At 72.3% G+C, this 55,440-nt stretch carries 56 protein-coding genes and 1 tRNA gene (2 of these 57 running past the window's edge); 34 read left to right on the top strand and 23 right to left on the bottom strand.

What is annotated here, in order from left to right; genetic code table 11:
- On the top strand, positions 1 to 750 hold the 3' portion of the coding sequence (locus DP939_RS30755) for a mechanosensitive ion channel family protein (protein ID WP_225878606.1). 342 nt of this gene lie to the left of the window's left edge; 750 of the gene's 1,092 nt are visible here — the last part of the coding sequence; its start codon lies beyond the left edge, outside the window; the stop codon is at positions 748 to 750.
- On the opposite strand, the gene DP939_RS30760 is transcribed toward DP939_RS30755, so the two are convergent.
- Both DP939_RS30760 and DP939_RS30765 read right to left on the bottom strand, forming a co-directional pair.
- On the bottom strand, positions 727 to 2,298 hold the full coding sequence (locus tag DP939_RS30760) for an oxidoreductase (protein WP_147268201.1): 1,572 nt from the start codon (positions 2,296 to 2,298) through the stop codon (positions 727 to 729). The genes DP939_RS30755 and DP939_RS30760 overlap by 24 nt on opposite strands.
- A gap of 42 nt (positions 2,299 to 2,340) precedes the next feature.
- A complete protein-coding gene (locus DP939_RS30765; protein WP_113984333.1) occupies positions 2,341 to 3,045 on the bottom strand; it encodes a hypothetical protein in 705 nt (234 codons plus the stop codon).
- A 143-nt stretch (positions 3,046 to 3,188) separates the two neighbouring features.
- On the opposite strand from DP939_RS30765, the gene DP939_RS30770 reads away from it, so the two are divergent.
- A complete protein-coding gene (locus DP939_RS30770; protein WP_450097547.1) occupies positions 3,189 to 3,794 on the top strand; it encodes an Rv1733c family protein in 606 nt (201 codons plus the stop codon).
- On the opposite strand, the gene DP939_RS30775 is transcribed toward DP939_RS30770, so the two are convergent.
- Complete coding sequence (locus DP939_RS30775; protein WP_113984335.1) at positions 3,787 to 4,032, bottom strand: hypothetical protein; 246 nt, start codon at positions 4,030 to 4,032, stop codon at positions 3,787 to 3,789. The genes DP939_RS30770 and DP939_RS30775 overlap by 8 nt on opposite strands.
- Positions 4,033 to 4,257: 225 nt before the next feature.
- Between DP939_RS30775 and DP939_RS30780 the strand changes: the two genes are divergently transcribed.
- The gene (locus tag DP939_RS30780) at positions 4,258 to 4,830 is read left to right on the top strand and encodes an FAD-dependent monooxygenase (RefSeq protein WP_113984336.1); all 573 of its coding nucleotides are present in this window, start codon (positions 4,258 to 4,260) and stop codon (positions 4,828 to 4,830) included.
- 221 nt (positions 4,831 to 5,051) lie between these two features.
- Here the strand turns inward: DP939_RS30780 and glgC are convergent, their stop codons facing one another.
- On the bottom strand, positions 5,052 to 6,287 hold the full coding sequence (gene glgC, locus DP939_RS30785) for a glucose-1-phosphate adenylyltransferase (protein WP_113984337.1): 1,236 nt from the start codon (positions 6,285 to 6,287) through the stop codon (positions 5,052 to 5,054).
- 82 nt (positions 6,288 to 6,369) lie between these two features.
- Between glgC and glgA the strand changes: the two genes are divergently transcribed.
- The 3 genes from glgA to DP939_RS30800 all read left to right on the top strand — a co-directional run bounded on the left by glgA (position 6,370) and on the right by DP939_RS30800 (position 9,508).
- Positions 6,370 to 7,551 carry a glycogen synthase gene (gene glgA, locus DP939_RS30790; protein WP_113984338.1) on the top strand — a complete coding sequence of 394 codons (1,182 nt, stop codon included), beginning with the start codon at positions 6,370 to 6,372 and terminating at the stop codon, positions 7,549 to 7,551.
- A 4-nt stretch (positions 7,552 to 7,555) separates the two neighbouring features.
- Positions 7,556 to 8,290: a peptidoglycan editing factor PgeF gene (gene pgeF / locus DP939_RS30795; protein ID WP_318656330.1), complete on the top strand. Its 735-nt coding sequence runs from the start codon at positions 7,556 to 7,558 to the stop codon at positions 8,288 to 8,290.
- An 87-nt stretch (positions 8,291 to 8,377) separates the two neighbouring features.
- Positions 8,378 to 9,508 (top strand): MBL fold metallo-hydrolase, encoded by a 1,131-nt coding sequence (locus DP939_RS30800; RefSeq protein WP_113984339.1) that lies wholly within the window; start codon positions 8,378 to 8,380, stop codon positions 9,506 to 9,508.
- Positions 9,509 to 9,521: 13 nt separating this feature from the next.
- On the opposite strand, the gene DP939_RS30805 is transcribed toward DP939_RS30800, so the two are convergent.
- The 3 genes from DP939_RS30805 to DP939_RS30815 all read right to left on the bottom strand — a co-directional run bounded on the left by DP939_RS30805 (position 9,522) and on the right by DP939_RS30815 (position 11,611).
- A complete protein-coding gene (locus DP939_RS30805; RefSeq protein WP_199565521.1) occupies positions 9,522 to 10,505 on the bottom strand; it encodes a serine hydrolase family protein in 984 nt (327 codons plus the stop codon).
- Between the two features lie 92 nt (positions 10,506 to 10,597).
- Positions 10,598 to 11,002 (bottom strand): nitroreductase family deazaflavin-dependent oxidoreductase, encoded by a 405-nt coding sequence (locus DP939_RS30810; RefSeq protein ID WP_113984340.1) that lies wholly within the window; start codon positions 11,000 to 11,002, stop codon positions 10,598 to 10,600.
- Between the two features lie 45 nt (positions 11,003 to 11,047).
- Positions 11,048 to 11,611: a GNAT family N-acetyltransferase gene (locus DP939_RS30815; RefSeq protein ID WP_113984341.1), complete on the bottom strand. Its 564-nt coding sequence runs from the start codon at positions 11,609 to 11,611 to the stop codon at positions 11,048 to 11,050.
- Between the two features lie 117 nt (positions 11,612 to 11,728).
- Between DP939_RS30815 and DP939_RS30820 the strand changes: the two genes are divergently transcribed.
- The 12 genes from DP939_RS30820 (at position 11,729) to DP939_RS30875 (ending at position 23,148) form a co-directional block, all read left to right on the top strand.
- Complete coding sequence (locus tag DP939_RS30820) at positions 11,729 to 12,805, top strand: alpha/beta hydrolase family protein (protein ID WP_199565522.1); 1,077 nt, start codon at positions 11,729 to 11,731, stop codon at positions 12,803 to 12,805.
- A gap of 68 nt (positions 12,806 to 12,873) precedes the next feature.
- Positions 12,874 to 14,202, top strand: a complete 1,329-nt coding sequence (locus DP939_RS30825; protein WP_199565523.1) for an FAD-dependent oxidoreductase — start codon at positions 12,874 to 12,876, stop codon at positions 14,200 to 14,202.
- A gap of 48 nt (positions 14,203 to 14,250) precedes the next feature.
- Positions 14,251 to 14,475, top strand: coding sequence for a DUF5957 family protein (locus DP939_RS30830; protein WP_113984344.1), 225 nt, complete (start codon positions 14,251 to 14,253; stop codon positions 14,473 to 14,475).
- Positions 14,476 to 14,558: 83 nt separating this feature from the next.
- Entirely contained in the window at positions 14,559 to 14,900 is a 342-nt protein-coding gene (locus tag DP939_RS30835; RefSeq protein ID WP_113984345.1) for an NADH-quinone oxidoreductase subunit A, read from the top strand.
- Positions 14,891 to 15,922 (top strand): hypothetical protein, encoded by a 1,032-nt coding sequence (locus tag DP939_RS30840; RefSeq protein WP_113984346.1) that lies wholly within the window; start codon positions 14,891 to 14,893, stop codon positions 15,920 to 15,922. The genes DP939_RS30835 and DP939_RS30840 overlap by 10 nt, the downstream gene beginning before the upstream one ends.
- Before the next feature lie 81 nt (positions 15,923 to 16,003).
- Positions 16,004 to 16,888: an NADH-quinone oxidoreductase subunit H gene (locus DP939_RS30845; RefSeq protein WP_225878612.1), complete on the top strand. Its 885-nt coding sequence runs from the start codon at positions 16,004 to 16,006 to the stop codon at positions 16,886 to 16,888.
- Positions 16,885 to 17,406: an NADH-quinone oxidoreductase subunit J gene (locus DP939_RS30850; protein WP_225878607.1), complete on the top strand. Its 522-nt coding sequence runs from the start codon at positions 16,885 to 16,887 to the stop codon at positions 17,404 to 17,406. Before DP939_RS30845 ends, DP939_RS30850 begins: the two co-directional genes overlap by 4 nt.
- Positions 17,403 to 17,708 (top strand): NADH-quinone oxidoreductase subunit NuoK, encoded by a 306-nt coding sequence (locus tag DP939_RS30855; protein WP_113984348.1) that lies wholly within the window; start codon positions 17,403 to 17,405, stop codon positions 17,706 to 17,708. Before DP939_RS30850 ends, DP939_RS30855 begins: the two co-directional genes overlap by 4 nt.
- Entirely contained in the window at positions 17,705 to 19,513 is a 1,809-nt protein-coding gene (locus tag DP939_RS30860; protein WP_199565524.1) for a proton-conducting transporter transmembrane domain-containing protein, read from the top strand. The genes DP939_RS30855 and DP939_RS30860 overlap by 4 nt, the downstream gene beginning before the upstream one ends.
- A 4-nt stretch (positions 19,514 to 19,517) precedes the next feature.
- Complete coding sequence (locus DP939_RS30865; protein WP_113984349.1) at positions 19,518 to 20,990, top strand: complex I subunit 4 family protein; 1,473 nt, start codon at positions 19,518 to 19,520, stop codon at positions 20,988 to 20,990.
- The gene (locus DP939_RS30870; protein WP_225878608.1) at positions 20,987 to 22,357 is read left to right on the top strand and encodes an NADH-quinone oxidoreductase subunit N; all 1,371 of its coding nucleotides are present in this window, start codon (positions 20,987 to 20,989) and stop codon (positions 22,355 to 22,357) included. Before DP939_RS30865 ends, DP939_RS30870 begins: the two co-directional genes overlap by 4 nt.
- Before the next feature lie 101 nt (positions 22,358 to 22,458).
- The gene (locus DP939_RS30875; RefSeq protein ID WP_225878609.1) at positions 22,459 to 23,148 is read left to right on the top strand and encodes a CHAP domain-containing protein; all 690 of its coding nucleotides are present in this window, start codon (positions 22,459 to 22,461) and stop codon (positions 23,146 to 23,148) included.
- An 11-nt stretch (positions 23,149 to 23,159) separates the two neighbouring features.
- Here the strand turns inward: DP939_RS30875 and DP939_RS30880 are convergent, their stop codons facing one another.
- Together DP939_RS30880 and DP939_RS30885 are read right to left on the bottom strand one after the other, a co-directional pair.
- Entirely contained in the window at positions 23,160 to 24,473 is a 1,314-nt protein-coding gene (locus DP939_RS30880; RefSeq protein WP_113984350.1) for a S28 family serine protease, read from the bottom strand.
- 4 nt (positions 24,474 to 24,477) lie between these two features.
- The gene (locus tag DP939_RS30885) at positions 24,478 to 25,035 is read right to left on the bottom strand and encodes an NADPH-dependent FMN reductase (RefSeq protein ID WP_113984351.1); all 558 of its coding nucleotides are present in this window, start codon (positions 25,033 to 25,035) and stop codon (positions 24,478 to 24,480) included.
- A 124-nt stretch (positions 25,036 to 25,159) separates the two neighbouring features.
- Between DP939_RS30885 and DP939_RS30890 the strand changes: the two genes are divergently transcribed.
- Positions 25,160 to 26,140: an AraC family transcriptional regulator gene (locus DP939_RS30890; protein WP_113984352.1), complete on the top strand. Its 981-nt coding sequence runs from the start codon at positions 25,160 to 25,162 to the stop codon at positions 26,138 to 26,140.
- 19 nt (positions 26,141 to 26,159) lie between these two features.
- Here DP939_RS30890 and DP939_RS30895 read toward each other — a convergent pair whose 3' ends face one another.
- Positions 26,160 to 26,828: a TetR/AcrR family transcriptional regulator gene (locus DP939_RS30895; RefSeq protein WP_158578766.1), complete on the bottom strand. Its 669-nt coding sequence runs from the start codon at positions 26,826 to 26,828 to the stop codon at positions 26,160 to 26,162.
- 64 nt (positions 26,829 to 26,892) lie between these two features.
- Between DP939_RS30895 and DP939_RS30900 the strand changes: the two genes are divergently transcribed.
- Positions 26,893 to 27,483 (top strand): YybH family protein, encoded by a 591-nt coding sequence (locus DP939_RS30900; protein WP_158578768.1) that lies wholly within the window; start codon positions 26,893 to 26,895, stop codon positions 27,481 to 27,483.
- A gap of 409 nt (positions 27,484 to 27,892) precedes the next feature.
- Here DP939_RS30900 and DP939_RS30910 read toward each other — a convergent pair whose 3' ends face one another.
- Genes DP939_RS30910 through DP939_RS30920 form a run of 3 tightly spaced genes read right to left on the bottom strand, consistent with a single transcriptional unit; the run spans position 27,893 to position 29,120 of the window.
- On the bottom strand, positions 27,893 to 28,093 hold the full coding sequence (locus DP939_RS30910) for a DUF397 domain-containing protein (RefSeq protein WP_113984355.1): 201 nt from the start codon (positions 28,091 to 28,093) through the stop codon (positions 27,893 to 27,895).
- Positions 28,094 to 28,104: 11 nt separating this feature from the next.
- Positions 28,105 to 28,305, bottom strand: a complete 201-nt coding sequence (locus DP939_RS30915; RefSeq protein ID WP_113984356.1) for a DUF397 domain-containing protein — start codon at positions 28,303 to 28,305, stop codon at positions 28,105 to 28,107.
- Entirely contained in the window at positions 28,293 to 29,120 is an 828-nt protein-coding gene (locus DP939_RS30920; RefSeq protein ID WP_113984357.1) for a helix-turn-helix domain-containing protein, read from the bottom strand. The genes DP939_RS30915 and DP939_RS30920 overlap by 13 nt, the downstream gene beginning before the upstream one ends.
- Positions 29,121 to 29,344: 224 nt before the next feature.
- On the opposite strand from DP939_RS30920, the gene DP939_RS30925 reads away from it, so the two are divergent.
- The 3 genes from DP939_RS30925 to DP939_RS30935 are packed head-to-tail and all read left to right on the top strand — an operon-like array spanning position 29,345 to position 31,132.
- Positions 29,345 to 29,857 carry an ATP-binding protein gene (locus DP939_RS30925; RefSeq protein WP_147268204.1) on the top strand — a complete coding sequence of 171 codons (513 nt, stop codon included), beginning with the start codon at positions 29,345 to 29,347 and terminating at the stop codon, positions 29,855 to 29,857.
- Between the two features lie 7 nt (positions 29,858 to 29,864).
- On the top strand, positions 29,865 to 30,776 hold the full coding sequence (locus tag DP939_RS30930; RefSeq protein WP_158578769.1) for a ketopantoate reductase family protein: 912 nt from the start codon (positions 29,865 to 29,867) through the stop codon (positions 30,774 to 30,776).
- Positions 30,776 to 31,132, top strand: a complete 357-nt coding sequence (locus DP939_RS30935; protein ID WP_113984360.1) for an ArsR/SmtB family transcription factor — start codon at positions 30,776 to 30,778, stop codon at positions 31,130 to 31,132. Before DP939_RS30930 ends, DP939_RS30935 begins: the two co-directional genes overlap by 1 nt.
- Here the strand turns inward: DP939_RS30935 and DP939_RS30940 are convergent.
- Positions 31,086 to 32,000: a DMT family transporter gene (locus DP939_RS30940; RefSeq protein ID WP_113984361.1), complete on the bottom strand. Its 915-nt coding sequence runs from the start codon at positions 31,998 to 32,000 to the stop codon at positions 31,086 to 31,088. The genes DP939_RS30935 and DP939_RS30940 overlap by 47 nt on opposite strands.
- Before the next feature lie 40 nt (positions 32,001 to 32,040).
- Positions 32,041 to 32,424, bottom strand: a complete 384-nt coding sequence (locus tag DP939_RS30945) for a cupin domain-containing protein (protein ID WP_113984362.1) — start codon at positions 32,422 to 32,424, stop codon at positions 32,041 to 32,043.
- Positions 32,425 to 32,475: 51 nt separating this feature from the next.
- On the opposite strand from DP939_RS30945, the gene DP939_RS30950 reads away from it, so the two are divergent.
- The gene (locus DP939_RS30950; RefSeq protein ID WP_113984363.1) at positions 32,476 to 33,498 is read left to right on the top strand and encodes a helix-turn-helix domain-containing protein; all 1,023 of its coding nucleotides are present in this window, start codon (positions 32,476 to 32,478) and stop codon (positions 33,496 to 33,498) included.
- Positions 33,499 to 33,579: 81 nt separating this feature from the next.
- Here DP939_RS30950 and egtD read toward each other — a convergent pair whose 3' ends face one another.
- From egtD to DP939_RS30980, 6 genes are all read right to left on the bottom strand, one after another.
- Positions 33,580 to 34,545 (bottom strand): L-histidine N(alpha)-methyltransferase, encoded by a 966-nt coding sequence (gene egtD, locus DP939_RS30955; RefSeq protein ID WP_113984412.1) that lies wholly within the window; start codon positions 34,543 to 34,545, stop codon positions 33,580 to 33,582.
- A 33-nt stretch (positions 34,546 to 34,578) separates the two neighbouring features.
- Entirely contained in the window at positions 34,579 to 35,289 is a 711-nt protein-coding gene (gene egtC / locus DP939_RS30960) for an ergothioneine biosynthesis protein EgtC (protein WP_113984364.1), read from the bottom strand.
- Complete coding sequence (egtB, locus tag DP939_RS30965; protein WP_113984365.1) at positions 35,290 to 36,633, bottom strand: ergothioneine biosynthesis protein EgtB; 1,344 nt, start codon at positions 36,631 to 36,633, stop codon at positions 35,290 to 35,292. It lies immediately after the preceding gene.
- A complete protein-coding gene (gene egtA / locus DP939_RS30970) occupies positions 36,627 to 37,850 on the bottom strand; it encodes an ergothioneine biosynthesis glutamate--cysteine ligase EgtA (RefSeq protein WP_113984366.1) in 1,224 nt (407 codons plus the stop codon). The genes egtB and egtA overlap by 7 nt, the downstream gene beginning before the upstream one ends.
- A 94-nt stretch (positions 37,851 to 37,944) precedes the next feature.
- The gene (locus DP939_RS30975; RefSeq protein WP_158578771.1) at positions 37,945 to 38,184 is read right to left on the bottom strand and encodes an anti-sigma factor family protein; all 240 of its coding nucleotides are present in this window, start codon (positions 38,182 to 38,184) and stop codon (positions 37,945 to 37,947) included.
- Positions 38,185 to 38,282: 98 nt separating this feature from the next.
- The gene (locus tag DP939_RS30980) at positions 38,283 to 38,912 is read right to left on the bottom strand and encodes an RNA polymerase sigma factor (RefSeq protein WP_225878610.1); all 630 of its coding nucleotides are present in this window, start codon (positions 38,910 to 38,912) and stop codon (positions 38,283 to 38,285) included.
- Positions 38,913 to 39,062: 150 nt separating this feature from the next.
- On the opposite strand from DP939_RS30980, the gene DP939_RS30985 reads away from it, so the two are divergent.
- From DP939_RS30985 to DP939_RS30995, 3 genes are all read left to right on the top strand, one after another.
- Positions 39,063 to 40,022 (top strand): sigma-70 family RNA polymerase sigma factor, encoded by a 960-nt coding sequence (locus tag DP939_RS30985; RefSeq protein WP_113984368.1) that lies wholly within the window; start codon positions 39,063 to 39,065, stop codon positions 40,020 to 40,022.
- A gap of 72 nt (positions 40,023 to 40,094) precedes the next feature.
- Positions 40,095 to 41,861 carry a thiamine pyrophosphate-binding protein gene (locus tag DP939_RS30990; RefSeq protein WP_113984369.1) on the top strand — a complete coding sequence of 589 codons (1,767 nt, stop codon included), beginning with the start codon at positions 40,095 to 40,097 and terminating at the stop codon, positions 41,859 to 41,861.
- Between the two features lie 87 nt (positions 41,862 to 41,948).
- Positions 41,949 to 43,373, top strand: a complete 1,425-nt coding sequence (locus DP939_RS30995) for an NAD(P)/FAD-dependent oxidoreductase (RefSeq protein WP_113984370.1) — start codon at positions 41,949 to 41,951, stop codon at positions 43,371 to 43,373.
- 204 nt (positions 43,374 to 43,577) lie between these two features.
- Here DP939_RS30995 and clpX read toward each other — a convergent pair whose 3' ends face one another.
- Positions 43,578 to 44,876: an ATP-dependent Clp protease ATP-binding subunit ClpX gene (clpX, locus tag DP939_RS31000; protein ID WP_113984371.1), complete on the bottom strand. Its 1,299-nt coding sequence runs from the start codon at positions 44,874 to 44,876 to the stop codon at positions 43,578 to 43,580.
- A gap of 378 nt (positions 44,877 to 45,254) precedes the next feature.
- On the opposite strand from clpX, the gene DP939_RS31005 reads away from it, so the two are divergent.
- From DP939_RS31005 to DP939_RS31035, 7 genes are all read left to right on the top strand, one after another.
- Complete coding sequence (locus DP939_RS31005; protein WP_199565526.1) at positions 45,255 to 46,829, top strand: alpha/beta hydrolase; 1,575 nt, start codon at positions 45,255 to 45,257, stop codon at positions 46,827 to 46,829.
- A 520-nt stretch (positions 46,830 to 47,349) separates the two neighbouring features.
- Positions 47,350 to 47,421 (top strand) — tRNA-Cys (locus DP939_RS31010).
- Between the two features lie 118 nt (positions 47,422 to 47,539).
- Positions 47,540 to 49,681 (top strand): NAD-dependent DNA ligase LigA, encoded by a 2,142-nt coding sequence (gene ligA / locus DP939_RS31015; protein WP_113984373.1) that lies wholly within the window; start codon positions 47,540 to 47,542, stop codon positions 49,679 to 49,681.
- 1,066 nt (positions 49,682 to 50,747) lie between these two features.
- Positions 50,748 to 51,488, top strand: a complete 741-nt coding sequence (locus DP939_RS48885) for a lytic polysaccharide monooxygenase (protein ID WP_113984374.1) — start codon at positions 50,748 to 50,750, stop codon at positions 51,486 to 51,488.
- Between the two features lie 94 nt (positions 51,489 to 51,582).
- The gene (locus tag DP939_RS31025) at positions 51,583 to 52,737 is read left to right on the top strand and encodes a sensor histidine kinase (protein WP_147268206.1); all 1,155 of its coding nucleotides are present in this window, start codon (positions 51,583 to 51,585) and stop codon (positions 52,735 to 52,737) included.
- Complete coding sequence (locus DP939_RS31030; protein WP_113984376.1) at positions 52,730 to 53,371, top strand: response regulator; 642 nt, start codon at positions 52,730 to 52,732, stop codon at positions 53,369 to 53,371. Before DP939_RS31025 ends, DP939_RS31030 begins: the two co-directional genes overlap by 8 nt.
- Before the next feature lie 87 nt (positions 53,372 to 53,458).
- On the top strand, positions 53,459 to 54,541 hold the full coding sequence (locus DP939_RS31035; RefSeq protein ID WP_113984377.1) for a hypothetical protein: 1,083 nt from the start codon (positions 53,459 to 53,461) through the stop codon (positions 54,539 to 54,541).
- On the opposite strand, the gene DP939_RS31040 is transcribed toward DP939_RS31035, so the two are convergent.
- Positions 54,531 to 55,440 carry the 3' portion of an ROK family protein gene (locus DP939_RS31040; protein WP_113984378.1) on the bottom strand. It continues 17 nt past the right edge of the window, so the window shows 910 of its 927 coding nt (coding positions 18–927); its start codon lies off the right edge, out of view — the gene reads right to left on this strand; its stop codon occupies positions 54,531 to 54,533. The genes DP939_RS31035 and DP939_RS31040 overlap by 11 nt on opposite strands.

Genomic DNA, 55,440 nt, shown 5'->3' on the forward strand with positions numbered 1-55,440 from the left:
GCGGTGGAGGGCGACGGCAACCGGCGCGCCCGCCGCATCCGCACCCAGATCACGCTGGTGCGCCGGGTCGCCGCCGCGGTGGTCATCGTGGTGGCGCTCGGCGCGATGCTGTTCACCTTCCCCTCGGTGCGCGCGCTGGGCGCCGGGCTGCTCGCCTCGGCCGGCATCGTCGGCGTGGTGGCGGGCATCGCCGCCCAGTCCACGCTGGGCAACCTGTTCGCCGGGCTGCAACTCGCGTTCAGCGACGCGATCAGGCTGGACGACGTGGTGGTCGTCCGCGGGGAGTGGGGCCGGATCGAGGAGCTGACGCTCACGTACGTGGTGCTGCGGCTGTGGGACGAACGCCGGCTGGTACTCCCGGTGTCCTACTTCACCCAGAACCCCTTCGAGAACTGGACCCGGCACGGCAGCCGGGTGATCGGCCACGTCTACATCCGCGTGGAATGGACGGTCCCGGTGGAGGAACTGCGCACCGAGCTGTACCACTTCCTGCGCGAGCACCCGCTGTGGGACCAGAAGGACTGGACCCTCCAGGTCACCGACCTGCTGCCGAACGGCCTGGTCGAACTGCGCGCGCTGATGAGCGCCGCCGACTCGGCCAGCGCCTGGGACCTCAAGTGCGACGCCCGCGAGCACCTGCTCGGCTACATCCGCCGCGCGCACCCCGAGGCGGTGCCCCGCTTCCGCATCGTGGCCGGCGATGGCCCATGGGAAGGGGAGGACCGGTCAGGAGGAGGCGACCGGGCGTAGCACCCGCGTCGCGCCCGCGATCAGCGCCGTGGCCAGCACCCATCCCGCCACGATCAGCAGGTTGGCCAGCCAGAGCGTCCAGCCGACCGGCTCCCAGGCCCCCCGCTGCTCGAACACGCTCACCGGGACCAGCAGGTCCAGGGTGTAGACGAACGGGTCGAAGTGCCGCACCTCCTCCGTGTCGATCTTGGCGGGTGGGATCAGGTGGAACACGGCCATGCCGGTGACCAGCAGCAACGCCGCCCACACCGCGGCCAGCCAGGGCCGGTAGCCGTACCCGACCATGGCGTCGAGCAGGCGTCCCCAGGTCCGGCCGGGCAGCCGCAGCGTGCCGCGGCGCTCGCGCTGCTTGGCCAGCAGCACCCGCCGCGCGTCCGGTTCGTGGCCGATCCTGCGGTACCAGCCCGCCAGTTGCTCATACGGCTGCGGCCGGTACCCGTTGGCGGACCTGCGCAGCCAGCGCAGCCGGTCGGCCACGGCCCAGTCGCCGCGCAGCGACTCATAGACCAGCCCGTTGAGGCGGACGTCGCCGTCGTAGGCGTCCGGCTGGTCGAGCAGCACGCCGAACCGGGAGTAGCCCAGGTTGATCGTGCCCTGCAGGGAGGCGGGCGTCAGGACCACCTCGTCCACCTGCGCGTGGCTGAGGTGCAGGACGATCTGGCCGGGGGCGCGCACCGTGGACGCGTGGAAGGACAGCACGCCGTCGATCCGCGCGCCGCGCAGCCGTACCGTGCCCTCGGCCTTGAAGCCGTTGTTGAACTCGACCGTGGTCGCCTGCAGGTGATCGCCGTTGACCGCGATCGAGCGCACGCTGGTGACCTCGGCCCCGCGCAGGTACAGGCCGCCGTTGAACCGCGCGCCGATCAGCCGCAGGCCGCCCGCGGCGTGGAGCCCGCGCATGAACGCGCCGCCGTCCACGGTGAGGCCGCCCGCCCACACCGCCCAGGTGTCGGTGGTGTAGCCGCGCTCTTCCAGCTCGCCCGGCGACATCGGCCGCCGGACGTCGAACTTGTGGTTCTTGCCCTGCCCGCGCCGCAGCGGGGCGGTGATCCGCGTGTGCGACATCCGTAACTGCCCGGTGACGTGGGCGTTGTCGAGCCGTACGCCGCGGTGGATGTGCGATCCGTCCAGCTCGAACAGCCCCTCGACGGTGGCCCGCGCGGCGCGCACCCGGTGGACGTCGCAGCCGCGCAGCCGGATGCCGTGGGCGGTGATGTCGGTGAGATCGACCGGGTCCGCCAGGTGGCAGTTGAGCAGGTGCACCTTGGCGGTGACGGTGGCGTCGGACAGGTCGAGCGAGCCCGTGATCCGCGCCCCGGCGAGCCGCAGGCCCGCGGTACGCCCCGGCTCGGGGTCGCGGACGCCGAGCAGCAGCGCCACCAGCAGGTCCGCGCGGACCGTCCGCTCCGGACCCCAGCCGTCGCCGGACGCCGGGTCATCACGTTCCCGGTCGCCGACCCGGAAATCCACCCATTCCCCCGTGGGATAGGCGTTCCAGACCTGACGCTCGGCCGGGGTCAATCGCCAGAACCGTCGCGATCTACGCACAGCGCGAACGATAACGCAGAACGGCCCGCGCCGACGGAGTGATCAGACCGGCCGGACGGTCCTGCCGATCCGGTCGAACAGCGGCTGGCGGTCCTGCTGGTCGGTGCTGAGCGTGACGATGCAGGTCTTGCCCGCGCCGGGCACGTAGTACTGGGTGCCGTGCACCCGCACCCCGCCGGACGCGAACATGTAGACGATCCGCACCCCTCTGCCCTGGTCGAGCGGCACCTCCCCGGCCTCGGTCACCGTGGCGTCGAGCCGGTGCAGCCGGTCCTTGGCCACGTTGATCAGGTCGTCGGCGGCCACCGCGCCGCCGGGACGGCAGAAGCCGTTGAGGTTGGTGGCGAACCGGGTGGCCGAACGCCGGATCGACGCGGGGTCGGAGGCCCACACCGCGTTGCCCGCCGCCAGGTCGCGCAGGCTGCTCTTCGCCTCCCGTATCGCGCGCCCGGACAGGCCCGCGGCGGCGAGGCCCTTGTCCAGGTCGTCGGTGCCGAGGTCGAGCGTGGCCCACTCGCGTGGCACCGAGACGGTCACGCCGTTGGTGGCGTCACCGACCCGCTTGAAGCCCTCGGGCACGCCCGCGGGGCGCTCCGCGTGCAGGGCGGCGCCGGCCGGCGCCTTCGCGCCCGTTCCGGGAGTCGCCGCCGGGCCCGCCGCGGGACCGCAGCCCGCCGAGGTCCACACCACCCCCGCCACCGCCAGGACGCCGCCCAGCCGCCTCGCCGTCGATCGGTGTTCGCACACCAGAGTCCCCCTCCTCGTCGACATGACATGTGACATGACCGGGGCAGCCTACCGATTGTGCGTGATCCATTACCCAAGGTATTGAAAGCGTGGTAGGAGTAAAAGCGCGCTGGCGTGGTAGGGGGATCGTTGGGGTGGTGGAGATGTCGCAGAACGCGATCGTGCGCCTGGGCCGCTGGCTCGGCCTCGGCCCCAACCCGCTGCGCCGCCGATGGGACCGCATAGAGGCGGCGGGCCGGGTGGCGGCGCTCATCGGCCTCGTCATGTCGGTCGTGGCCGGGATCATCGTGGCGACCGGCACCTACCAGGCCCATCAGCGGGCGGCCCAGCACGAGGCGAAGTCCTCCTATCCGGCGACGGCCCGGCTGCTCACGGACCCCGCGATGATGAACCCACCGCCGGCCGCCTCGCCCGGACGGCCGGCCGGGGCCGGTTTCGCGCAGGCCCGCTGGACGGCCCCGGACGGCTCGGTCCGCCAGGGCACGATCCCGGCCGCCGCCGTCTGGCGCGCCGGGCAGGACGTCGCGATCAGGGTCGACGCGTCCGGCACGCCCGTCGGCGACAACCGGCCGAACCGCTTCACGCCGCTGTCGGCGGTGATGATGGCGATCTCCTTCCCCATCGGCGCGGCGGCGCTGCTGTGGCTGGCCCTGCTGGGGGTGCGGGCGCTGGTGGAGCGCCGCACGCTGCGCGAGTGGGAGGACGAATGGAGCATCGTCGAGCCCAGGTGGCGTAAACGGATCATCTAGCCCCGGGCGGTCCCGCCAGGCCGTGCAGCAGCAGGTCGGTGAGGCCGTCCACGACCTCGTCGTGCGAATACCCGGGCCCGGAGTCGCCGGGGACCAGCGCGTACGCCAGCATCGTCAGCATCGCTCCCAGCGCCGCGGCGATCAGTTCGGGGTCACCGGGCAGCGGGCGTCCGGTCGCGCGCAGGTGTTCCAGGTGGTCGCGCAGGATCTCGGTCTCGTCCGTCAGCCGCCGCCACATCTCCCCCGCTGGCCGGGCCCGCGGCCATCGCCGACTCCATCAGCGCGACCGCGACCGGGCGGTCCTCGCGCATCAGGCGCCAGGCGATGTCCAGGTGCTCGCGGACGGCATCTGGTCGGCGACCCGCAAGACTCTAACCCCGCGTCGCCCGGCCCCGCCTACGCGGGCATCTACTCCTGCTCCGGCGTCGCCAGGGGCGTCACCGCCCTCGCGCCCGGCTTCAACATGCTCTTCGCCCGCCGGGGGGCGTTCATCCACCTGCCCGCGCCGGACGGCACGGTGTGGTGGGCGGCCCAGGTCGCCGCCGCCGAGCCGCCGGCCGACCTGCGCGCGATCGGGCTCGGCGAACTGGCCGCGCTGTTCCCGGAAGCGTCGGCGACCGCCGTCCTACGAGGCGCCGCGAAGGTGGACGCGGCGACCCTGCTGCACGTCCTGCCCCCGGTCGAGCGCCGCCAGGACGGCCGGACGGTCCTCGTCGGAGACGCGGCCCACCCGGTGGGCGCGGGTCAGGGCGCCTCCATGGCGATCGAGGACGCGGTCGCGCTCGCCCACGCCCTCGCCACGGCCTCCGACGTACCGGCGGCCCTCGCCGAGTTCGACGCGGTACGCCACGACCGCACCCACCGCCTGGTCAAGGTCGCCACCACCAACCGCGACGCCAAAACCGCCGGCCCCCTGGCCGCCCGCCTCCGCGAACTGTTCATGCCGTTCTTCTTCGGCCGCATCTACGAACGCACCACCGCCTGGCTCTACGACCACACCCCCGCCCCCCTCCCCACCCCCAGGACTCAGGAGTAAGGAGCCCGCGAGGGCGCGCCGGTCCCCTGGACCGAGGAGCCGAAGGAGCCCGCGAGGGCGCGCCGGTGCCCTGGACTGAGGAGCCGAAGGGGCCCGTGAGGGCGCGCCGGTGCCCTGGACTGAGGAGTCGAAGGAGCGAGGGACGAGCGGATGAGCGACGAGGGAAGCGCGCCGGTTACCAGCGCCCGAGCCGCGACGCGCCAGCGTCGCAATGAACAGGTTCAGTGTTCGACGACCTCGTTCTTGGCTATGACGACGACGCCCTGGCGGGTGACTGCGAAGCGGGAGCGGTCGTGGTCGAGGTCGTAGCCGATGCGAGCGCCGTCGGGGATGATGACGTTCTTGTCGATGATGGCGCGGCGGATCATCGCGCCCCTGCCCACGGTGACGCTGTCCATCAGCACCGACTCCTCGACCAGGGAGTGGGAGTGGAGCACGACGCGCGGGGAGAGGATCGAGCGGACCGCCGTGCCGCCGGAGACGATGACGCCGGGGGAGACGAGGGAGTCCAGGGCCCGGCCGACGCGGTCGCCCTCGTTGTGGACGAACTTGGCGGGCGGCAGCGGGTCGTGGCCGGTGTAGATGGGCCAGCGGTCGTTGTAGAGGTTGAAGACGGGGTGGGCGGAGATGAGGTCGAGGTGGGCGTCGTAGTAGGCGTCCAGGGTGCCGACGTCGCGCCAGTAGCCGCGGTCGCGTTCGGTGGAGCCGGGCACCACGTTGTCGGCGAAGTCGTAGACCTCCGCCCCGCCCGACTTGACCATCATTGGGATGATATTTCCCCCGATGTCGTGCCGACTCGTGGGATCGAGGGCGTCCTCCCGTAGCGCGTCGATCAACGGCTGCGTACGGAAGACGTAGTTGCCCATCGACGCGTAGATCTGGTCCGGCGCGTCGGGCAGCCCCGCCGCGTCGATCGGCTTCTCCCGGAACGCCCCGATCCTGCGCCCGGCCGGATCGGTCTCGATCACACCGAACTGGTCGGCCATCGTCAGCGGCTGCCGGATCGCCGCCACCGTCACGTCGGCGCCGCTCTCCACATGCTGCTCGACCATCTGCCGGGGATCCATCCGGTAGATGTGGTCGGCGCCGAACACGATCACGTGCTCGGGCAGCTCGTCGTAGATCAGGTTGAGGTTCTGGAACAGCGCGTCCGCCGACCCGGCGAACCACTGCGGCCCCAGCCGCTGCTGGGCCGGGACCGGCGTGACGTAGTTGCCCAGCATGGCCGACATCCGCCAGGTGCGCGAGATGTGCCGGTCCAGGCTGTGGTTCTTGTACTGCGTCAGCACGACGATCTTCAGGAAGTGCCCGTTGGCCAGGTTGGACAACACGAAGTCGACCAGCCGGTAGATCCCCCCGAACGGCACCGCGGGCTTCGCCCGGTCGGCGGTGAGCGGCATCAGCCGCTTGCCCTCGCCACCGGCGAGCACGATCGCAAGAACGCGGGGCGTTGTCATAGCCAGGACGATTACCCTCCGACCCTCACTCAAACCCGTCCGACATGATCTCATGAGCCGCGGTCACATAGGGTTTGGTGCCATGCGTGTCGATCTGCTGAGCAGGGAGTATCCCCCCGAGGTGTACGGCGGGGCCGGTGTCCACGTGGAGTACCTGGCCAGGGAGCTGCGCGGGCGGGTCGACCTGCGGGTGCGCTGCTTCGGCGACCCGCGCGCCGGGGCCGGGGTGGACGCCTACCGGGTGCCGTCCGGCCTGGCCGGGGCCAACGCGGCCCTCCAGGTGCTCGGCGTGGACCTGGAGATGGCCGCCGGATGCCAGGGCGCCGACGTGGTGCACAGCCACACCTGGTACGCCAACCTGGCCGGGCACCTGGCCAAGCTGCTGTACGGCGCGGCGCACGTGGTCACCACGCACAGCCTGGAGCCGCTGCGCCCGTGGAAGGCCGAGCAGCTCGGCGGGGGCTACGCGCTGTCGTCGTGGGCCGAGCGCACGGCGCTGCTCGCGGCGGACGCCGTGGTGGCGGTGTCCGCGGGCATGCGCAGGGACGTCCTCGCCACCTATCCGGAGATACCACCGGAAAAGGTGACGGTGATCCACAACGGCATCGACACCGCCGAGTACGCCAGGGACGAGGGCACCGACGCCCTCGCCCGGCACGGCATCGACCCCCGCCGCCCCTACGCGGTGTTCGTCGGCCGGATCACCCGGCAGAAGGGCCTGGTCCACCTGCTGCGCGCGGCGCGCGAACTGGCCGGCGACGCCCAGCTCGTACTGTGCGCGGGCGCGCCGGACACCCCGGAGCTGGCCGCCGAGGTCGCCGCGCTGGTGGCCGGGCTGGACCGGCAGGGCGTCGTGTGGATCTCGGAGATGCTGCCGCGCCGCGAGGTGATCCAGATCATCTCCCACGCCACCGTCTTCGTCTGCCCCTCGGTCTATGAGCCGATGGGGATCGTCAACCTGGAGGCGATGGCCTGCGAGACCGCCGTCGTGGCCACCGCGACCGGCGGCATCCCCGAGGTGGTGGACGACGGGGTCACCGGCCTGCTGGTGCCCGTCGACCAGGCGGCCGACGGCACCCCGCACGACCCAGAACGGTTCGCCGCCGGCCTGGCAGAGCGGATCAACGCGCTGCTCGGCGACCCGGCGCGGGCCGCCGAACTGGGCCGGGCCGGGCGCGCCCGCGCGGTGGAGCACTTCTCCTGGACCACCATCGCCGCCCGGACGGCCGAGCTGTACAGCCGCGTCACGGCTGGGAGAGGATGACCCCGTGATCACGATCGGTGGCGGACGCGTCCGCATGGCGTACACCGACAGGCACGGCGGCGTCAGCACCGCGCCGTACGGCAGCAGGAACCTCGGCGTCCATGTGGGCGACTCCGCCGAGGCGGTCGCGCAGAACCGCGCCCGGACCGAGGCCGAGCTGGGCATCGGCCCCGGCCTGCTGGTCTTCCCCAACCAGGTGCACGGCACCGACATCGCCTACGTGAGCGGGCCGTTCACCGGCGACCCGCCGGACGCCGACGGCGTGGTGACCGACCGGCCCGGGATCGCGCTCGGGGTCCTCGGCGCGGACTGCGCGGGCGTACTGGTGGCCGACCCGGTGAACGGCGTGATCGGCGCGGCCCACTCGGGACGCCCCGGCACGCTCGGCGGGGTGGTCACCGCACTGGCCGGGGAGATGGCCCGCCTCGGCGCCGACCTGTCGCGGGCCACGGCGATCATCGGACCGGCGGCGTGCGGGCGCTGCTACGAGGTCCCCGCCGAGATGCGCGAGCAGGGCGCGTCGGTGCTCCCCGAGACGTGGTCCACGACGAGCTGGGGCACGCCCGCGCTCGACCTGCGCGCGGGCATCGCCGCCCGGCTCGCCGCGGCCGGGATCACCGACATCCGGCACGACGACCGCTGCACGATCGAGTCACCCGAGCTGTACTCCCATCGGCGCGAGCACAAGACCGGGCGGTTCGCCGGGATCGTCTGGATGCCGGGGACACCGGCCTCGTGAACCGCTCATGATCACGACGCATGGCGGCCGGAACGGTTGGCTAGTGTCGATATATCGCGTCTTTTGCTGATCGCTGGAGGGCTGTCGATGGAGGGGAACCGGGTGCGGTTCGTCCGGGGGATGCTGGCGACGGCGGCGATGCTGGCCGCGGCCGCCGGGGCTCGGGCGGCATGGGACATCCGCGCGGCGCTCGGCGCCTCGCCCGCGGGCGCACGGGCGGCGCGGGTCCGCAGGTCGCCACGGTACGCCGGAGCCGCCTTCCGCAATCCCATGCCCGCCGCGATCGTGCCGCGGGGCGCGGGCGGCCGGGCCGTGCGCGAGATGCTGTTCGGCCGGCGGCGGCGCAGGCCGACCGTGCCCGTCCCCGTGGTGACGCCGCAGAGCGGCCCGGTGGCGCCATCCGGCGGGCTGCAGGCCACCTGGCTCGGCCACTCGACGACGCTCGTGGAGATCGAGGGCCGCCGGGTGCTGTTCGACCCGGTGTGGAGCGACCGCTGCACCCCGGTGCCGCTGTTCGGCCCGCGCCGGATCCATCCGATGCCGGTCCCGATCGAACGCCTGCCGCACCTCGACGCCGTGGTCATCTCGCACGACCACTACGACCACCTCGACATGCCGACGATCCGCACCCTCACCCGCACCCGCGCGGTGCCGTTCGTCGTGCCGCTCGGCGTCGGCGCGCACCTGGAGCGGTGGGGCGTGCCCGCCTCCCGGATCGTCGAACTCGACTGGGACGAGCACGCCACGCTCGGCGGGCTGCGCTTCACCGCGACCGCCGCCCGGCACTTCTCCGGCCGGTCGCTGCGCCGCAATCCGACGCTGTGGAGTTCGTGGGTGGTGGCGGGCCGCAAGCGGCGGGTGTTCTACTCCGGCGACACCGGCTACTTCGACGGCTACGCGGTGATCGGCGCGGCCCACGGCCCCTTCGACCTGACGTTGATCCAGATCGGCGCCTACAGCCCGGCCTGGCCGGACATCCACATGACGCCGGAGGAGGCCGTGGCCGCGCACCTCGACCTGCGCGGCGGGGTGCTCATCCCGGTCCACTGGGGCACGTTCAGCCTGTCGGGCCACTCCTGGTCCGAGCCGGTGGACCGGCTGTGGCGGGAGGCCAAGGCCAAGGACGTACGGCTGGCCGTGCCCCGGCCGGGCGAGCGCGTCGACGTGGACGACCCCTCCCCGGCCGACGGCTGGTGGCAGGCCGTGGCGGCGCCCTGACGCCGCCGCAGGGTCACGAGGCGGCGCGGTGGATCTGCCTGGTCAGGTCGGTCGTGCGCCGGACCGACTCCTGCCAGGAGGTGCCCGCGGGGTGGGCGGTGAGCAGGACCATCACCAGCCGCTCGCCCTTGCCGGCCAGCCCGGTGGTGTGCAGCACGGGCCGTCCGAGGTCGGGCACCACGATCTGGTCCAGCCGGGAGGCCGAACGTCCGGCCGGGACCGCGCTGAGCGCTCCGGCGAAGGCTCCGCGCACGCCGCCGGACCCTTCACGGCAGCGCACCGGCGGGGTCGTCCCGAAGCCGGACCAGCCCTGCTTGACCGCGAACGGGCGGGGCACCGCGCTCGGGATGCCGAAGGACTGGTCGAAGCCGTCCTTGCCGCACTTGGCGGCCTTGCGCAGATGGCCCAGGATGAGCTCGCTCACCTTGGGGTCGGCCCGGTCGAGCAGGTAGCGGTAGGTGGTGACGATGTCCGACGCGCTGAGCGAGGTGTATCCCCAAAAGCCCGGCTTGTAGATCGGCGGCGGGAGGGTGTCCTTCAGCCCGAGCCGCTTGGCCGTCCGCTGGATGATCCGGCGCTCGCCGCCGCGCCGCCAGAACGTCGTGGCCGCGTCGTCGTCGCTGGCCCGCAGCATGCTCTTCAGCAGGGCCCGGTCCGCGGCCGAGAGGGGCTTGCCGCTCTCCAGGAGGTCGATCGCGATCAGGATCTTGACCACCGAGGCGGACCTGAACTTGCGGTGCTCGGCGTGCCGGAGCGCGGTGCGGCCGGTCTGCCGGTCGAAGACGACGTATCCGGCGGTCGTCCCGCGTGGGATCTTCGGCCGCGGCCCGCGCGCCGCCATGGGGGTCGTGCCCGCGCCGTGGGGGGCCCGCCCGGCCACGGCGGGCGCGCTCCCGCTCGCCGGCCCTGCCGCCCTCGTCACCGGCCCGCCGTCCGTCACGGCGGGCGCGCAGGCCACCACGAACGGCAGGGCGGCGGCGACCACCAGAGGTCTCACTCGAATCATTCGCACATGCCTATCAGATCCACCGATGCTTCGCTTTGCTGCGAAGCATTCGGGTGCGGACCGCCGCCCGGCCGGTCGGGTCGTCAGGACGCGCGTTCGAGCACGACGATCGGGATCTCCCGGTCGGTCTTCTTCTGGTATTCGTCATAGTCCGGCCAGGTGGCGGCCATCGTGCGCCACATCTCCGGCTTCTCCTCCCGGTCGGCCGTACGGGCCCGCGCCGAGAACCTGTCCGCCAGCACCTGGACCTCCACCTCGGAGGCGGACTGGAGGTTCAGGTACCAGTCCGGCGGGATGTCCGAGCCGCCATTGGAGGCGACGATCAGGTAATCGTCGCCGTGCCGCTGGTAGATGAGTGGAGTGATGTACCTTTTGCCGGATTTGCGGCCGGTGGTGGCGAGCAGAAGGACCGTCGTACCGTTCCAATCGTGTCCCTCGGCTCCGTCCGTCGCCTGATAGCGCTCGACGTGCTCCTTACCGAAAAGCATGAATATGTACCTTTCCAAGTGTCCTGAAGCGTTCCAGAGATGTAACTACCCTCGGGATCGAAAACCTTCCCATTCATCCTCCAACGCGGAGTGAACGATGGAGTCACGCCATTCGCCCTTGGCCCGGACATGGTGCCGGATCCGCCCCTCCTCGACCATTCCGGCGACCAGCATGGCGAGCTGGGCGGCGGTGTTCGCCGGAGCGCGGGCGCCCCAGATCCGGTGCAGTCCGAGCTGCTTGAACCCGAGCTGCAACACCAGGCGGACCAGATCGGTGCCCATGCCCCGGCCCCAGTGATCCGGACGCAGGCCGAGGCCGATCTCCGCGCTGTGCGGATGCTCGGCCTCGACCATGATCCGCGCCACGCCGACCGTTTTCCCGCTGTCGGTCTCCACCGCGGCCAGCAGGTACAACAGGCGCGGCTCCGGACCTGACGCCGCGGCCAGCGCCTCATCGATCATCCCGAGCACCTGATCTCGGGTCTTGGGGTCGAAGGGAAGGTGTTCGGTGGCGGCGGGGTCTCCATAGACGGCGAGCAACGCATCGATGTCGCCGTGGTCTACCTCGCGCAGCCGCAGTCGTTCTCCGGTGATCTCAACGCCGCGCATGCGCCGACGCTAACGCCTTCCCGGCCGCAGTGCCATAGATCAGTATCGCTGAATCGCCCTATGCGCAGGGCCTGTCGGCCCTTGCGGGGCCGCGGGACGCCTGGGAGACTCCGCAAAGTGCGGGTGACTGTGCTGATCGGCCCGGAGGCGCCGGGCGACCGGAGGTTGATCGAGGAGATCGCCGCCGCCGAGCCGGCCCGCCTTTCGGCGAGCGGGCAGGTGCTGGCCGCGAGCGACGCGCCCGCGCTGCGGGCGCTGCTGACCACCCCGGCCGAGGCGTACGTGGTGCTGCCGGGCCCGCTGGCAGAGGCCAGGGAGCTGATGACCGAACCGGGGCCGCACGCCGCGCGCACGGTCTGGCTCGACCTGCACCACACCGGCCCCGCGCGGGTCGCGGACGGGGCCGCGCACATCCATGGCCGGGGGCTGGACGGCCTGGCCTGGGCGCTGCGGCACGCCGTGCACCGGACCCGGCACCCGGCCCGCCGCGTTCCGTACGGCGGGCACCCGGACCAGTGGGCCGACGTGCGCCTCCCCGCGGAGCCGCGGCGGGCGGGCGCGGAGACGCCCGTGGCCGTGCTCGTGCACGGCGGGTTCTGGCGCTCGATCTGGGCGGCCGACCTCATGGACGCCGCCGCCGTGGACCTCGCCGGACGCGGGTTCCCGGTCTGGAACCTGGAGTACCGCCGCCCTGACGCGCACGGCTGGGCGGCCACCACCGCCGACGTGGCCGCCGGGCTGGCGGCCGTTTCCGCCGGGTCCGGCCCGCTGGTCGTGCTCGGGCACTCGGCCGGCGGGACGCTCGCCCTGCGCGCCGCGGCCGACGCCCCCGGGCGGGTCGCGCTGGCCGTGTCCCTGGCCGGTGTCCTGGATCTCGCCGAGGGCGACCGCCGCCGGATGGGCAACGGCGCGGTGGCGATGGCGCTCGGCGGGCACGTCACCGACCTGCCGGAGGTGTACGCGCAGGCCAGCCCGATCGACCGGCTGCCGCTCGGCGTACCGCAGCTCATCGTGCAGGGGAGGGGCGACGAGGCAGACTTCGTCGATGTGGGCCGCCGGCACGCCCGTGCCGCCCGCGCCGCCGGGGACGAGGCGGTGCTGCTGGAACGGCCGGGCGGCCACTTCGACGTGATCGACCCCGGATCGGCCATCTGGCAGGCGATGATCGAGGAGATCTTCCGGCTGCTGTCCTGACTTCGCTCTGGACTTCTCCGCCGCCGCGTCGTAACACGGGGATATCGATCACGATAGGAGCGTTCGCCGTGGAGGTCTCGATCGTCGGCGCCGGGCTGGTCGGCTGCCTGCTCGCGTGTTTCCTGGCCCGCCGGGGGCACGCCGTGACACTGTACGAACGGCGTCCCGACCCCCGCCGCGCGGGCGCGGAGCGGGGCAGGTCGATCAACCTGGCCATCTCCGAGCGCGGCATCGACGCGCTGCGCAGGGTCGGCCTGGACAAGGTCGTGCTGGACACGGCGCTGCCGATGCCCGGCAGGATGATGCACGCCGTGGACGGCGAGCTGACCTTCCAGCCCTACAGCGCGGACCGGGACCGGGCGATCAACTCGATCGGCCGCGCCGACCTCAACCGCACCCTGCTGGACGCGGCGGCGGCGCTGCCCGGCGTACGGCTGTGCTTCGACCACAGGCTCACGTCCATGGACGTGGACTCCGGCCGCATGGTGTTCCAGACGCCCGGCGAGCCCGGCACGGTGACCGCCACCGCTCCGGTGATCATCGGCGCGGACGGGGCCTTCAGCGCGGTGCGCGCCGCGTTGCAGGGCAGGCCCGGCTTCGACTACAGCCAGGAGTTCCTGGACTACGGCTACAAGGAGCTCGTCATCCCGGCCGCGCCCGACGGCGGGTTCGCGATGGACCCCGGCGCCCTGCACATCTGGCCGCGCGGGCACTCCATGATGATCGCGCTGCCCAACCCCGACCGCTCGTTCACCTGCACGCTGTTCTGGCCGAAGGCCGACTTCGCGAGCCTGACCACGCCCGAGCGGATCACCGCGCTGTTCGCCGAACGCTATCCGGACGCGCTCGCCCTCATGCCCGGTCTCTCCGATGACTACCTGCGCAACCCGACCGGGCACCTGGTCACCATCCGGTGCGCGCCCTGGGTGGTGCCGGGCGGCGCGGCCGTCACCGCGCTGGCCGGTGACGCGGCGCACGCCATCGTGCCGTTCTACGGGCAGGGGGCCAACTGCGGGTTCGAGGACTGCGTGGAGCTGGACCGCTGCCTGGCCGAGACCGGCGACGACTTCGCCGCCGCGCTGCCGCTGTACCAGGAGCGGCGCAAGCGCAACGCGGACACCATCGCCGAACTTGCCCTGGCCAACTTCGTGGAGATGCGCGACAAGGTCGCCTCGCGGGTGTTCCTGGCGCAGAAGAAGGTGGAGCACGCGCTGGAGCGGCTGCTGCCTGGACGGTACGTCTCGCAGTACGAGCTGGTCTCCTTCAGCACCGTCCCGTACGTGGAGGTGGAGCGGCGGATCGCCCGGCAGCGGCGCTGGGTCGCCGCGGCGGGGGCGGGGATCGCCGCGCTGGCCGCCGTGGCCGCGATCGGTGGCGCACGCGGGCGCCATAAGTAGGCTCTCTACATGTAGGCTGTCTATGTAACGACGGTCGAAGGAGGGGCTGTGAGGACGTTCGGTGTGACGCTGGCCGGGCTGGTCGGCGGATTCATCCTGGGGATCGTGCTCTCCGAGGTCATCGCGCTCACGACGGCCCTGATCACCGGCCGTCCGGTGGGGGTGAGCAATCTGCCGGTGTACACGGGGCTGGGCGGGGGCGTGGTGGCGCTCGCCGTGCGGCTGCGCCGCCGCGGCCGGTCGCGCAGCGACAGCGGTGCTCGTACGGGCTGACCTGGGGTTTTCTTAGCCCGGCCGGGCGGTTGCGGCGACGGCCGCAGGGAACGACGGCAGGCAGCAGACCTGCCGGGGGGACCATGGAAGCACCCGTGCCCGGCGTGCTCGCCGCGCTCGGCCTGCTCGCGGCGGGCATGGCCGGGGTGTACGCCGTCGCGCGCGGGCCGGGGCCGCTCGCGGCGTGGCCGTTCCTGTCCGGCGCGCGGCCCGCCGAGCACGCGATGTCCCGCCACCACGTCCGGTGGTACGCCGTGTCGCTGGTCTTCCTGGCCTTCGACATGGAAATGGTCTTCATGTACCCGTGGGCGCTGGTGGTCGCCGAGGTCGGGACCATGGCGGTCGTCGAGATGTTCGTGTTCCTCGGGCTGCTGATGGCGGGGGTCGTCTACGTCTGGCGCGAGGGGGCGCTGCGGTGGGCCTGAGCGGCCGGCTCGCCCGGTGGGCGGGGCCGAGGCCGCTGGTGGTGGCCACGCCGTACGGCACGCGCCCGCGCCTGCACGCCGAGGGCGAGATCGCCCGCCGCCACTGGCACCCGGCCACCGCGCCCGCGTCGGCCTCCCTCCTGATCGTCTGCGGGCCCGCCACCGGAGACCTGGCCACCGCCGTGGCGGAGGTCTGGAACGCCATGCCAGACCCCCGCACCCGAGCGGACCTCCCCGCGGACGCGGGGGCCGCGGATGTCACCGGCGCACTGGACGCGGCGGCGGCCCACCTGGCCCGTGGAGCCGGAACGGCCCGGAATGGCGACGGTGTGGAGCTGCCCGGTGGGGGCGGGATGGCCGGGCGTGGGGAGGATCGGGACGGGCTGCGGCTGGACGAGCTGCACGTGCCGTTCGGGCCGGTGCTCGCCGACTGGCCGGGCGGGCTGGTCGTGGAGACCGCGGTGCAGGGCGATGTCGTCCAGGAGGCGACGGTCAAGGTCGTCGGGGCGGGCCCAGAGGCGGGCGAGCCGTTCTGGGACGAACCGTGGCACCGGGCCCGGCGCGGCGAGCGCGTCCCGCGCGGCGCGGCCGAACGACGCGGAGCAGCCGAACGCCTGGACGGCCTGGCCCGGCTGCTGGCGGTGGCCGGGTGGCCCGCGGCGGCCCGCGCGGCCAGGACGCTGCGCGACCGGCTGCTCGCTGACCGGCCCGCGGCGGGACTCGCCGCCGAGTTCGCCCGGTTCGAGCGCCGGGTGCGCGGCTCCCGCGCGCTGCGCTGGATGCTGCGCGGCATCGACGCGGGGGAGTACGACGTCCTCGAACGCGCCGGGCGACGACTCGACGCCATCGGCACGGCCCTGGCCCGGATGGACGACGACACGCCACTGTCGGCCAACGGCCCCGAACGGGAGAGCACCCTCGACCGGCTGCCCGCCCTCCTGGCGGGCACCGAACTGGCCGCGGCCCGCCTGATCGTGGCGGCCCTCGACCCCCGCACCGACGCGGTCACCGGCCATGGCTGACCCTCGCGCCTTTCCTGGACGGGCGGTTCTGACAGGTGGCGCATCCGTGTGCCGCACCGAAGGGGGACGGCGGCCTTGGGGGTGATCCTGGCGTTTACCGTCACGCTCGCCGGACTGGCGCTGGCCGCCGCGATCCTTGACTCGGGGACCAGGGGCACCGGCTGGGCCGGGCCGCTGCGGGAGGCGGCCCGCCTGCTCACACAGCGGCGGCGGCACACCGTCGCGGCCGACGGCCTGCTCGCGCGCGCCGGGGTGTGCGCCCTCCTGGCCGCCGCGACCCTCGCCGGTGCGGCGGTGCTACCGCTCGGCGAACGGCCGCTCGCCGACATGGCCGTGGGCATCGTGTGGTTCAACGCGATGGAGGCGGCGGTGTGGGCCGCGCTCTGGCTCACCGGCTGGGGCGCGAACTCCTTCTACCCGCTGGTGGGCGGCTACCGCTTCCTGGCGCAGGGCCTCGCCTACGAACTGCCGCACATGTTCGCGCTGATCACGGTCGCGGCCGGCGCGGGCTCGCTGCGGGTGCCCGAGGTGGTGGCGGCGCAGCGCGGGCTGTGGTTCGCGGTGGCCATGCCGGTCGCGTTCGCGGTCTACCTGCTGTCGGCGCTGGCGATGGCGTTCTGGGGCCCGCTGGGCACGCCGGTGGGCGTCGATGTCGCGGGCGGCGTACGGGCCGAGCTGTCCGGACCCGACCTGCTGATCTTCCAGGCCGGGCGGTACGCCCTGCTGGCGGTCGCCGCCGCGGCGGCCGTGCCGTTCTTCCTCGGCGGCGGGGCGGGGCCGGTCCTGCCCGCCTGGGCCTGGACTCTGGTCAAGGCGCTCGCCGTGCTGGCGCTGCTGGTCTGGGCCGGCCGGCGTACGGCGGGCCTGCGGATGGATCGGTTCACCGAGGCGTCCTGGCTCGTGCTGATCCCCGCCATGCTGCTGCAACTGCTGGTCACCGCCACTTTGGCGGTGGCGGCCCGGTGATCGCGGGCGTCGCCTTCTGGGCCCTCGCCGCGCTCGCCGTGGCGGGCGGCGTCGCCGTCTTCGTGGTCGATTCGATGGCCAGGGCGACGTTCGCGCTGCTGGTGTCCTTCCTGGCGGTGGGCCTGACCTTCCTGCTCATCGACCTGCAGTACCTCGGCGTGCTGGTCGTCCTGATGATGATCATGGAGATGTGCGTGATGGCCGTCTTCATGATCATGTTCATGATGAACCCCGGCGGCCTGATGTCGATGACCATGGTGCACAACCCGCGCGGCGCGGTGCTCATCGCCGCCGCCGTGTTCGTGCCGCTCGCCGCCGGGGCGCTGACCGTCCGGCCGCCGCCGCGCCGCGGCACGCCCCCCGCCGACCCGGCCCGCGCCCTCGGCCTTTCCATCATGGGGGACAAGATGCTCGTGATGATGATCATCGGCGTGGCGATCCTGGCCACCATGATCGCCTCCGTGCTGCTCTCCGTCCACGGCGGGCGCTACGCCGCGGGCCGGAGCCGGTCCCGGTGAGCGCGCAGGGCTTCCTGCTGCTGGCCGCCGCGCTGTTCGCGACCGGCCTGTACGGCGCGCTGTCGCAGCAGTCGATCGTCATGCTGATGATGGGCCTGGAGCTGATGATCAACGGGGTGCTCGTCGCGGCCGGGGCGAGCTGGTACTACTTCGCCCCGGTGAGCGCAGACGGCCAGGTGCTGGTCCTGGTCGCGATCACCGTGATGGCGCTGGAGATGGCGATGGGCTTCGCGGTGACCATCGCCGTCTTCCGCGCCCGCGACGTGGACATGACCGAGGGCGCGGGCGAGCTGGGCGGATGAACGACCTGCTGTGGCTGCTCCCCGGGCTGCCCGCGGCGGCGGGCGCGGCGCTGCTGCCGATGCGCGGGCGGGCGGTGCCCGCGGTCGCGGTGTCCGTCGCGGTGGTGACACTGCTGCTCGCGATGTACGCGGCGGCCACCCGGCCGGCGACCCGGCCGATCTCGTCGGTGGGCGGCCTGCGGGCGGCGCTGGCCGTGGACGGGCTCGCCGCGGTCATGGCGGTGACGACGGCGGCGGTCGCGCTCGCCGTACTGGTCTACGCGGCGGGTCAGATCCGCGCCTCGCGCGGCAGGTTCTTCGGGCTCATGCTCGTCTTCACCGCCGCCATGCTGGCCACCGTCACGGCCACCGACCTGCTGGTACTGCTCATGGCCTGGGAGGTCATGGGCGCGTGCTCCTACGCGCTGATCGCGTTCGACTGGCGGGACGGCGGGCGGGTGCGCGCGGGCGGCGTCGCCTTCCTCACCACCCGCGCCGCCGACCTCGGCCTGTACGTCGCCGCCGGGTGCGCGCTCGCGGGCACCGGCTCGCTGACCGTCGCGGGGCTCGCCGCCGCCCCGCGCCCCTGGCTCGACCTGGTCGCGGGCGGGATCGTCCTGGCCGCGCTGGGCAAGTCGGCCCAGCTCCCGTTCGCGTTCTGGCTGTCGCGGGCGATGGCCGGGCCCACACCGGTCTCGGCGCTGCTGCACTCGGCGACCATGGTGGCGGCCGGGGCGTACCTGCTGCTGCGCGTCCAGCCGCTGCTGGCCGCCACTGCCTGGGCCGCCCTGCTGGTCGCCTGGGCGGGCGCGCTGACCGCGCTGCTGCTCGGCGCGGTGGCCCTGGCACAGGCCGACCTGAAGCAACTGCTCGCCGCCTCGACCAGCGCCCAGATCGGGTTCGCGGTGCTGGCGGCGGGGCTGCCCGCGCTCGCGGGCGGGGCGGCCCACCTTGTCGCGCACGCGGCGGTGAAGAGCCTGCTCTTCCTGTGCGCGGGGGTGTGGCTGGCCGCGCTCGGCACCCAGGACCTGCGCGAACTTCGCGGCGCGGGCCGCCTGCACCGGCCGCTCGGGGTGGCCTTCGCGCTCGGCGCGGCGGCCCTCGGCGGCCTGCCGCCGCTGTCCCTGTGGGTCACCAAGGACGCCGTGCTCGCCGCCGCCGGCTCACCGGCGCTGTACATCGTCTGCCTCGGCGCGGTGCTGGTGGCCGCCGGTTATGCCGCCAGGATCGTTCTGGTGGTCTGGCTGCCACCCGATCATGGTGGCACGGTCCGGGCCGGGGTGCTGGAACTGCTGCCGCTGCCGCCGCTCACCGTGGTCGCCGTGGCGTTCGGGCTGGTCGGGCTCTGGTACGGCGAGTGGGCGCGGCTCGTCGGGGCCGGTCCCGGTGAGCCGCCTCCCACCTTCCCCGGGCTGGCCCTGACGGGCGTGCTGGCGGCCGTGGCGGCGGCCCGGGTCGTAAGGCACGGCCCGGACGCCGCGCTCGGCCTCCCGGGGTTCGCGGGCTGGCTCGGCCTGGAACGCGCGGCCCTCACGCTGGCCTGGCGGCCCATGACCGCCCTGGCAGGGGCGCTCGCGCGGTTCGACGACCGGGTGGTCGGCGGCGCGGTGCGGGCCGTGCCGCGCCTCGGTACCGCCCTGGCCCACTGGACCCGCGCCCGCGCCGAACCCGCCCTGGACGCCGCGGTCCACACGCTCGCCACCACCGCCCGCCGCCTCGGGACCCTGGCCAGACGCCCGCAGACCGGCCAGGTCCACACCTACCTGGCCCAGGCCGCGGTCTGCCTGATCATCATCGCCGCCCTGGCCCTGGTGGTCTGGGGGTGACCGGGTGCTCTCACTGGTGATCTTCCTGCCGCTGGCCGCGGCGGCGGTCCTCGCGCTGCCGCGTACCGGCCGGGCGGCCGGGGCGATCTGGGCGGCCGCGGCGGCGGCCGACCTGGCGCTCGCGAGCACACTGTGGGTCACCTACCCCGGCGGCATCGGGCACGAGACGCGGCTGCGCTGGATACCGACCGTGTCGGCCGGCTACCACATCGGCGCGGACGGCCTGTCGCTGCCGCTGATCGCCATGACCTGCGTGCTGTTCCTGTGCTGCGCGCTCTACTCCGCGCGCGGCCCGGTCTCCCGCTCCTACGCGGCGCTGTTCCTGTTCCTCCAGACGGTCTCCGTCGGCCTGTTCGCGGCGCTGGACCTGCTGCTGTTCTTCGTGTTCTTCGACCTGTCCATCGTCGGCATGTACTTCGTGATCGCGGGCTGGGGGCACGGCGACCGGGCGCGGTCGGCGCTGATGTTCTTCCTGTACACCTTCCTCGGCTCGCTGGTCCTGCTGCTCGGGTTCATCGGGCTGTACGTGGGCGGGCGCACGTTCGACATCGTGGACCTGGCCCGCGTCCCGCCGTTCGCCGACCGGCCGGGCGCGGCGGCGGTGGTGCTGCTCGCGGTCGGGGTGGGGCTGGCGGTCAAGACGCCCGCCGTACCGCTGCACACCTGGCTCCCGCCCGCGCACACCGACGCGCCCGCCGCGGGTTCCGCCGTACTGGCCGGGGTGCTGCTGAAGATGGGCGCGTACGGCTTCGCCAGGATCGCGATGCCGCTGCTGCCGGGGGCCTGGCAGCGGTACGCGTGGGTGATCATCTGTGTGGGCCTGGCAGGCGTCCTGTACGGCGCGCTGGTCGCGCTGGCCCAGGACGACGTCAAACGGCTGATCGCCTACACCTCCGTCAACCACATGGGCTACATCCTGCTCGCCCTCGGTGCGGCGGGCCTGGCCGCGCCGAGCGGGCCGCGCGTCCTCGCGGTCAGCGGCGCGGTCACCCAGATGGTCAGCCACGGCCTGCTGACCGGGGCGCTGTTCCTGGTCGCGGGCGTGCTGTGGGACCGCGCCCGCACCTACGACGCCCGCCGCCTCGGCGGCATCGCGGCCACCGCGCCCCGGCTGACCGCCCTGGCCGCGCTCGCCGCGTTCGGCTCGCTCGGGCTGCCCGGCCTTTCCGGCTTCATCGCCGAGTTCCAGATCTTCGCCGGGGTCATCGGCACCGGCCTGCCGGGCGCGGTCGTGGCGGGCGCGCTCGGCGTGACCGGCATCCTGATCACCGCCGCGCTGTTCCTGCGGGTCCTGCACCGGGTGTTCCTCGGACCGCCCGGCGAGGTCGCGGTCACGCCGGACACCCGGTGGCCGGAGACCGCCGCGATCGTCCCGCTGCTCGCGCTGTCGGTGCTGATCGGCCTGGCCCCGCGGTGGCTGCTCGACCTCATCGAGCCGGTCTCCGCCGCGCTCGTGGCACTGGCGGGCCGCCCGTGACCGAGAACCCCTGGGACCTGTTGCCGGAACTGCTGATGCTCGGCGGCGCGGTCACCGGTCTGCTCACCGGCGCCTTCTCGGCCCGCGAGCGGCAGGGGCGGGCGGCCTGGATCTGCGCCGCGGCCCTGGTGGCGGCGGCGGTCGCGGCGATGGCCGCGGCGGTACGGCCGGACGGCATGGCCTTCGGGGCCTGGGCGCTCGATCCGGCGACCCACGTCGTGCGGGTCGTGGTGGCCCTCGCGACGGCCGCGGTGGTGGTGCTCGCCCGCCGCCGGGCGCGCGGCCACCCGCGCGAGGCGGAGCTGTACGCGCTGCTGCTGCTCGCCGCGCTCGGCGCGGTCGCGCTGGCGGCGGCCGATGACCTGCTGGTGCTGGTGTCGGCGTACCTGCTGGCCAGTGTGCCCGGCTACGCGCTCGCCGGGTTCGCCAGGGACGGGCCGGGCACCGAGGCGGCGCTGAAGTACTACCTGATGGGCGCCTTCCTCGGGGTGCCGATGCTGGCCGGGGTCACCCTGCTGTACGGCCTGGCGGGCACCACCGCCTACGGCGGCCTGGCCGGTGAACGGCCGGGCGCCGCGGCCGTCGCCGCCGTCCTGCTGCTGGCCGGGGTGCTGTTCAAGGCGGGGGCCGTGCCCGCCCACTTCTGGGTGCCGGACGTGACGCAGGGCGCGCCGATCGCCGTGGCGGCGTTCGTCACGACCGTGCCCAAGGCGGGCGCGCTGGTGGCGCTGCTGCGGCTCGGCGGCGAGGTGTTCGGCGCGGCCGGGTACGGCTGGCGTCCGCTGCTCGGGCTGGTCGCCGTGGCCACCATGACGCTCGGCAACCTGGCCGCCTTCCACCAGGACGACGTACGCCGCCTGCTCGCCTACTCCACCATCGCCCAGGCGGGCTACGCGCTGGTACCGGTCGCGGTGACCGGGGCGAGCGCGCTGGCCGCCCCCGCCCTGCTGTACTACGTCGCCGCCTACGCCGTCACCAACCTCGGGGCCTTCGCCGTCGTGGCCGCCACCGGCCGGACCACCCTGGCCGCGTACGCCGGGCTGGCCCGCCGTTCCCCGGCGCTCGCCGTCGCGCTCACCGTGTGCCTGCTCGGGCTGGTCGGCACCCCGCCCACGGCGGTGTTCGCGGGCAAGCTGCTGGTGCTCGGCGCGGCCTGGGACGGCGGGCATCCGTGGCTGGCGGTGGCCGTCGTGGTCAACACGGTGATCAGCCTGTTCTACTACCTGCGCTGGATCAGGCCGCTCTTCGCGGCCGGCGACATCACGCGTCCGGACCCGTGGGCGGCGGGGATCGCGTGCGCCGCCGCCGCGCTGTCGGTCCTTCTCGGGGTCGGGGCGGGCGCGGTTACGCCACTGATGTCCCTCTAATGACTCGGTTTTATAGCGGATGGGCATTTGTCTAGTTATCTCGGGCTTCACGAGTTACCGTCATGGCGGATGGTGGCCGAGGCGAGGAGACCACACGCCCCGTGGATCAGATTGTCGGAAATCTGCTCGATGTGATGCGTGCGGAACTCGGTTACCGGGAAAAGGGCGGGCAGTACACCAAGTTCGGGACGTGGTACGCGAAAAAGGTCGGCGATCCGCAGTACCGGAACGCCCCCTGGTGCGACATGTCCATCGCGTGGGCCGCCGAGCGCGCGGGGGTCGCCGACTACGTCGGTTCGTTCGCCTGGACCCCCTCGCACGCGGTCTGGTTCAAGCAGCACGGGGCCTGGACCGACAGGCCCGAGCCCGGAGCCCTGGTCTTCTTCGACTGGGGCGGCTCCAAGAACTACAAGAAGATCGACCATGTCGGCGTCGTGGAGCGGGTCGCGAACGGCAAGATCCACACGATCGAGGGGAACGTCGACCGGGTCTGGCTCAAGCGCAAGGTCCGCGACGAGAGCAAGGTGGTCGGGTACGGGCTGCCCCGCGTCGTCAAGGAGGTCCGGCAGGCCGCCGCCCGGCAGCCCGCCACCCCCACGGCCACCCCGGGCGCGGCCGGCGGCGGGCCGGTGTTCGGGTTCCCGCTGCCCCTGGAAGGGGCCCTCCTGCTCATCGCGCTGGTCGCCGCGCTGTCCGCGCTCGCCCTCGGCGGCGTCCGCAGGCGACCCCGCCGCGCCGAGCCCCCTCCGGCGGAAACCGAACCGGAAGAGACCCCTGCGCAGATCCTCTGATCGGGCGGGCTTTATCGGGCCCAGCGGCGCAGGTCGGCGACGGCCTTGTCGCGCTGCGCCCGGGGCAGCCGGCCGATCACCTCGCCGAGGAAGACGTGATGGACCCCCGGCGCGGTGTAGACGGCCGAGTCGCGGCTGCCCGGCCCGAGCCGGTAGGGCTCCGCGCTCACCGGGTCGTTGCCGCCGTTGACGAACATCAGCCGGTGGCCGCGCGTACGCACGTACTCGTCGATCTCGCGGACCGCCGTCCCGTCGTAGGTGATCGGGATGTCGCGCGGCACGTACGTCCTGGGCTCGTACTCCCGCTCATGGCGCAGCAGGGGACGCAGGTGCGGGAACGACAGCGTCTGCCAGCCGGTCTCCTTGACTCCCTGGTAGAAAGCCGAGACGTACGGGGTGAGCGCCTGGTCGGTGAAGAACCGGAACCCCAGCACCCGGTCGAAGCTGCGGTACAGCTCCTCGTCGGAGGCGTCCAGCGCAGGCAGGCTCGCGCAGGCGGACTGGTCGTTGTAGGCCCAAAACCCCCACTCGTAATCCATCACCGAGTGCTCGAACGCCCGGTCGATATCGCCGACCAGGCCGAACGTCCAGCCCTGCGCCGCCGCCTCCGCCGCCAGCAGGCCCACCATGGCCGTACGCCGCTCCAGGATCTCCCTGGCCAGCGCCCTGACGTGGGTACGGCAGCGCGGATCGTCGCCCACGGTCTGGAAGAACCGGTCGTAGGCGCTGTCCTCGTCGTCATCGACGTTGTTGGGGGCCACGTACGCGACCGTGCCGTCGATGTCGCCCGGGTGGTACAGGCGGTGCGCCACGGACGCCTGGCCGCCCTTGCTGCCACCGGTCCCGATCCACTTGCGGTGGTAGATCCGCTTCAGCGCCACGACCAGGCGGTGCTGGTCGGCCGCGCCCTGCCGGATGGTGGCCTTGGACCAGTCGGTGGGCACCGGCCGGGAGCCGGGGTAGAACCGGTACTCCATGGAGAGCTGGTTCGCGCCGAGAATGGCCGTCGGCTCGGTCTCGAACATGGTCTCCGGCACGGTGTGCCCGGTGGTGTGGAAGACCATCGGCCGGTCGGCCGCGCGGTGCTGGAGCATGACCCGCTGCTCGAACCAGGCCCCGCCCGGCCGGTCGTGGTCCACCGGCTGCCGGTAGCGCAGGTGGAACCACCGCCTGCCCGGCAGGGTGGACGGTCGTTCCGTCACGGTCAGACCGGGGACGGCCCGCAGCCGGTCCGCGATGTCGCCGGATTCGGCGCGGGCGGTGGTCACCGTACCCATGGACGCCAGGAGCAGCGCGAACGCCGCCGCCGCTTTCACGAAGGCCATGGCGTCAGCCCCGCAGGGTCCGCAGGGCCCCGCCCCAGGCGAGCACCTGGTCGAGGACGAGGGCCAGCCTGCCCTCCTGGGCGGGCGTGGGCTTGAAGGCGGTGAAGTTCTCGAAGTCCTGGTGGATGGAGAGCGTGACCTGCTGCGCCACGGTGGCCACGCCGACCTGAGCGAGGATCTGCCGCAGGTGCTCGACCGCCCGCGCGGCCCCGTCCGCGCCGTAGCCGACGAAGCCGGCGGCCTTGTCGTTCCACTCGGCGTACAGGAAGTCCAGGGCGTTCTTGAGCGCGCCGGGGACGGAGTGGTTGTACTCGGGGGTGACGAAGACGAACGCGTCGAAAGCGCCGATCTTCGCCGACCACCGCTTGGTGTGCTCGTGCTCGTACCGGCCCATCGCCGCGACGGCCGCCTCGTCGAGGTTCGGCAGGCCGTAGTCCTTCAGGTCCACGAGTTCGTACTCGGCGTCGCCGCGCTTGACGGCCAGGTCGCGCACCCAATGGGCGACCGCCTCGCCGTTGCGCCCCGGGCGCGTGCTGCCCAGGATGATGCCCACTTTGATCATTTCGCCGGGTCCCTTTCCGGGGGCCGATGTCGTCGATGACAACCGTAGGAACCACTGGTGAGATGACCAATGCTTGAAAATCTGGACTTCATACGCGAAAGTCTCAGCCGTTAGACTCATCGGCGTGGACGTGCTCAGCGACGTCGTCGCCCTGATGCGGACCGGGCGGCCGACCTCCGCCCGGATCTCCTGGCGCGCGCCGTGGGGCCATCGGTTCCCGCGGCTCCCCGGCGCGGCCTGCTATCAGGTCGTGCTGCGCGGTTCCTGCTGGCTCATCCCGGACGAGGGCGACCCGATCCCGCTGAGCGTCGGCGACGTGGTGTTCTTCCCGCACGGCGACGCGTACGCCCTGGCCGACGACCCCGCCACCCCTCTCGTCCCGCTCGGCTGCGACCCCCTCGGCGAGCCCCGGCTGTTCGCCTCCGCCGGATTCGGCGGCACGGGGGCCGAGACCGTCACCCTGTGCTGCGGCTACCGCCTCGCCCGCGGCGGGACCCACCCCATCCTGGCCTCGCTGCCCAGCGTGATCCACCTGCCCGCCACCCTCGGCCGCCACCCCGAGCTGCGGGCCGCCGTCGATCTGCTCTCCGGCGAGATCGCCGACCCGCGTCCGGGCGCGGACACCGTGGTCTCCTCGCTGCTGGACACGCTGCAGCTCTACATCCTGCGGGCCTGGTTCGGCGACCGTGGCGACGTCTGCGGCCACACCGGCTGGGCCGCCGCCCTGGCCGATCCGGTGGTCAGCCGCGCGCTCGACGCCATCCACCGCGACCCGTCCCACCGCTGGACCGTCGAATCCCTCGGCGCCCACGCGGGCCTGTCCCGCGCCGGCTTCGCCCGCCGCTTCACCACCCTCGTCGGCCGCCCGCCCCTGGCCTACCTCACCTGGTGGCGCCTGTCCGTGGCGGCCCGCCTGCTACGCGAGTCCGACGCGTCGGTCGCCACCGTCGCCGAACGCGTCGGCTACGGCTCCGAGTTCGCCTTCGGCAACGCCTTCAAACGCGAACACGGCCTCTCCCCAGGCCGCTACCGCCGCGAGTCCTGCCCCGCCCCGGAGACTTTCGCCTCCCCCGCAGTTCGAGTGGGGGCGCATCCGCTGTCATGACGTACGAGATGCGGGCAGGTCACCCCCGTGAGCGGTCGCGGTAGCAGCGCAGCCACATCTCGACGCCGTTGTCGACGATCTCCGCGGCCTCCGCGTCCGGCAGGGCGCGCCTGCCGTACTGGGTGCGGGTCAGCGCCTCGATGATCACGACCAGGATGAGCTGGCGGGCCGCGAGGGCGGCGTCCGGGACGTCCAGTGTGCCCCGTTCGGCCTGCCGGATGATGGCCTCGGCGAGCGCCTGTTCCATGACCGCTCCCGGCCGGGTCCACTCCTCCAGCAGCCAGGGGTGGCGGCCCGACTCGGCGATGATCAGCCGGCGCAGCGCCGCGGCGTCCTCCTGCAGCACCATGCCCACCCAGTGGCGGCCGAGGGCACGCAGGTCGCGGCCGAGGTCGTCGGAGCCGCCGAGTGAGCCCGCCATCCTGGCGAGCTCGCGCTCATCGCCGGGGCCGCTCTGGGCGGCGCGGATGACCTCGCGGAACAGCCGCTCCTTGTCGCCGAAGTGGTTGTAGAGGGTCTGCTTGGACACCCCCGCCTCGGCCGCGATCGCGTCCACGCCGCTGCCGGTGAAGCCATGGCGCAGGAACACGCGCCGGGCGGCGTCCACGACGACGTCGTGCTTGATGGGCTTGCCCCGGCGTGAGCCTGCGGCCCGGTCGGCGTGTGGCTGGTGAGGTTGTAGGCCCATGGGGCCCATGTTAGCTTGGACTGGACAGTCCATTCTAAACTTCTCGCCATCCGAAGGAGCGGGCATGCCCCATGACAACGTCTCCGATCGACGCGGGTTCCTGCGAAGGACCGGCATGGCCGTGGGCGCCGCCACGGCCGTACCCCTCCTGGGCGCCGGGCCGGCGAGCGCGTCCCCTCTCACCGCCGCGAAACCGCGCCCCGTGGTACACCCGCTGACGCGCTTCGACGTCGACTCGACGCTGAGGTTCGGCCGTGAGTTCGAGGAGGCCTTCTACCGGGGCGACCATCGGGCCCTGGCCTCGGTCTACGCCGAGGGCGCGCGGCTGATCGCCCAGGGCACCGCTCCCGTGGTGGGGCGTCCCGCCATCGCGGAGTTCTGGAAATCGGCCTGCGCGCGGGCCCGGAAACTGGGCATGCGGCGCACCATCCTGCACGACGAACAGGACACCTCCGGCGACCTGGCCTACATGCGGAGCCGCACCATCCTGAAGATCCCTGCCAAGAAGGGCAAGCCCATCACGATCACCGCCCGCGCCGTGACCACCTGGCGGCGGGAGGCCGACGGCGTGTGGCGTATGACCGTGGACCTGTCCAACACCGATGTCTCACTGGAGTCCGGCGAACTCCCGTACGGCACCTCTCTCAAGCACTGACCGCCCGCCGCTGCGGGAGGCGGTCGTCGTCGATCTCGACGGGCGCACGCTGACGACCGAGAAACAGTTCGACGAACTGGCCGAGGCGAACCTGAACGCACCGTACTTCCTCACGCGCCTGCCGCCCCTGCCGGCGGACGAATCCTGAACCTCTCCACCGCCCTGACGAGACGTGTGAACACCCTCAGAGGCGGCGTCATGCACACCAGGAGGTCCAGGAGTTGCCCTCCAGATCCATCACCCTCGGCAGAATCGGCACCCCCGACGACCTCGGCGCAGCCGTCCCCGCCATCCTCTCTTCTGCTTTCGCCTGGGCGACCGGCACCTGTATCGAACTCAGCGAAGGCCAGAGCCTTTAGTTACTGCACGGCCTGGCCTTCCGGCCAGGCCCACAGGCACACCCGGCGTACTAATGGCCCTCTTTGATCTGGGTGATGAAATCGGTCCAGTCGGTGGGGGAGATGTGGAGGGTGGGGCCGGTGGGGTTTTTGCTGTCGCGGATGAGGATGGCTCCGGGGATGTTGGTGGCTACTTCCACGCATTCCCCGCCGTTGTCACCACTTGCTGTGGCTTTGCGCCAAACGGGGCTTTCCCTGCTCGCTTGATCCATTGCTCGATTCCCTAGCAGCTGTGTTTCATCTGGGTGATGAAGTCGGTCCAGTCGGTGGGGGAGATGTGGAGGGTGGGGCCGGTGGGGTTTTTGCTGTCGCGGATGAGGATGGTTCCGGGGATGTTGGTGGCTACTTCCACGCACTCTCCGCCGTTGCCGCCGCTTGCTGTGGCTTTGCGCCAAATGGGGGATTCCTGGCTCAGCTGGTCCATTGCTCTATCACCTTCTCGATGAGATGCAATGACTCCTTTTGGGAGTAGGTGTCCTCCCGGATGCTGTCACATTGGAGTGTGAGGCGGGAGATCAGCCGAGGCTCGGTTGTCACTATTCCGTCACCGGATGACTGAATTGTGGCGACTTGGACATCGTGGGGGAATCGAGCGAGCGCGAAAGCGCTCAGCAAGCCTGGGGTGCAACCGGCCTCGGTCGGCACGACCTGTATGGTCACGCCGGGATGCTGGGCCATCTCCAGCAGGAACCTCAGTTGTTCGATGAGTACAGTGCGCCCGCCGATGGGTCGATGGAGAACGGTCTCGTCCATCATGATCCATATACGCGGTGGTGCCTCGCGGTCGAGGATCGCCCGTCGCTCCATGCGCCGGGTGACCAGGACTTCGACTTCGCTCGGGGGAATGCCAGGCTCTCGCGAGAAGATCGCCCGGGCGTACGCCTCCGTCTGGAGGATGCCCGGTACGAGCATCGGATCCCAGAAGCGGAGGGAAAGCGCCTGGGGCTCCACCTTCAACCACCTGCCGAACCATCCCATCGCGCCCATTTCGCGAATCATGCGTTCGTAGATTCCGGTGAAATGCCGCTTCTTGGTCAGCCCGAAGGCGACGTCGAGTGCTTCGGCGACATTACGCTTCGGCCGCTTGGTCCCCCGCTCGATATGGGAGATGAGCGTTCGGTGACATCCGATGCGGACACCCAGCGCCACCTGCGACAGCCCGGACTCTTGCCGCAGCCTGGCCAGCTCCGCCGCGAACAGGGCTTGTGCAGACGCGCCGGGCTCGATGCCTCGTCCCATGTTTCCTCCCGACAGAATGTGTGACGACTTGTCGCCACCCTGCGCTGAATTGTGACGACGTGATAGATTTGACGTCACGGTATGTCACCCACCGTCACGTCATAGCCTCCCCGCCGCACGCATTGTTACCGGCATTCTGAGCGGGCGGCTACTCGTTTCGCATTTCACGTGGCAATGGAATTCGGCGAGTAGTTATCGGCGTATATGGCAAAGTGGGGCGCATTATGACTGTAGACCGGATAAGCGGCAGTATTCTTCAAACCCAGTACAGTCCGGCAGAAACCCTCAAACTGGTCGCGCTGCCCGATGCGGTGGCTCCCGCTCGGGCGTACTGCGCGGCGACGCTTCGCGGGTGGGGCTTCATGGACCCGGACTTCCTGTTCGATGCCGAACTCGTCGTCTCCGAGCTGGTGACGAACGCGCTCGAAGTGGTCAGCCTCGGCGACCGGCCCCGCCGCCTGCTGGAGGAGGGGGCCCTCATCAGGCTGACCCTGACGGTCCTGGCGGACCTTCTGTTCATCGAGGTCTGGGATCGCGTACTTCGCCCGCCCCGGCCACAGTGTGACGTGCCCGCCGACGCCACCCGTGGTCGTGGGCTGCGGATCGTGGCCGACCTGGCCTGCCAGTGGGGCTACCGCTACTCGGAGGGCCCCTGCGGCCCGGACGGGAAGACCGTCTATGCCGTACTCCCCGTACCGGCACATCCGATACAAGCATCTAAATATTTGGATGTATGATGACCGCATGAGGGTACTCGTGGTGGGCGCTGGGGCGCTTGGGCAGGTGTTCGGGGCGTGGTTGGCCGCTGGGGGAGCGCAGGTGGGGTACCTGGTGAAGCCCGGGCGGGAGAAGTGGGGGGAAGGCGGGGTGCCGGTGTACCGGCTCGGGCGGGGTGGGGCGGTGGAGCAGCGGCTCGTGCCGCATGAGGTGCTGACCCGGCCGGTGCCCGGGAAGTGGGACATGGTGTGGCTGTGCGTCGATTCGACCGCGTTGAGCGGGCGCTGGATGGCGGACCTGCGGGACGCGACCGGATCGGCCACGGTGGTCACGATCACTCAGTCCGGGCAGGACGTGGCGATTCTCGCGGAGGTATGGCCACGGGAGCAGATCGTCCAGGTGACGCCGGCCGTGTTCGCGTACCAGGCGCCGCTGGCGGTCGAGGTGCCCCGGCCCGGCATCGCCTACTGGGTGCCGCCCGGGGCCACGCTCGGGGTCCATGGGGGCGAGGCACGGGTGCGGGAGGTGGTGGCCGCGCTGCGGGCGGGTGGCGTACGCGCCAAGGCGGAACGGCTGGCGGGCGGTGGCGACCTCGACGCCGCACGGATGATGCCCTTCATCGCCGCGCTGGAGAACGCCACCTGGTCGATCCGGGCCACCCGGTACGCGCTGGCGGCCGGGGCCTCTCGCGAAGCGCTCGCCATCACCGCGGCACGGTACGGCAGGCGGCCCCCGTCCGGCGTGCCCGCCTGGCTCGCCAGGGCCGCGCTGCGCGTGCTGCCGAGGGTCGTCCCGTTCGATCTGCCCGCCTACCTGCGGACGCACTTCACGAAGGTCAGCGCGCAGACGGGCCTGATGCTGGAAGAGTGGATCGAGGAGGGCACGGCCCGCGGGCTCCCCGTCACCGATCTCAAGGCACTGAGCGCAGGGAGGTCCTGATGCCTGGGGAGGGCCCGGCGGGCGAGGTGCTGCGCCTGCTCACCGTGACTCGGCCGCTGTTCATCGCACTGGGCGACGAGCGGCGCCAGGAGATCATCGTGTTCCTGCTGGAGTCCGGCACCGCGCGCAGCGTCGGCGATGTCGCCGCCCGGCTGGGGCTGTCCCAGCCCGCCACCTCACATCATCTGAAGATCCTTCGCGACGCGGGCCTGCTCACCGTCCAGCGGATCGGCGCGCAGCGCCTGTACGCGCTCAACGGCGCCGACTACGTACGTCTCCTGACCCCGCTGCGCGACCTCACCACCACGATCATCGCCTGCGCAGCGGCTCCCGGCGATGCCTCAGGAGGCTCTTGAGCACTTCGGGGCGGGTGTTGATCAGGGCGTTGCCCGCCACGATCAGTACGGTGCCGGCCAGCGCGTACCACGTCCACACGTACCCCTCCAGGATCGTCGACGCCAGCAGCGCGACGACCGGGAAGAGCACGGTCACATAGCCCGCGCGCTGCGCGCCGATCCGGCCGATGATCGTGAGGTAGAGCCCGAACCCGATGACCGATCCGAACACGACCAGATAGCCCAGCGACGAGACGTACGGAACGCTCAGGTCGAAGCCGAACCCGGTGGTGAGGGCCGCGATGACGGCGAGGAGGGCGGCGCCGTACAGCAGGCCGTACGCCTCGGTCTGCACGATCGGCACCCCCGCGGCCTGCGCCCGGTCGGACACGACGTTGCCCAGCGAGAAGCACATGGCCCCGGCGAACACCTGCGCCACGCCCAAGGTCGTCCCGCCGGTGAGGTCGAAGGCGCTCAGATCCGCCCAGAAGACCAGCGCCATGCCGCCCAGGCCGACCACCGCGCCGAGCGCCACCATGCGCCCGATCGGGCGGCGCAGGAAGATCGCGGAGTTGACCACGTTCAACGGCAGGGTCATGGCGAAGACCAGGGCCACCAGGCCGGAGGAGATGTGCTGTTCGGCGGCGTACACGAACAGGTAGTTGACCGAGAACATCAGCGTGCCGATGGCCGCCATGCGCACGTGGTCGCGCAGCCCGAACCGCAGCCGCCGCCGTCGCAGCGCCAGGTACGCGAACAGCAGCAACGCCGCGGCGGCCGACCGGTAGCAGATGGACGCCGCCATCGGCACCTCGCCGAGCTGGTACTTGATGGCGATCCAGGTCAGACCCCAGATGAGGATCACGAACCCGTAGAGCAGCGCGCCCATCAGAGCCTTTTCTCGACGACCTGCACTTCAGGATCCGGGCTCAATGCCCGGTGGTCACCTCGATGTGCGCGGGGATCTCCTCGTGCCGGTCGCCGGTGCTCGGCGTACCGGTCGGCTCGAACATCAGGATCCTGGCGCCGTCAGGGGCCGACGGCTTGTGCTCGACGCCTTTCGGGACGGTGAAGACCTCGCCCCGGGACAGCGTGACCGTGCGCTCACCGGTCGCCTCGCGCAGCGAGATGAGCAGGCGGCCGTCGAGCACCAGGAAGAACTCGTCGGTGTTGTCGTGGGCGTGCCAGATGTGCTCGCCCTCCACCTTGGCGACGCGTACGTCGTAGTCGTTGACCCGCGTGACGATGCGCGGACTCCACAGGGCCTCGAAGGAGGCCAGGACGTCGCCGAGGGAAATGGGCAGGTCGCTCATGGGTCCATCCTGGGTCTCCCCAGGTCACCGCGGAACTGCTAGAAATAGCATATGGCGCAAGAATCCTCGCAAGGCGATCGGCATCGGATCGTGTTGGTCGTGGACGAGAACTCCAACCCGTTCGAGCTCGGCTGCGCGACGGAGATCTTCGGGCTGCCCCGGCCCGAGCTCGGGCGTGACCTGTACGACTTCAGGCTCTGCTCGCCCTCGCCGCGCACGTTGATGCGGGACGGGTTCTTCACCATGACCGGCGTGGCCGGGCTGGAGGCGGCCGAGACGGCGGACACGCTGATCGTCCCGAACCGGCCGGACGCCGACGCGCCCCGGCAGCCGGCCGTACTTGAGGTCATCCGCCGGGCGCACGCCCGGGGCACGCGCCTGATCAGCTTCTGCACCGGCACCTTCACCCTGGCCGAGGCCGGGGTCCTCGCGGGACGCCGGGCCACCACGCACTGGCAGTGGGCCGATGTCTTCCGGGCGCGGTTCCCCGAGGTGCGGCTGGAGCCCGACGTGCTGTTCGTGGACGACGGCGACATCCTCACCGCCGCGGGCAGCGCGGCCGCGCTCGACCTCGGGCTGCACGTCGTGCGCCGCGACCACGGGGCCGAGATCGCCAACGTGGTGAGCAGGCGGCTGGTCTTCGCGGCGCACCGGGACGGCGGGCAGCGGCAGTTCGTGGAACGGCCGGTGCCCGACATGCCGGACGAATCGCTGGCCCCCGTACTGGCCTGGGCCCAGCAGCACCTGGACACGCCGATCACGGTGACCGACCTGGCCGCGCGCGCGGCGGTCAGCCCGGCCACGCTGCACCGCCGCTTCCAGGCGCAACTGGGCACCACCCCGCTGAGCTGGCTCACCGGGGAGCGGGTCACCCTGGCGTGCCGGCTGATCGAGCTGGGCGAGTCACGGCTGGACCTGGTCGCGCGGGGCAGCGGGCTCGGTACGGCGGCCAACCTCCGTGCGGTGATGCGGCGCGAGATCGGCCTGACGCCATCGGCCTACCGGCAGCGGTTCGGCCTCCGCCCGGAGCCGGGGACGCCGTCGCGGCGGCGTCCGGTCGGCCACCCCGGATAGCCGACGGCCCTGTGCCCGATGCCTGCCGCCGGGTGGGCCCGTGGTGACGGGCAGGATCGGCTTGGCCGTGCCCGCCGGGACTCAGGCCATGGCGAGCAGCAGGGCGAAGTCGCCCGCGGGGTCGGTGTACAGCTCGGCGGGGGTGAAACCGGCCGCCTCCAGCTCCGCGGCCAGCGGCTCGGGGCGGAACTTCGCGCTGATCTCGGTCCGCATCTCCTCGCCCGCCGCGAAGGCGACATCGAGGCCGAGGTCGGCGACGTGGGCGCGCATCGCGCGGGTGGCGCGCAGCCGCATCTCGATCCAGTCGTCGCCCTCGTCGTACCGGGCGACGTGCTCGAACGCGTCAGGGTCGAAGTCGGCCCGCAGCTCCCGGTTGATCACGCGCAGCACGTTGCGGTTGAACTCGGCGGTCACCCCGGCCGGGTCGTCGTAGGCGGCGACCAGCCGCCCGGTGTCCTTGACCAGGTCGGCGCCCAGCAGCAGTGAGTCGCCGGGGTCGAGCGTGTCGCGCAGGCCCTTCAGGAACACCTCGCGGGGGGCGGGCTCCAGATTGCCGATCGTGCCGCCGAGGAAGGCGACCATCCGCCGGCCGGTACGCGGCAGCAGCCCGAGATGGCGCTCGAAGTCGGCGCACACGGCGTGCACCTCGATCCCGGGGTAGCGGGCCGCCACCCGCTCGGCGGCCTCGCCGAGCGTCACCGCGTCGACGTCCACCGGCAGATAGGCGCGCAACCCGCGATCGGCGAGCGCGTCGAGCAGCAGCACGGTCTTCTCGCTGGTGCCCGAGCCCAGCTCGACCAGAGTGTCCGCGCCGCTGCGCACGGCGACGTCAGTGGCGTGCGCGCGCAGGATGGACAGCTCCCGGCGCGTCGGGTAGTACTCCGGCAGCCTGGTGATCCGGGTGAACAGGTCGCTGCCCGCCGCGTCGTAGAACCACTTGGGCGGCAGCCACTTCGGCCGCGAGGTAAGGCCGGAGCGGACGTCGTTTTCGAGGGCCTGACGCAGGTAGGCGGGGTCGAGGTGGTCGGTCAGCCGGACGTTGGGCATGGTGTCGCGCACGTGATCTCCTGGGTCGGTGGGTCACAGCGGCTCGATGCGCGCGCCGCCGGGCGTCACGAGGACGAGACGCCGGTCGGGCACGGGCCGCCAGCTCGGCCGGTCGGACAGCGGCTCGCTGGCCACGAGCACGCCGTCCTCGCCCGTGTCGTCCACGTGGAGCGTGTCGCCCCACGTGGTGGCCGCGACGGTGGCGCCGTCGCAGGCCAGCAGGTTGAGCCGGGCTTCGGGATCTTTGGTCCCGGCATGGGTGACGACCTCGGCGAGGGCGTCGCCGAGCGGTGCGCCGCCGCGCACCCGCGCGAAGACCGCGGCGGCCACCCACGCCGCGTCGCACGTGCTCTCGGCCGAATCGACCAGCGAGCGAATGGCCTCGGCCCGCACCCGGCCGTTGTGGCTGAGCAGCAGCCGCCCGTCGGCGAACGGCGCGGTCGCGCTCTCCTCGATCGGCATGCCGACGGTCGCCGACCTGACCGCCGCGATCAGGCAGCCGGAGCGGGCCGCCCCGGCCAGGCCCGGGAGGTTGGCGTCGGTCCAGATCGGGATCGACCGGCGGTAGCGCACCGCCTCCCCGGAGACCGGGTCGTACCAGCCCACGCCGAACCCGTCGGCGTTGATCATGCCGTGCCGTTGCATCCGCGGCGCGTACGACTGGCGGACCAGGCCGTGTTCCGGCTCGTCCAGCAGGACGGCCGGGCTGCGCGGCGACCCCAGCCAGGCCGCGTGCCTGCACATCTAGCGGGCCTCGCCGGGAGCGGCGGTGCGGGCACAGCGGAACCCGGTGAAGATCTGCCGCCTGATCGGATAGTCCCAGTTGCGGAAGGTGGTGCGGACCGCCGCCGGGTCGGCCGCCCACGACCCGCCGCGCAGCACCCGGTAGTCCTGGCCGAAGAACACCTCGCTGTACTCGCGGTAGGGGAAGCTGCGAAACCCCGGATAGCCGGTGAAGCAGGAGCCGGTCCACTCCCACACCTCGCCGATCATCTGCTCGACCCCATAGGCGCTGGCCCCGCCGGGGAAGGCCCCGAGCGGGGCGGGCCGGGCCGCGCGGTGCCCGAGGTTGGCCAGCCCCGGGTGCGGCTCGGTGTCGCCCCAGGGATATCTGCGCGCCCGGCCGGTCGCCGGGTCCCAGCCGCAGGCCTTCTCCCACTCGGCCTCGGTGGGCAGCCGCTTGCCCGCCCAGCGGGCGTAGGCGTCGGCTTCGTACCAGCTCACGTGCTGCACCGGCTCATCCGGCGGCACCGGCTCGCTGCGACCGAAGCGGGTCCGCCACCAGCCGTCGCCCTCCTTGGACCAGAACAGCGGCGCGGAGATCGCCCCCTCGGTCCGCCAGCGCCAGCCCGCCGGGTCCCACAGGCGCTCGTCGTCGTAGCCGCCCGCCTCGATGAACGCGATGTAGGCGGCGTTGCCGACCGGCAGCCGGTCGATCCAGTAGGCCGGAAGATCGACCCGGTGGGCGGGACGCTCGTTGTCGTAGGCCCACGGCAGCGTGCTGGTGCCCATCTGGAACGGGCCCGCGGGGACCAGCACCTCATCGGGGCCGCGCCCGGGGCGCGCGGCGGGCAGGTCGCCCTCGCGGACCAGGCCGGGACGGCCGGACAGCTGCAAGGTGGCCAGCATCGTCTCGTCGTGCTGGTGCTCGTGCTGGATCACCAGGCCGAACACGAACCCCGCCCGGCGCAGCGGGTCGGGGTCGGTGAAGTCGAGCGCGTCGAGCACGTCGAGCGTGCGCCCGCGGACGCCGCCGATGTACCGTCTGGCCTCGTCGGGGCCGAGGATCGGCAGCGACGGCCGGTCCTTCCTGGGGTGCTTGAACGCGTCGTAGATGTCGTCGATCTCCGGGCGCAGCGGGGTGATGCCGCCCGCCTCGCGAAGCACCCACAGCTCCTCGTAGTTGCCGATGTGCGCGAGGTCCCAGACCAGCGGCGACATCAGCGTGGAGTGCTGGCGCAGCAGCACGTCGTCTTCGGCCGAGGTGTAGGCCAGCGACCGGTCGCGCACCGTGAGGAGCTGCGCCGCGATCCGCTCCTTGAGGCGGTCGGCGTCGAGGTCGGTCACCGCGTCAAGGTTGCTCACCATGTGCTCCTGTTCCCTTGCGTCATCGCTTGCGTGCCTTCGAGCAGGTCGGTGGCCGGACAGCGGCCCGCGGCGACGCGCTCGGCGAACCGGGCGACCTTCGCGGTCAGCTCCGCGGGCGCGCCGAGCCGGGGGAGCGCGGCGAGCGCCGCCGCGAAGCACTCCGTGGCCGCCCGCCTGATCTGCGGGTCGGCGATGCCGTGCCGCGAGGCGTGCCGCCACTGCGACCGGCAGGGCTCGGCCGCGGCGAGCGCGGTGTCGGCCGCCCGGTCGTCGGTGATCAGCGCGTGCGTCACCGCAACGCACACCGGCCAGTCGTCGGGGTGCTGGGCGTCGAGGTAGCGGACCTCCAGCCAGCCCCGCGGGCGGACCGGCGGGAACAGCGTGGTCGCGTGGTAGGCCAGATCCGCCCCGGTCGGCGGCGGGCCCGGCGCGGCCAGCCAGTCGCCGAACGTCGAGCCGTCGGCGACCGGGTGGAACCGGTCGCCCTCCCTGCGCAGCATCACCCGGGCGGCCAGCAGGTAGTCGGTCCAGGCCGCCACCGGGTCGCCGCCCGAACGGACCGGGGAGGTGCGGGTGTTGTCGAGGTTCTCCCACACCGCCTGGCGGCCGGACATCCAGCCGCACGGCCGCCCGCCGCTGAGCGGGGAGTTGGCGAACGCGGCGGTCAGCACCGGCCCGAGCGTGTGCGCGCGCTCCCAGCGGACCGCGGGCCGCTCACCCAGATCCAGGTTGACCTGCACGGACGCGGTGCTGCACATCATCAGCGGGCCGTAGGGCCCGCCGAAGAACGCGGCCATCGCGTCGTAACGCGGCTCGCGCAGCTGCCTGTGGGCCCGGCGCACCGGGTCCAGGCCCACGCCGGCGAGCCGCAGCCCGGCCGCGCCCAGCACCGCCCGGGCCAGCGCGACGTCGGCCGCGACGCGCTCGATCGCGGCGTGCAGCGGAGCGGCCGGACCGGACAGCTCCAACTGGCCGCCGGGCTCGAAGGTGACCCGGCAGCCGCCGGGCAGCACACTGTCACCCGGTGGTAAGCCCAAGGCCTCGGCCACCCGCCGGATCGGCACATGCAGATCCGCGGACGCGCGGTCGTAGACCAGGAACTCCAGCTCTACCCCGACCCTGCCGTCGCCGTCGCCGCCGTCGAAGCAGCGGCGCGCGAAATCCGCGACGTCGGAGGCGTCGTGGAGCGGCGCGTCGTCGATCACAGGAGCCGCCATGCTCATCCCCCTTCGCCGGTGGTCACGGATCTACAGACCCGCGAGACCCCGCGGCGTTACAGAGGGAGGCGGCAAATTTCGGGGCAGGAACCCGTCAACGGCGGCGCGCCGCGCGGAAGGCGGTCAGCAGCCGGTCGCGGGTGGCGGGGGAGAGGGGGGTGGCGGGGAGGTCGCGCAGGGCGGCGATGGTGGCGCGGAACTGGGCGATGTGGCGCGTGCAGTCCGCGCAGCCCCGGGTGTGGTCCTCCAGGGCCCGCCTGGCGTCGTCGGTGAGGTCGTCATCGAGGTATGCGGTGACGTGCTCGCCGACCTCCGCGCAGCTTAACCGTTTCACGTCAACGACCGCCTCACCCTTCTGTGACTGAACCGCTTCATCTCCGACTACCGTCTCACGTTCCGGAACCGACCCGATTCGTTACCGCCGTGTTGCGTCTAGCGTCTCATCGCCTCGAAGTAATCTTCCAGCCGCTTGCGGACCGCCGTCCGGGCGCGGTGGAGCAGCACGCGCTGGTTGGCCGGGGAGATGTCCAGGATGGCGCAGACCTCCTCTGAGCTGCATCCTTCCAGGTCACGCAGGGTGATCACGCTGCGCTGCCGGGCGGGCAGCTCGGCCAGCGCCGCCCCGATCCGGCCGCGGACCTCCGAGGCCAGGATCTCGCCCTCGGGGACCGACCAGGCGGCAGGAAGGTCCTTCCAGGCCGGGGGAAGGGGCGCGCGGCCGTCGGCCGCGCCCACGCCGTCGAGCGGGGGATCTCCGTCCCGCTCGAACGCGCTGCTCCATGGCACCGTGCGGCTCTCCCTGGCGCCCCGCTTCTTGGCGGTGTTGACCAGGATCCGGTAGACCCACGTCTTGACCGACGACCGCCCCTCGAACCCGTCGATCCCGCGGATCACCGCCAGCCAGGTGTCCTGCACGACCTCCTCGGCGGAGTCGCTGGTGGACACGTAGGATCTGGCCAGCCGCAGCATCCCCCGCGACCAGGTGTCCAGCAGCGCCGCGAACATCGTCTCGTCCCCGGCGCGCAAGGCCGCGGCGACGACGTCGTCCGGGGGCAACCCCACGATCTCTCCTCCCGGTCGGGGCGTATGCAGCCATCATGACATCGCGGTCCGACACTTCCACGTCGGTGTTGTCGGCGGGACTCCTGTGCTGGACTGAGGCGCGGATCGCGGGGTAGCCGCACCCGGTAGGCGCGACCGAGTGAGGTGAGGATGATGCGCGGGCTGGACGGCGGCGCCCGGGCCGAACCGCATGAACCGTACGACGAGACCGATCTGCTCGGGCAGTACCTGTTGCAGATCGGCCGGACCCCCCTGCTGACCGCCGAGGAGGAGGTGCAGATCTCCCGGCGCATCGAGGCGGGGTTGTACGCGAACCACCTCCTGGAGGCGGGGGACACGGGGGACGAGGAGCGCGGGGCCGCACTGGCGGCCGTGGCCAAGGACGGTGAGGCGGCCAAGGACCACATGCTCCGCGCGAACCTGCGGCTGGTGGTGTCGGCCGCCAAGAAGTACGCCCACCGGGGCTGGCCCATGCTGGACGTGATCCAGGAGGGCAACCTGGGCCTGATCCGGGCGGTCGAGAAGTTCGACTACGCCAAGGGGTTCAAGTTCTCCACGTACGCGATGTGGTGGATACGCCAGGCCATCGAGCGCGGCCTGGCCGACAAGACGCGTACCGTACGGCTCCCCGTCCACGTCGTGGACCGGCTGTCCAAGATCCACCGGATGGAACGCCAGCTGCTGACCCGCCTGAACCGCGACCCCACCGACGAGGAGGTCGCCAGGGCGGCCGGGATGAGCGTGCCCGAGCTGCTGGAACTACGCCAGGTCGGCCACGACACCGTCAGCCTGGACACCCCGATCGGCGACGGCGAGGACACCAGGGTCGGCGACCTCATCGCCGACACCGAGGTGGTCCCCGTGTCGGACCTGATGGAGTACCAGGCGCTCGCCGAGGAGCTGCGCGCCCTGGTGGACACCCTTCCCGAGCGCGAGGCGTTCATCGTCACCCTGCGCTATGGCCTGAACGACGGCAAGACGCACACCTACCAGGAGATCGGCGAACGGCTGGGCCTCACCCGCGAGCGCATCCGCCAGTTGGAGCGCCAGGCGTTGCGTTCGCTGCGGTCGCCCGAGCACGTCCAGCCCCTGCTGGACTGGGCGAGCTGACCGGCTGACCGGCTTTGCCGGGCCTTTCGCGCGGCCACCGCATACAACGGCATGGTGGGGTACGGGCCCGTAATGCCACGAATTCTCGCGGAATCTCTCATCGAACGGCTGGCCGAGTGGGGCGTCGACACCGTGTTCGGGCTCCCGGGCGACGGCATCAACGGCATCATGGAGGGCCTGAGGCGGCACCGGGACAAGGTGCGGTTCGTGCTGGTCCACCACGAGGAGGCCGCCGCGTTCATGGCCACCGGGTACGCCAAGGCCACCGGCCGGATCGGCGTGTGCCTGGCCACCTCCGGCCCCGACGGGCTGCATCTGATGAACGGCCTGTACGACGCCAAGCTCGACCACGTGCCGGTGCTGGCGATCACCGGCATGCAGGAGACCTCCGTGCTGGGCACCGGCTACCAGCAGGAGGTCCACCTGGAGCGGCTGTTCGCCGACCTGACCGAGTACAACGAGCTGGTCACCAATCCGGTGCAGCTCCCCGCGCTGGTGGACGCCGCGGTCCGGCACGCCTACGCGCGGCGCGGCGTCGCCCACCTGACGCTGCCCAACGACCTCCAGGTGGCCGACGCGGACGCCGACCCGTGGCAGCACGTGGCCCCTGCGCGCCCGCCGCACACCGCGCCGGTGTACCTGCCGCCGCCAGGACGTCCCCGCGAGGAGGACCTGCGGCGCGCGGCCGCCGTGCTCAACGCCGCCGAACGCCCCGCGCTGCTGGTCGGCGCGGGCGCGCTGCACGCCAAGCAGGAGGTCCTGGCGGTGGCCGAGACGCTGTCCGCGCCGGTGATCAAGACGCTGCCCGGCAAGGCGGTGATCCCCGACGACTCGCCGTACACCACGGGCGGGCTGGGCCTGCTCGGCACCCGGCCGAGCGAGGAACTGGTGGACGACGTGGACGTGCTGTTCATGGTCGGCACCAACTTCCCCTACACCCAGCACCTGCCCCCGGCGGGCGCGACCCGGGTGGTGCAGCTCGAAGCGGACCCGGTCCGGGCGGGGGCGCGGATGCCCACCGAGGTGCCGATGATCGGCGATGCCAAGGAGGGGCTACGGGCGCTGCTGCCGTTGCTCGATCGCAAGCGCGACACCCGCCATCTGGCGAAATATCAGGCCAAGATGGCGGCCTGGCGGGCCGACATGCACGCGCTCGAAACCGCCGACCGCGACCCGGTCGCGCCGCAGTACCTCGCCTCGGTGCTCGACCGGCTCTGCGCCGACGACGCCATCCTGACCTGCGACAGCGGCACGGTGGCCACCTGGGCGGCGCGGCACTGGACGGTGCGCGACGGCCGGGAGTTCTACCTGTCGGGCAACCTCGCCAGCATGGCCCCCGGCCTGCCGTACGCCATCGCGATGCAGCACGCCTTCCCGGGCCGCCAGGTCATCGCCTACATCGGCGACGGCGGGTTCGCGATGCTGATGGCCGAGTTCCTGACCGCCGCCCAGCACCGGCTGCCGATCAAGGTCGTGGTGAACAACAACAACTCCCTCGGGCAGATCCTGTGGGAGCAGATGGTGCTCGGCTACCCCGAGCACGGGGTGCGGTACGCCGAGCCGTGGTCCGACTTCTCCGGGTGGGCGCGCTCCTGCCGCGGCTACGGTGCCAAGATCTCCAAGGCCGCCGACGTCGAATCGGCCGTCGCCGAGGCCCTGGCCTTCGACGGGCCCGCGCTGGTCGACGTGGACGTCAACCCGGACGAGCCGCCGCTGCCCGGCAAGGTCTCCTACGAGCAGGCCAAGAAGTTCGCGCAGGCGTTCCTCAAGGGGCAGCCGCGCAGGGCGTCCATCGCCACCACTCTGTTCAAGGACCGCATCCAGCAGATGGGGGAGTGACCCGCCCTCCCGTGCCGGGAAAACCCGTGGCGCGGACGCGTTCCGCCCTGTCACCTTTGGCCTGGGGGACAAGGGAGGCGGAACGCCATGGCGTCGATCGTCATCTGCGGCGGGGGCCCGATCGGACTCGCCTGTGCCCTGTTGCTGGGCCGTGACGGGCACCAGGTGACCGTCCTTGAGGCGGACCGGGCCGAGCCGCCCGGTGATCTCCGGGCGGCCTGGGAGTCCTGGGAGCGCAGGGGCGTGCCGCAGTTCCGCCAGCCGCACAACGTGCTGCCGGGGTTCTGGCGGATCGCGGAGCGCGAGTCGCCCGAGGTCATCGACCTGCTGACGGAGTCCGGGTGCGCGTGGGCCGACCTGCTGTACCCGATGCCGTCCACCATCGCCGACCAGGCGCGGCGGCCCGGCGATGACCGCTTCCGGTTCATGCCGGTCAGGCGCGCGGTGCTGGAGTCGGCTCTCGCGCTCGCGGCGGCACGGCGGGCCGGGGTGACGGTACGTCGCGGCGTCCGCGTCACCGGCCTGCTGGGCGCGCCCGCCGCCGTCCCGGCCGTCACCGGGGTCCGTACGTCGGGCGGCGAGGAGATCCGCGCCGACCTCGTGGTGGACGCGATGGGCCGGGGCACACCGTCTTCGGCCTGGCTGACCGCGCTCGGCTCCGTGGGGCCGCGCATCGAGGCCGCAGAGCACGGCTTCGCCTACTACACCCGCCACTTCACCGGGCCGCGGCAGCCGGTGCGGATGGCGCCGCCGTACTCGCAGATGGGCACGTTCGCGCTGCTCACGATCCCGGGCGGGCACGACACCTGGTCGGTCACCTTCGTCGCCGGCCGGGGCGACGCGCCACTGAAGGACCTGCGCGACCCCGAGCGCTTCGCCAGGGTGCTGCGCGCCTGCCCGGCGCACGCCCACTGGGGCGCGGGCACGCCCGTCACCGGGGTGCTGGCGATGGCCGGGGTCCTGGACCGCAGGCGGCGGTTCACGTCGGCCGGCCGCCCGGTGGCGACCGGCTTCGCCGCCGTCGGCGACGCGAGCGCCTGCACCGCCCCGACCGCCGCCCGCGGCCTGTCCACCGGCCTCATCCAGGCCCAGGCCCTGCGCGACCTGGTACGCGACCGTACACCGGGCGGGCTCGGCGGCACGGGGTTCGCGACCGCCTGGGAGGAGGCCACCGAACGCCTGATCGGCCCCTACTACGCCGACCAGATCGCCACCGACCGCGCCCGGGCCGCCGAAATGGCCGCGCTGCGCCAAGGCCAGTCCCCACCGCCCCGGCCCGACCCCGAAATGGCCCGCCTGGAGGCCGCCGCGACCCACGACCCCGACGCCTTCCGCGCCCTGGCCGAGGCGACCACCTGCCTCACCACCCCCCAGGACGTCCTGTCCCGCCCCTCCCTCGCGGCCCTACTCGACCGCCTTCCCCCATCCACCCCCCGTCCCCTCCCCGCTCCCACCCGCGGCGCCCTGCTGACCCTGCTCACCGACGCCCCAGCACCCACGGCCCTCCACTGAGCCGCACAGACAGGCGGTACCCCGGCGAACCCTACGGCCGTGGCCATGGGCTGCCGACCCCGGTCCTGTCCCGTAGGGACGGCTCGGTGGCCACGGGCTTCTGAGCTTTGTTCCCGGCCGCACGCATACGGGCCCTACGGCCGGGGCCACGGGCCCCTGGCCGCAGGGAGTCGCTGGTTGGCGGCCCGGGGCCGTGGGGTGCCGTCAGGCGGACTTGTCGCGGCGTTCCGGGTTGTGGCCGAGGTGGTCGCGGGGGACCAGGGTGGGGTTGACGTTGTCGAGTACGGTGTCGCGGGTGACCACGACGCGGGCCACGTCGTCGCGGCTCGGTACCTCGTACATCACGTTGAGCAGGACCTCCTCGACGATCGCCCGGGTGGCCCGCGCGCCGGTGCGGCGCAGCAGGGCCTGGTCGGCGATGGCCCCCACGGCGTCGTCGTCGAAGACGAGCTCGACGCCGTCCAGCTCGAAGAGCTTCTGGAACTGCTTGATCAGCGCGTTGCGCGGCTCGGTGAGGATCCGCGTCAGCGCCGTACGGTCCAGCGGCTGGAACGTGGTGACCACGGGCAACCGCCCGACCAGCTCGGGGATCAGCCCGAACTTCAGCAGGTCCTCCGGCATGACCCCCGCGTAGGGGTCGGCGGCCTCGCGGTCCTGCCCGGAGCGCAGCGTCGCGCCGAACCCCGCGCCCTTGTGCCCGGAGCGCTGCTCGATGATCCGGTCCAGCCCGGCGAACGCGCCGCCCACGATGAACAGCACGTTGGTGGTGTCGATCTGGATGAACTCCTGGTTGGGGTGCTTGCGCCCGCCCTGCGGCGGCACCGACGCGGTGGTGCCCTCCAGGATCTTCAGCAGCGCCTGCTGAACGCCCTCACCCGAGACGTCACGGGTGATCGACGGATTCTCGCTCTTGCGGGCGATCTTGTCGATCTCATCGATGTAGATGATCCCCGTCTCGGCCTTCTTGACGTCGAAGTCGGCCGCCTGGATCAGCTTGAGCAGGATGTTCTCGACGTCCTCGCCGACGTAACCGGCCTCGGTGAGCGCCGTCGCGTCGACGATCGCGAACGGCACGTCGAGCATCCTGGCCAGCGTCTGGGCGAGGTAGGTCTTGCCGCAGCCGGTCGGCCCGATGAGCAGGATGTTGGACTTGCCCAGCTCCACCGGCTCCTCGTGCGCGGAGTCGCGGCGGCTCCGGACGCCGCCCGCCCGGATGCGCTTGTAGTGGTTGTAGACCGCGACCGACAGCGCCTTCCTGGCGTTCTCCTGCCCCACGACATAACCCTGCAGGAACTCGTTGATCTCCTGCGGTTTGGGCAGGTCACGGTGCCCGGCGTCGGTGGTCTCCTCCAGCTCCTCCTCGATGAGCTCGTTGCAGAGCTCCACGCATTCATCGCATATGTAGACACCGCCGGGACCCGCGATGAGCTTGCGGACCTCTTTTTGGCTCTTGCCGCAGAACGTGCACTTCAGCAGATCACCGCGGTCACCGATGCGTGCCACTCGGAACGTCTCCTCTATGGGGGTCAGAGGGTCACGGGCGACGCCACCAGACGCCAGGTGCCCGAGTCGGGGGCGCGCACCCCGCCTTCCGATGGTACGGCGAGTGCGCGGCGGACGATGCGCCCCGGCGGAATAGTGGACGCCATTTGGGCCGGTCCGCCCGGCTCATGCTTGCGGATGAGGGGCCGGCATCGCCGTACCGGCCGTCGTGCTGGGCCTTTGACGCACGGTACTCCGGAAGCCGCCCGCATGGAGAGGAAACGCTGGTACGCGAGGAGGAAGGCCCGCCCGTACTTTCGACCGATGGCCCCGGGCGGCCGGGGAACCGGAGAATCTGGACGTCGAGATCAAGGACCCACGCCGGTGATTGGAGATCACGTGCGTAGAACGGTTCCGTTGCTCGCCGCCGCCCTGGTCGCGCTGGTGGGGTCATCCCCGCTCACGCCCGCCCAGGCGGCTCCCGCCGCGCCCTCCGGCACTCCTGCGATCGCCTGGCAACCGTGCCCGGAGGACCCGGAGGCCGACTGCGGCACGCTCGCCGTACCCGTGGACTGGAAGAACCCCGGCGGCCCCGCCATCGACCTGGCGCTCGCCCGGCGCAAGGCCACCGACCCGGCGGCCAGGGTCGGCTCGTTGCTGATCGACCCCGGCGGCCCGGGCGGCTCAGGCGTCGACTTCGCACTCGGCGCCGACGATTACTTCAGCGCAGAGCTGAACCGCCGCTTCGACATCGTGGGCTTCGACCCGCGCGGCGTGGCCAGGAGCCGGCCCGTCGTCTGCTCGGCCGAACTCATGGCCCAGGCGCCCTACTCGATCATCAGGAGCCAGGCCGAGTTCGACGCCTGGCGCGATTTCGGCAAGCGGCTGCGTGCCGACTGCCGGGCCCGCACCGGCCCGCTGTTCGACCACGTGGACAGCGGAAGCGTGGCCCACGACATGGACGCCATCCGCGCCGCGCTCGGCGAGGACAAGCTGACCTACTACGGCATCTCCTACGGCAGCCTCATGGGCCAGATGTACGCCGAGCGGTTCCCGGGCCGGGTCCGCGCCCTCGCCCTGGACAGCAACATGGACCACAGCTTGGGCACCGCTCCCTTCCTCTACACCGAGGCCCTGGCCGCCCAGGACTCCTTCGACGAGTTCGTCAAGTGGTGCGCCAGGGAGAGCCGGTGCGCGCTGCGCGGCCGGGACGTGCGCGCGTTCTGGGCGGACCTGCTGGACCGCGCCGACCGCGGCGAACTCAGGTACCCCGGCGAGCCCGATCACCCGCTCACCCGGATGGACGTGATCGGCATCGCCTTCGGGGCCTTCTACGAACCTGCGTGGTTCGATCTGGCCGAACTCCTGGTGGCCATCGACACAGGCGTGCTGCGCCCGCCCGCCTCGGCGGCCCGCCTGGCGCCGGACACCCCCGGGCGGCGGTACGCGGGGACGGCTCCGGACGAGGTGGAGGTCCCCTACCAGGTCTTCTGCGAGGACTTCCATCTGCCGGTGCGCGATCACAAGGAGTACGCGAGGCACCTGCGCCGCTCCAAGGCCATCGCGCCGGACATGGAATTCGGCCCGGCCGCCGTCTCGCTCCTCGCGTACTGCCTGAGCGAGCCGGGCCCGGTCCCCAACCCGCAGCACCGCCTGCGGGTGAACGGCACGCCGCCGCTGCTGCTCGGCAACGCGCTGCACGACCCGGCCACCGGCTACGGGTGGGCGGTCAACGCCGCCGCCCAGATCGGGAAGGAGGCCCGGTTCGTCACGTACGAGGGCTGGGGACACGGCATCTACGGCCGTAGCGACTGCACCACGGGCGCGATCGACGACTATCTGATCTCGCTCAAGCCACCCGCGCACGGGACGCGCTGCCCGGCCGTACCGCCGGAGCCCCCGGCCACGGCCTCGAACAGGTCCCGGCCGCAGTCGCCCGTGTCGCCGGTGCCGCCGCACATCCCGCTCTGGTGACGCCGCCCGGCTGAACCGGCCGCGGCGAACACCGCACAGGCCCGGCCCTTTGAATCTGCCAGGGGGGCCGGGCCTGTCCGGTTAATCGATCCCGCGGGAATCCAGGAATATCGCGCCAATGTTTGACGTGGCGGATAATCGCGATTAGCATCGTGTCTGCAAAGAACGGTGGTTCATGGCGGGTCATCAGGCCCCGGGCCGCCGGACGGACGAGACGGCAGGAGTCAGATGATGAACAGGGAGGCGGCGGTCACCGTGGCCCGCTTCACCTGCGATCTGGGCCTCTCGTCCTGTTGTCGCGCCTGACGCGCGCCCTTCCCCCTTTCTTCGTGCCGCCTGTCGGCGGTGACTCCTCATGGTCGTCATGGGGTTTCCCTGGTATGCCGGAGAGCATTTTCGTGCTGCGCGGATATGCAATTCTTTGGCGCTTTACGATGGCACGAGAATCGATGATGAGCCCACCGCGAGTTGAATGGAGCAATCGAAGAACCGGCTGAACGCCGGTGCGTGTCACACACATGGCCGTGTGCCCGAGTGGTTGAGGGACCCGCCTGCAAAGCGGTACACGCCGGTTCGATTCCGGTCACGGCCTCTTGATCGCGCCCCCGCCCCGCCGCGGGGGGCGTTCTCCCCTCGCGTGGGACGACCGTCCAGCTCAGCGCGCGGCGGCGGGAGCGAAAAATGTCAGTGGGCTGCGACATCATGACATCATGAGCGACGCCATCGCGACGGCCCCCGCGGCCCCCGCGCCCGTGACCACCGCGCCTGAGATCGACGCGATCAACGCGCCCGCGATCACCGCGATCTCAGACGAGACCGCGTACGCCGAGGCGGTGCAACTCGCCCTCGACGCCGCGGCGGCCTACTACCGTGACGGCACCTCCGCGCTCGACGACGACGCCTACGACCGGCTGGTGCGCGGCATCGCCGCCTACGAGCGGTCTCACCCTGGGCAGGCGCTGCCCACCTCGCCGACCGGCAAGGTGGCGGGCGGCGCGGTGGTCGGCGACGTGCCGCACACGGTCCCGATGCTCTCGCTCGACAACGTCTTCGGCGCCGAACAACTCGCCGACTGGGCCGCGTCACTGGAGCGCAGGCTGGGCCGGCCGGTCGAGGCGTGGAGCGTCGAGCCCAAGCTCGACGGGCTCGCCGTCTCGGCCCGCTACCGCACCGGCCGCCTGTCCCAGCTCGTCACCAGGGGCGACGGCAGCGCGGGCGAAGACGTCTCGCACGCGATCGGCACCATCGTGGGCCTGCCGGGAGAGCTGGCCGAGCCGCACACCGTGGAGGTGCGCGGCGAGGTGATGATGACCGCCGAGCAGTTCGAGGCGGCCTGCGCCAAACGCCGCGCCCACGACGGCACGACGTTCGCCAACCCGCGCAGCGCCGCGGCGGGCACGCTGCGCGCGCAAGACCGGCCCTACGTCTGCGAGCTGACGTTCTTCGCGTACGGCGTGCTGCCCCCGCCCGGCGACGAGTCCGAGCTCGCCACCGAGCTGCGCGAGATGCCGCACAGCGCGGTCATGGCCTGGGCCGCGGGTCAGGGCGTGCAGACCACCGCCGTCACGCCGGTGGCCGGTGTCGTCGCCACCACACTTGAGCAGGTCAACGAGCGGGTCGAGCAGATCGCCGCGGCCCGCGCCGGGCTGGCGTTCGCGATCGACGGCATCGTGATCCGCTGTGACCTGGCCGCCGACCAGGTGCAGGCCGGGTTCAGCTCGCGCGCCCCGCGCTGGGCGGTCGCCTACAAACTGCCCGCGGTGGAGAAGATCACCAAACTGCTCGCCGTCGAGTGGAACACCGGGCGCACCGGCATCATCGCGCCCCGGGCCGTGCTCGAACCGGTCGAGCTCGACGGCAGCATCGTCACGTACGCGACCCTGCACAACGTCGCCGACATCACGCGCCGCGGCCTGATGCTGGGCGACAGCGTGGTCGTCTACAAGGCGGGCGACGTGATCCCCCGGGTCGAGGCCCCGGTCGTCCACCTGCGCACCGGGCAGGAGCGCCCGATCGAGATCCCGGAGGTCTGCCCGTCCTGCGGCGACGCGATCGACGCCTCCCAGGAGCGGTGGCGCTGCGTCCGCGGCCGGGCCTGCCGGGTGATCACCTCCGTCAGCTACGCGGTCGGCCGCGACCAGCTCGACATCGCGGGCCTGGGCGAAAACCGCATCCTGCAGTTGCTGGAGGCGGAGCTGATCGCCGACTTCGCCGACCTGTTCTACCTCACCGCCGACCAGGTGCTCGGCCTGGAGCGGATGGGCGAGGTCAGCACCACCAACCTGCTGGCCGCCATCGAGGAGGCCAAGGGCCGCCCGCTCAGCCGGGTGCTGTGCGCGCTCGGAGTCCGCGGCACCGGCCGCTCGATGAGCCGGCGGATGGCCCGCCACTTCGGCTCGATGGAGGCCATCCGCGCCGCCGACGCCGAGGCCATCCAGGCCGTGGAGGGCATGGGCCCGGAAAAGGCCCCCGTCGTGGTGGCGGAGCTGGCCGAGCTGGGCCCGGTCATCGACAAGCTGGTCGCGGCCGGGGTCAACATGACCGAGCCTGGTGTCACCCCCCGCCCGGCGGAAGATGCGCCGGAGGCGGTCACCTCCCCGGACCTGCCACTGTCGGGCAAGTCGGTCGTCGTCACAGGCGCGATGAGCGGCCCACTGGAGACGTTCTCCCGCAACCAGATGAACGAACTCATCGAACGAGCCGGCGGCCGCGCCTCCTCCAGCGTCTCCGCCCGCACCGACCTACTGGTGGCGGGAGCCAAGGCCGGCTCCAAACGAACCAAGGCCGAATCCCTCGGCATCCACATCCTCACCCCGGAAGAGTTCGCCGCCCTCCTCACCGACCTCCTCTAACCCCCGCACACCCCACTCGCCGCCCCCTCTTTCCACCCCTGGCTTCCCGAGCGCGTGCCCTTGCCCGTCATCCCTCCGATCCCTGCCTTCGGCGGGCACCCGCTCATGCGCGGTCCAAAGCGTGGCCCTCGCCGTCGCTCGGACGATCTTCCCTGCTCGGGCTTCGCCCGACGCGGGGCTTGCCATGTGCCGTATCCCCTGGCCGCCACGGGCGACGATCGCACCCGCGCAGTGGTGGGCCTCTCCCGCGCGGATCGCGCCCCGCGGAGTGGTGGGATCTCTCCGTGGCATGGACTGGCCGACCCGGTGTCGCGTCCCGCGGAGTGGTGGAATTTTCCTGCGGCCTGAGTGACCGATCTGCGGGATGTCCGATTTGAACGTTCCCATTTACACCACTCGACGGGACGCCATCCCCACGCGCCGGGGTGGCTGAGCTGCGTGATGTCTGGCTCGTGCGTTCTCGTTGTCTGCTCGGTGGGACGCCGCCCAGGCGGCAGCAACGTTCGGCTGCCCATCGTCGTCCATCCTGGTGTCCGGGCTGGGAAGCGGGTGGGGCCCCGGGCAGCGGTGGATCTTGTGGAGTCGTGCCCTTGGCATGTGCCAGGAACCGCGCGAGCACGCCTGACTCTGGCTTCGCCCACGAGATCCGCCATTCGCCGCACGCTCTCGCATGCGCCCAGGTGCGCGGCACGCCTTCCGGGAGTGGCCGGAGATGGGGGCCCATAACACGAGGTGCTGGAAAGAGGTTTCCTCGGGTCCGGGTGGGTTGCGGCGTCGGGGCGGTGGGGGTGTTGCCCGGGTGGCGTGTCGTCGGGTGGGGTGAATGGGGGCGTTCAAATCGGGACATTGCCCAGGTCGGCCAGTTCATGCCACGGAGAAGTTCCACCGCCCCGCGGGGTGCGATCTGTGCCGGGTGTGCTGGTCGTGAGGTCATGACGGGCGGGTCGGCTGGGTGGCTTCGAGGAGGGGTGCCCGATACCACGGTGGGAGTACCTGTTTAACCTTTTCTAGTTAAGAAACTTTCCTTTAGCTTTGGGGGCACCCTCCAGCCAGAAGGATGCGTGACATGCGAAAACTGATCACGTTCGTGGCCGCGGTGCTCGTCGCCGTGGGTGCGATGGTGTTCGTGGCACCCCCCGCTTCTGCGCACGGCTTCATCTCCGACCCGCCCAGCCGTCAGGCCAACTGCGCGGCCGGGAAGGTCGACAACTGCGGCGACATCATCTGGGAGCCGGACGCCGTCGAAGGTCTCAAGGGGCAGCGCAACTGCAGTGGCGGTGACGGGCGCTGGGCGCCGCTCGACGATGACTCCAAGGCGTGGCCCGTCGCCAATGTCGGCGACACCGTGGACTTCAAGTGGATCATCACGGCCGACCACTCCACCAGCACCTGGGAGTACTTCATCGGGGACACTCGGGTCGCGGTGTTCAACGACCACGGCAGGCAACCCGGGACCAGGGTGACCCACACGGTGAACCTCGGCGGTCACACCGGGCGGATCAAGTTGCGCGCGGTCTGGAACATCGCCGACACCGCGATGGCCTTCTACAACTGCGTGGACCTTCAGGTCGGCCCTGGCGGCCCCCGGCCCACTCCCACCCCCACGCCGACCGTGACCCCGGCGTTCACGCCGACGCCGACGCCGACGCCGACGCAGGGCCCCGTGGGTGCCTGGGCGCCCGGCACCGCCTACGCCCCTGGTGACCAGGTGGTCCATAACGGCGCCGGCTACCGGTGCCTGCAGGCGCACACCGCCCTGACCGGCTGGGAGCCGCCCAACGTCCCGTCCCTCTGGCAACGCCGATGACAAGCGGGGCTCACGGCCCGCGCTTGTGCGAGCAGGGGTACGCGAGGCTTTGACCCGTTCGGGGAGCGGGTCGCAGTCGCCGTAGGCTCGTGGCGTGCGGTGGACCACGCGGGTGCGGGCCGTGGCGATCGGTGGAGGAGTGCTGGCCTGCGCGGTCGCGGGTCTGCTCTTCGCCCCGGACGCCGGGCCCGCGGCCGTCGGGTCGGCGCTGGTCGCCTGCGGGGCGGCCGCCGCCGTACTCGGTGCGCCACCCGTACGCCGCCGGGCCGTGCCCGCCCTGGCCATGGTCGCGCCGCTCTCGGCGGGGGTGAGTCTCACCACCGATCCGCCCGCGGCCGGGGCGTGGGCCTACCTGGAGACTCTCGCGCTGCTCCTGGTGCTGATCATCGTGGTCAGGGACGCCCCGGTACGGCAGGCCCTGGGCGTCGGCCTGGCGGGCGGGGTGGCCGGCGCGCTGCTGATCCTGCGGGTGGTCCCGGCCTCGTCCGTCCTGGAGGCGGTGGGCCTGTGCGCCTTCTGGGCACTGGGCCCGGCCGGGGCGGCGGCGATCGGCGCGCATCTGCGCTGGCTGGATTCGGTGCGGGTGCGATCGGTGGCCGCCGCCCGGCGCGCCCAGCGGCTCCGGCTGGCCAGGGACCTGCACGACTTCATCGCGCACGACCTCGGCGAGATGGTCGTCCAGGCCCAGGTGGGCCAGGTTGCGCGCGACCGTGAGCGGGAGGCGCTGCGGCACATCGAGGCGACCGGGCGGCGGGCCCTGACCTCGCTGAGCGCCACGGTCCGCGCCTTGCACGACCTGGACGCACAAGACGAACGAGACGAACCAGACGAACCAGACACCCCCGGCCTCGGCGAGCTGCCCCGGATCGTGGCGGGATTCGCCGCGGCGGGGACCGTTCCGGCCACCCTCGCCCTGGACCCGGACCTGGCCGACCGGCTGCCCCGCCGGGTGAGCACCACCGTCGCGAGGATCGTGGTCGAGGCGCTGTCCAACGTACGGCGGCACGCGCCCGACGCCGAGTCCGTACGCGCGACCGTCTCCCGCGACGGCCCGAACGTGGTGACGAGCGTCGTCAACGGGCCCGGCCGGGGCGCCCCGCCCCGCACGCCCTCCACCCGGCTCGGCCTGCCCGCTCTGGAGGAGCGCGTCAGATCCCTCGGCGGGACCTTCGCCGCCGGGCCGCATCTGCGCGGCGGATGGCAGGTCCTGGCCGAGATCCCGGTGGATACACTGCTGCCCGATGGCTGAACCGGACCTGACCGTCCTCATCGCGGACGACCAGAAGATCGTCCGTACGGGGCTGCGAATGATCCTGGAGAGCCAGGGCGTCGTGGTGGCCGGAGAGGCGGCCGACGGTGCCGAGGCGGTGGAGGCGGCCCGGCGGCTGCGCCCCGGCGTCGTTCTGCTCGACATCGAGATGCCCCGCCTGGACGGCATCGAGGCCACCCGGCTGCTGGTCGGCGACGGCCTGCGGGTGGTGATCCTCACCGCCTTCGACACCGACGACTACGTCTACCGGGCGCTTCGCAACGGCGCCTGCGGCTACGTGCTCAAGCACAGCGGCCCCGCCCTGCTGGTCGAGGCGCTGCGCGCCGCGGTGGCGGGCGACGCCCTGGTCAGCCCGTCGATCACCGTGAGGCTGCTGCGGCACCTCACCAAGCCCCTCCCCAAAGGGGCGGTCGCGGGCGAGCCGCTGACCGGGCGCGAGACCGAGGTGCTGCGGCTGCTGGCGCGCGGCAGGTCCAACGATGAGATCGCCGCGGCCATGTTCATCGCGCCCAGCACGGTCAAGACGCACGTGCAGAGCATCCAGCGCAAGCGCGGCGCGCGCAACCGCATCGAGCTGGCCGCCTGGGCCTGGGAGACCGGCCAGGTCGAGTGACGCCGGGCGGGATCTCCCCCCGGGCGGGGACCCGGCTCCCCGTCAGGGGGGAGGTGCCCGCGCCGCCCGCCGGTGGACGCTGGGGCCATGGCGATCACGAGGCGACGGCCCGAGCGGGTCATGCGCGGGTGGCCGGTCTGGACCGCGTACGCGGCACTGGGCTGGTCGGTGGTGTACGCCGCCCTCGGGGTGTTCTGGGCGGCGGGCGGCGGCGGGTTCCCCTTCGGGGCGGCCGACGTCAACGCGGAGGGGCACGGGCGGCTGCTGGCCGGGGCGACCCCGCAGGTCGCCGGGCCGGTCATGGCCACGCTCGGCGCGGCGGGGGCGGTCATCGCCCTGGCGATGGCCCGCCGGGTCCGGTGGCCACGGCCGGTCCTCCTGGTGTCCGGCTGGGGCCTCGCCGTGCTCCTGGCGCTGGTCCTCCCGGAGATCCGCGCACTGCACCTCGCGCTGTTCCCGCTCATCTTCCTGAGCCTGGACAAGATGGACTGGCCGACGGTGAACTTCCTCGTCCTGATGGCAGGAGGCTTCGCCTGGGCCGCCGCCACCCTGGCCTACCAGCGGGCGAGCCGGTCGGCGTGCGCGCACTGCGGCCGCCGGGCGGACCGCCGCACAGGGCGCGGCGAGGCGTGGCTGGTGCGCCACCGCCGGGCGCTCACGTACACGGCCGTCGCCGCGCCCTGGGGGTACGCCCTGGTACGGCTGGCCTGGGTGCTGGACATCCCGCTCGGCGTGCCCATGGAGTTCCTGCGGCACCTTGCGACCGCCAACGGCGGGGCCGGGGCCAAGGGCATGGAACTCATCCTGATCGGCATGTGCGCCGCCGGTTCGGTGCTGACCGCGGGGCTCGTCCACCGGTGGGGCGAGGTCTGGCCGCGCTGGGTGGTGGGCCTGGCCGGCCGTCCCGTCCCGGTGGCCGTGCCCGTGGTGTGCGCCGGGCCGGCCGCGTGCGCGATGCTGGCCGTGGGCCTGTCGTGGGCACGCGGCCTGCCCGAACTCATCGCCGCGGGCTGGGCCATCGACGTCTACGGCTACCGCGTTGGGCCGGCCTTCGCCCTGCCCATCCCGTCCTTCCTGCTGTGGGGCGGCGCGCTCGGGCTCGCCGCCCTTGCCTACTACTACGGGCGCCGGGGCGAGTGCCCGTACTGCGCGAAGGCGCTCACGCGGTGATCGGCCTGCCGGGGGCGGGGTCGGCGAGCATGGCGCTGCGGGCGGCCCCGAGCAGGCCGGACTGGCGGCCGAGGGCCGCCGGTTCCACGGTCAGCCGGCGTACGAAGCCGAGTGTGCTGAAGCGCTCGACGTGCCGGCGCAGCGGCGTGAACAGCAGGGGACCGGCCGCCGAGACGCCGCCGCCGATCACCACGCGGTCGAGGTCGCACAGGGTGGCCGCGGCGACGATGCCGCGGGCGAGCGCCTGGGTGCCCTGGTCGAAGGCGGCCAGGGCGATCGGGTCGCCGTGCCCGGCGTCGGCGGCCAGGCGGCGGGCGTCGGTACCGGTCCAGCCGTGCCGCCGGGCCCAGCGGACCATGGACGGGCCGCTGGCGTGCGCCTCGACGCAGCCCGCGGCCCCGCAGGTGCAGGACGGCCCCGCCGGATCGACGACGGTGTGCCCGAGGTGACCGGCGTTGCCGCTCGGCCCCGGGTACGGCACGCCGTTGAGCACGAGCCCGCCGCCGATACCGGTCGAGACCACGATCCCCAGCATCGACGCCGACCCGCGGCCCGCGCCGAGCCAGTGCTCGCCCACCGCCGCCGCGATGCCGTCGCCCACCAAAGTGACCGGTACGCCGGGCACGATGGCGGCGGCCAGTTCGACCAGCGGGAAGTCCCGCCAGGCCGGGATGTTGACCGGGCTGACCGTGCCGCGCCGCAGGTCGAGCGGCCCGGCCGAGGCCAGCCCGACCGCGCTCGGCCGCACCCCCGCCGTCACCGACGTGAGCAGCGTGCGCAGGGCCTCGCCGATCAGGGGCTCGGTGGCCGGGGTGGCGGTCTCGGCGTGCCCGCGCACCACGCCGTCCGGGCCCACCAGCCCGGCAGCGATCTTGGTGCCGCCGATGTCGACGGCGAGC

The organism is Spongiactinospora rosea, assembly GCF_003315795.1.
In the GTDB taxonomy this organism is placed as follows: domain Bacteria; phylum Actinomycetota; class Actinomycetes; order Streptosporangiales; family Streptosporangiaceae; genus Spongiactinospora; species Spongiactinospora rosea.

Excerpts from the sequence above, each read along its gene's own strand:
- DP939_RS31035 (WP_113984377.1), top strand. The coding sequence starts at position 53,459 with ATGGCGATCACGAGGCGACGGCCCGAGCGGGTCATGCGCGGGTGGCCG.
- DP939_RS30995 (WP_113984370.1), top strand. The coding sequence starts at position 41,949 with ATGGCGTCGATCGTCATCTGCGGCGGGGGCCCGATCGGACTCGCCTGT.
- ligA (WP_113984373.1), top strand. The coding sequence starts at position 47,540 with ATGAGCGACGCCATCGCGACGGCCCCCGCGGCCCCCGCGCCCGTGACC.
- DP939_RS30915 (WP_113984356.1), bottom strand. The coding sequence starts at position 28,305 with ATGGACCAGCTGAGCCAGGAATCCCCCATTTGGCGCAAAGCCACAGCA.
- DP939_RS30800 (WP_113984339.1), top strand. The coding sequence starts at position 8,378 with ATGGAGGGGAACCGGGTGCGGTTCGTCCGGGGGATGCTGGCGACGGCG.
- DP939_RS30895 (WP_158578766.1), bottom strand. The coding sequence starts at position 26,828 with ATGGGCCTACAACCTCACCAGCCACACGCCGACCGGGCCGCAGGCTCA.
- DP939_RS30780 (WP_113984336.1), top strand. The coding sequence starts at position 4,258 with ATGCTCTTCGCCCGCCGGGGGGCGTTCATCCACCTGCCCGCGCCGGAC.
- DP939_RS30940 (WP_113984361.1), bottom strand. The coding sequence starts at position 32,000 with ATGGGCGCGCTGCTCTACGGGTTCGTGATCCTCATCTGGGGTCTGACC.
- DP939_RS30990 (WP_113984369.1), top strand. The coding sequence starts at position 40,095 with ATGCCACGAATTCTCGCGGAATCTCTCATCGAACGGCTGGCCGAGTGG.
- DP939_RS30880 (WP_113984350.1), bottom strand. The coding sequence starts at position 24,473 with ATGGCCTTCGTGAAAGCGGCGGCGGCGTTCGCGCTGCTCCTGGCGTCC.
- egtD (WP_113984412.1), bottom strand. The coding sequence starts at position 34,545 with ATGCCCAACGTCCGGCTGACCGACCACCTCGACCCCGCCTACCTGCGT.
- DP939_RS30815 (WP_113984341.1), bottom strand. The coding sequence starts at position 11,611 with ATGCGCGGCGTTGAGATCACCGGAGAACGACTGCGGCTGCGCGAGGTA.
- glgA (WP_113984338.1), top strand. The coding sequence starts at position 6,370 with ATGCGTGTCGATCTGCTGAGCAGGGAGTATCCCCCCGAGGTGTACGGC.
- egtA (WP_113984366.1), bottom strand. The coding sequence starts at position 37,850 with ATGGCGGCTCCTGTGATCGACGACGCGCCGCTCCACGACGCCTCCGAC.
- DP939_RS30945 (WP_113984362.1), bottom strand. The coding sequence starts at position 32,424 with ATGAGCGACCTGCCCATTTCCCTCGGCGACGTCCTGGCCTCCTTCGAG.
- DP939_RS30930 (WP_158578769.1), top strand. The coding sequence starts at position 29,865 with ATGAGGGTACTCGTGGTGGGCGCTGGGGCGCTTGGGCAGGTGTTCGGG.
- DP939_RS30835 (WP_113984345.1), top strand. The coding sequence starts at position 14,559 with ATGGAAGCACCCGTGCCCGGCGTGCTCGCCGCGCTCGGCCTGCTCGCG.
- DP939_RS30950 (WP_113984363.1), top strand. The coding sequence starts at position 32,476 with ATGGCGCAAGAATCCTCGCAAGGCGATCGGCATCGGATCGTGTTGGTC.
- DP939_RS30985 (WP_113984368.1), top strand. The coding sequence starts at position 39,063 with ATGATGCGCGGGCTGGACGGCGGCGCCCGGGCCGAACCGCATGAACCG.
- DP939_RS30900 (WP_158578768.1), top strand. The coding sequence starts at position 26,893 with ATGCCCCATGACAACGTCTCCGATCGACGCGGGTTCCTGCGAAGGACC.
- glgC (WP_113984337.1), bottom strand. The coding sequence starts at position 6,287 with ATGACAACGCCCCGCGTTCTTGCGATCGTGCTCGCCGGTGGCGAGGGC.
- DP939_RS48885 (WP_113984374.1), top strand. The coding sequence starts at position 50,748 with ATGCGAAAACTGATCACGTTCGTGGCCGCGGTGCTCGTCGCCGTGGGT.
- DP939_RS30860 (WP_199565524.1), top strand. The coding sequence starts at position 17,705 with ATGAACGACCTGCTGTGGCTGCTCCCCGGGCTGCCCGCGGCGGCGGGC.
- DP939_RS30775 (WP_113984335.1), bottom strand. The coding sequence starts at position 4,032 with ATGTGGCGGCGGCTGACGGACGAGACCGAGATCCTGCGCGACCACCTG.
- DP939_RS30770 (WP_450097547.1), top strand. The coding sequence starts at position 3,189 with ATGTCGCAGAACGCGATCGTGCGCCTGGGCCGCTGGCTCGGCCTCGGC.
- DP939_RS31030 (WP_113984376.1), top strand. The coding sequence starts at position 52,730 with ATGGCTGAACCGGACCTGACCGTCCTCATCGCGGACGACCAGAAGATC.
- DP939_RS30885 (WP_113984351.1), bottom strand. The coding sequence starts at position 25,035 with ATGATCAAAGTGGGCATCATCCTGGGCAGCACGCGCCCGGGGCGCAAC.
- DP939_RS30920 (WP_113984357.1), bottom strand. The coding sequence starts at position 29,120 with ATGGGACGAGGCATCGAGCCCGGCGCGTCTGCACAAGCCCTGTTCGCG.
- egtB (WP_113984365.1), bottom strand. The coding sequence starts at position 36,633 with ATGGTGAGCAACCTTGACGCGGTGACCGACCTCGACGCCGACCGCCTC.
- egtC (WP_113984364.1), bottom strand. The coding sequence starts at position 35,289 with ATGTGCAGGCACGCGGCCTGGCTGGGGTCGCCGCGCAGCCCGGCCGTC.
- DP939_RS30810 (WP_113984340.1), bottom strand. The coding sequence starts at position 11,002 with ATGCTTTTCGGTAAGGAGCACGTCGAGCGCTATCAGGCGACGGACGGA.
- DP939_RS30925 (WP_147268204.1), top strand. The coding sequence starts at position 29,345 with ATGACTGTAGACCGGATAAGCGGCAGTATTCTTCAAACCCAGTACAGT.
- DP939_RS30910 (WP_113984355.1), bottom strand. The coding sequence starts at position 28,093 with ATGGATCAAGCGAGCAGGGAAAGCCCCGTTTGGCGCAAAGCCACAGCA.
- DP939_RS30935 (WP_113984360.1), top strand. The coding sequence starts at position 30,776 with ATGCCTGGGGAGGGCCCGGCGGGCGAGGTGCTGCGCCTGCTCACCGTG.